The 57,237-nt window shown below is 61.6% G+C and carries 54 protein-coding genes and 1 tRNA gene (2 of these 55 running past the window's edge); 45 read left to right on the top strand and 10 right to left on the bottom strand.

What is annotated here, in order from left to right; translation table 11 throughout:
• The 3 genes from obgE to DDD64_RS00495 form a co-directional block, all read left to right on the top strand.
• On the top strand, window positions 1-678 hold the 3' end of the coding sequence (gene obgE / locus DDD64_RS00505; protein WP_126134540.1) for a GTPase ObgE. 858 nt of this gene lie to the left of the window's left edge; only the last 678 of its 1,536 coding nucleotides appear in the window; its start codon lies off the left edge, out of view; its stop codon occupies window positions 676-678.
• A gap of 45 nt (window positions 679-723) precedes the next feature.
• The gene (gene proB, locus DDD64_RS00500; RefSeq protein WP_126134539.1) at window positions 724-1,839 is read left to right on the top strand and encodes a glutamate 5-kinase; all 1,116 of its coding nucleotides are present in this window, start codon (window positions 724-726) and stop codon (window positions 1,837-1,839) included.
• A 575-nt stretch (window positions 1,840-2,414) separates the two neighbouring features.
• Window positions 2,415-3,308 carry a hypothetical protein gene (locus DDD64_RS00495; RefSeq protein WP_126134538.1) on the top strand — a complete coding sequence of 298 codons (894 nt, stop codon included), beginning with the start codon at window positions 2,415-2,417 and terminating at the stop codon, window positions 3,306-3,308.
• A 76-nt stretch (window positions 3,309-3,384) separates the two neighbouring features.
• On the opposite strand, the gene trxA is transcribed toward DDD64_RS00495, so the two are convergent.
• Window positions 3,385-3,768 carry a thioredoxin gene (trxA, locus tag DDD64_RS00490; protein WP_016442896.1) on the bottom strand — a complete coding sequence of 128 codons (384 nt, stop codon included), beginning with the start codon at window positions 3,766-3,768 and terminating at the stop codon, window positions 3,385-3,387.
• 168 nt (window positions 3,769-3,936) lie between these two features.
• Here trxA and DDD64_RS00485 point away from each other — a divergent pair, with 168 nt between their 5' ends.
• The 10 genes from DDD64_RS00485 (at window position 3,937) to DDD64_RS00440 (ending at window position 12,252) form a co-directional block, all read left to right on the top strand.
• Window positions 3,937-5,199, top strand: a complete 1,263-nt coding sequence (locus DDD64_RS00485) for a glutamate-5-semialdehyde dehydrogenase (RefSeq protein WP_126134537.1) — start codon at window positions 3,937-3,939, stop codon at window positions 5,197-5,199.
• Window positions 5,189-5,887, top strand: a complete 699-nt coding sequence (gene nadD / locus DDD64_RS00480; protein WP_016442894.1) for a nicotinate-nucleotide adenylyltransferase — start codon at window positions 5,189-5,191, stop codon at window positions 5,885-5,887. Before DDD64_RS00485 ends, nadD begins: the two co-directional genes overlap by 11 nt.
• Window positions 5,884-6,717 carry a hypothetical protein gene (locus DDD64_RS00475; protein WP_126134536.1) on the top strand — a complete coding sequence of 278 codons (834 nt, stop codon included), beginning with the start codon at window positions 5,884-5,886 and terminating at the stop codon, window positions 6,715-6,717. Before nadD ends, DDD64_RS00475 begins: the two co-directional genes overlap by 4 nt.
• On the top strand, window positions 6,714-7,175 hold the full coding sequence (gene rsfS / locus DDD64_RS00470) for a ribosome silencing factor (RefSeq protein WP_126134535.1): 462 nt from the start codon (window positions 6,714-6,716) through the stop codon (window positions 7,173-7,175). Before DDD64_RS00475 ends, rsfS begins: the two co-directional genes overlap by 4 nt.
• The gene (locus DDD64_RS00465) at window positions 7,172-7,831 is read left to right on the top strand and encodes a histidine phosphatase family protein (RefSeq protein WP_016442891.1); all 660 of its coding nucleotides are present in this window, start codon (window positions 7,172-7,174) and stop codon (window positions 7,829-7,831) included. The genes rsfS and DDD64_RS00465 overlap by 4 nt, the downstream gene beginning before the upstream one ends.
• Window positions 7,832-7,922: 91 nt before the next feature.
• Window positions 7,923-7,998 (top strand) — tRNA-Ala (locus tag DDD64_RS00460).
• A gap of 142 nt (window positions 7,999-8,140) precedes the next feature.
• Window positions 8,141-8,995, top strand: a complete 855-nt coding sequence (locus tag DDD64_RS00455; protein WP_126134534.1) for an HAD family hydrolase — start codon at window positions 8,141-8,143, stop codon at window positions 8,993-8,995.
• A 76-nt stretch (window positions 8,996-9,071) separates the two neighbouring features.
• Window positions 9,072-10,421, top strand: a complete 1,350-nt coding sequence (locus DDD64_RS00450; protein WP_241227314.1) for an NAD(P)/FAD-dependent oxidoreductase — start codon at window positions 9,072-9,074, stop codon at window positions 10,419-10,421.
• A 354-nt stretch (window positions 10,422-10,775) separates the two neighbouring features.
• Window positions 10,776-11,279, top strand: a complete 504-nt coding sequence (locus DDD64_RS00445) for a DUF4282 domain-containing protein (protein WP_126134532.1) — start codon at window positions 10,776-10,778, stop codon at window positions 11,277-11,279.
• A gap of 220 nt (window positions 11,280-11,499) precedes the next feature.
• Window positions 11,500-12,252 carry an HAD-IIB family hydrolase gene (locus DDD64_RS00440; protein WP_126134531.1) on the top strand — a complete coding sequence of 251 codons (753 nt, stop codon included), beginning with the start codon at window positions 11,500-11,502 and terminating at the stop codon, window positions 12,250-12,252.
• A gap of 59 nt (window positions 12,253-12,311) precedes the next feature.
• On the opposite strand, the gene DDD64_RS00435 is transcribed toward DDD64_RS00440, so the two are convergent.
• On the bottom strand, window positions 12,312-12,752 hold the full coding sequence (locus tag DDD64_RS00435; RefSeq protein ID WP_126134530.1) for an HIT family protein: 441 nt from the start codon (window positions 12,750-12,752) through the stop codon (window positions 12,312-12,314).
• Window positions 12,753-12,859: 107 nt separating this feature from the next.
• Between DDD64_RS00435 and DDD64_RS00430 the strand changes: the two genes are divergently transcribed.
• Complete coding sequence (locus DDD64_RS00430) at window positions 12,860-15,760, top strand: leucine--tRNA ligase (RefSeq protein WP_126134566.1); 2,901 nt, start codon at window positions 12,860-12,862, stop codon at window positions 15,758-15,760.
• A 126-nt stretch (window positions 15,761-15,886) separates the two neighbouring features.
• Window positions 15,887-16,858: an aldose 1-epimerase gene (locus DDD64_RS00425; protein ID WP_241227318.1), complete on the top strand. Its 972-nt coding sequence runs from the start codon at window positions 15,887-15,889 to the stop codon at window positions 16,856-16,858.
• A 12-nt stretch (window positions 16,859-16,870) separates the two neighbouring features.
• On the opposite strand, the gene DDD64_RS00420 is transcribed toward DDD64_RS00425, so the two are convergent.
• Window positions 16,871-18,730, bottom strand: coding sequence for a helicase HerA-like domain-containing protein (locus tag DDD64_RS00420; protein WP_126134528.1), 1,860 nt, complete (start codon window positions 18,728-18,730; stop codon window positions 16,871-16,873).
• Window positions 18,731-18,848: 118 nt separating this feature from the next.
• Between DDD64_RS00420 and DDD64_RS00415 the strand changes: the two genes are divergently transcribed.
• From DDD64_RS00415 to DDD64_RS00390, 6 genes are all read left to right on the top strand, one after another.
• Window positions 18,849-19,838, top strand: a complete 990-nt coding sequence (locus tag DDD64_RS00415) for a ComEA family DNA-binding protein (RefSeq protein ID WP_126134527.1) — start codon at window positions 18,849-18,851, stop codon at window positions 19,836-19,838.
• 140 nt (window positions 19,839-19,978) lie between these two features.
• The gene (locus DDD64_RS00410) at window positions 19,979-22,504 is read left to right on the top strand and encodes a ComEC/Rec2 family competence protein (RefSeq protein ID WP_164545851.1); all 2,526 of its coding nucleotides are present in this window, start codon (window positions 19,979-19,981) and stop codon (window positions 22,502-22,504) included.
• Window positions 22,386-23,309, top strand: a complete 924-nt coding sequence (gene holA, locus DDD64_RS00405; RefSeq protein ID WP_241227317.1) for a DNA polymerase III subunit delta — start codon at window positions 22,386-22,388, stop codon at window positions 23,307-23,309. The genes DDD64_RS00410 and holA overlap by 119 nt, the downstream gene beginning before the upstream one ends.
• 156 nt (window positions 23,310-23,465) lie before the next feature.
• Complete coding sequence (locus tag DDD64_RS00400; RefSeq protein ID WP_126134524.1) at window positions 23,466-24,992, top strand: Re/Si-specific NAD(P)(+) transhydrogenase subunit alpha; 1,527 nt, start codon at window positions 23,466-23,468, stop codon at window positions 24,990-24,992.
• A gap of 48 nt (window positions 24,993-25,040) precedes the next feature.
• Complete coding sequence (gene pntB / locus DDD64_RS00395; RefSeq protein ID WP_164545855.1) at window positions 25,041-26,474, top strand: Re/Si-specific NAD(P)(+) transhydrogenase subunit beta; 1,434 nt, start codon at window positions 25,041-25,043, stop codon at window positions 26,472-26,474.
• A 218-nt stretch (window positions 26,475-26,692) separates the two neighbouring features.
• Window positions 26,693-26,974 carry a hypothetical protein gene (locus DDD64_RS00390; protein ID WP_126134522.1) on the top strand — a complete coding sequence of 94 codons (282 nt, stop codon included), beginning with the start codon at window positions 26,693-26,695 and terminating at the stop codon, window positions 26,972-26,974.
• A 139-nt stretch (window positions 26,975-27,113) separates the two neighbouring features.
• Here the strand turns inward: DDD64_RS00390 and rpsT are convergent, their stop codons facing one another.
• The 3 genes from rpsT to DDD64_RS00375 form a co-directional block, all read right to left on the bottom strand.
• Window positions 27,114-27,380, bottom strand: coding sequence for a 30S ribosomal protein S20 (rpsT, locus tag DDD64_RS00385; protein WP_016442875.1), 267 nt, complete (start codon window positions 27,378-27,380; stop codon window positions 27,114-27,116).
• 160 nt (window positions 27,381-27,540) lie between these two features.
• Complete coding sequence (locus tag DDD64_RS00380; RefSeq protein WP_164545850.1) at window positions 27,541-28,053, bottom strand: PH domain-containing protein; 513 nt, start codon at window positions 28,051-28,053, stop codon at window positions 27,541-27,543.
• A 120-nt stretch (window positions 28,054-28,173) separates the two neighbouring features.
• Window positions 28,174-29,151, bottom strand: coding sequence for an LLM class flavin-dependent oxidoreductase (locus DDD64_RS00375; RefSeq protein WP_241227316.1), 978 nt, complete (start codon window positions 29,149-29,151; stop codon window positions 28,174-28,176).
• 99 nt (window positions 29,152-29,250) lie between these two features.
• Here DDD64_RS00375 and lepA point away from each other — a divergent pair, with 99 nt between their 5' ends.
• The 3 genes from lepA to hemW are packed head-to-tail and all read left to right on the top strand — an operon-like array spanning window position 29,251 to window position 33,224.
• Window positions 29,251-31,104, top strand: coding sequence for a translation elongation factor 4 (lepA, locus tag DDD64_RS00370; RefSeq protein ID WP_126134519.1), 1,854 nt, complete (start codon window positions 29,251-29,253; stop codon window positions 31,102-31,104).
• A gap of 2 nt (window positions 31,105-31,106) precedes the next feature.
• Window positions 31,107-31,949: a tRNA (guanine(46)-N(7))-methyltransferase TrmB gene (gene trmB, locus DDD64_RS00365; RefSeq protein WP_126134518.1), complete on the top strand. Its 843-nt coding sequence runs from the start codon at window positions 31,107-31,109 to the stop codon at window positions 31,947-31,949.
• 6 nt (window positions 31,950-31,955) lie between these two features.
• Window positions 31,956-33,224, top strand: a complete 1,269-nt coding sequence (gene hemW, locus DDD64_RS00360; RefSeq protein ID WP_126134517.1) for a radical SAM family heme chaperone HemW — start codon at window positions 31,956-31,958, stop codon at window positions 33,222-33,224.
• Between the two features lie 12 nt (window positions 33,225-33,236).
• On the opposite strand, the gene DDD64_RS00355 is transcribed toward hemW, so the two are convergent.
• Both DDD64_RS00355 and DDD64_RS00350 read right to left on the bottom strand, forming a co-directional pair.
• Window positions 33,237-34,196: a DMT family transporter gene (locus DDD64_RS00355; protein WP_126134516.1), complete on the bottom strand. Its 960-nt coding sequence runs from the start codon at window positions 34,194-34,196 to the stop codon at window positions 33,237-33,239.
• Window positions 34,197-34,354: 158 nt separating this feature from the next.
• Complete coding sequence (locus tag DDD64_RS00350; RefSeq protein ID WP_126134565.1) at window positions 34,355-35,212, bottom strand: DUF3097 family protein; 858 nt, start codon at window positions 35,210-35,212, stop codon at window positions 34,355-34,357.
• An 88-nt stretch (window positions 35,213-35,300) separates the two neighbouring features.
• Here DDD64_RS00350 and hrcA point away from each other — a divergent pair, with 88 nt between their 5' ends.
• From hrcA to DDD64_RS00255, 19 genes are all read left to right on the top strand, one after another.
• Window positions 35,301-36,320, top strand: coding sequence for a heat-inducible transcriptional repressor HrcA (hrcA, locus tag DDD64_RS00345; protein WP_126134515.1), 1,020 nt, complete (start codon window positions 35,301-35,303; stop codon window positions 36,318-36,320).
• A 105-nt stretch (window positions 36,321-36,425) separates the two neighbouring features.
• Window positions 36,426-37,538 carry a J domain-containing protein gene (locus DDD64_RS00340; RefSeq protein ID WP_126134514.1) on the top strand — a complete coding sequence of 371 codons (1,113 nt, stop codon included), beginning with the start codon at window positions 36,426-36,428 and terminating at the stop codon, window positions 37,536-37,538.
• Window positions 37,535-38,320, top strand: coding sequence for a 16S rRNA (uracil(1498)-N(3))-methyltransferase (locus DDD64_RS00335; RefSeq protein WP_126134513.1), 786 nt, complete (start codon window positions 37,535-37,537; stop codon window positions 38,318-38,320). The genes DDD64_RS00340 and DDD64_RS00335 overlap by 4 nt, the downstream gene beginning before the upstream one ends.
• A gap of 6 nt (window positions 38,321-38,326) precedes the next feature.
• Window positions 38,327-39,298 carry a PhoH family protein gene (locus DDD64_RS00330; protein WP_126134512.1) on the top strand — a complete coding sequence of 324 codons (972 nt, stop codon included), beginning with the start codon at window positions 38,327-38,329 and terminating at the stop codon, window positions 39,296-39,298.
• 87 nt (window positions 39,299-39,385) lie between these two features.
• Window positions 39,386-39,871 (top strand): rRNA maturation RNase YbeY, encoded by a 486-nt coding sequence (ybeY, locus tag DDD64_RS00325; protein WP_126134511.1) that lies wholly within the window; start codon window positions 39,386-39,388, stop codon window positions 39,869-39,871.
• A 6-nt stretch (window positions 39,872-39,877) separates the two neighbouring features.
• The gene (locus tag DDD64_RS00320) at window positions 39,878-41,158 is read left to right on the top strand and encodes a hemolysin family protein (protein WP_126134510.1); all 1,281 of its coding nucleotides are present in this window, start codon (window positions 39,878-39,880) and stop codon (window positions 41,156-41,158) included.
• 6 nt (window positions 41,159-41,164) lie between these two features.
• Window positions 41,165-42,073 (top strand): GTPase Era, encoded by a 909-nt coding sequence (gene era / locus DDD64_RS00315; protein WP_126134509.1) that lies wholly within the window; start codon window positions 41,165-41,167, stop codon window positions 42,071-42,073.
• 3 nt (window positions 42,074-42,076) lie between these two features.
• On the top strand, window positions 42,077-43,690 hold the full coding sequence (locus tag DDD64_RS00310) for an alpha/beta hydrolase family protein (protein WP_126134508.1): 1,614 nt from the start codon (window positions 42,077-42,079) through the stop codon (window positions 43,688-43,690).
• 271 nt (window positions 43,691-43,961) lie between these two features.
• The gene (gene leuA, locus DDD64_RS00305) at window positions 43,962-45,764 is read left to right on the top strand and encodes a 2-isopropylmalate synthase (protein WP_126134507.1); all 1,803 of its coding nucleotides are present in this window, start codon (window positions 43,962-43,964) and stop codon (window positions 45,762-45,764) included.
• 11 nt (window positions 45,765-45,775) lie between these two features.
• Window positions 45,776-46,507: a DNA repair protein RecO gene (gene recO, locus DDD64_RS00300; protein ID WP_126134506.1), complete on the top strand. Its 732-nt coding sequence runs from the start codon at window positions 45,776-45,778 to the stop codon at window positions 46,505-46,507.
• Complete coding sequence (gene uppS / locus DDD64_RS00295; protein ID WP_126134505.1) at window positions 46,504-47,403, top strand: polyprenyl diphosphate synthase; 900 nt, start codon at window positions 46,504-46,506, stop codon at window positions 47,401-47,403. Before recO ends, uppS begins: the two co-directional genes overlap by 4 nt.
• A gap of 62 nt (window positions 47,404-47,465) precedes the next feature.
• Window positions 47,466-47,987: a YbhB/YbcL family Raf kinase inhibitor-like protein gene (locus DDD64_RS00290; RefSeq protein WP_126134504.1), complete on the top strand. Its 522-nt coding sequence runs from the start codon at window positions 47,466-47,468 to the stop codon at window positions 47,985-47,987.
• Between the two features lie 32 nt (window positions 47,988-48,019).
• Window positions 48,020-48,610 carry a hypothetical protein gene (locus DDD64_RS00285; protein WP_126134503.1) on the top strand — a complete coding sequence of 197 codons (591 nt, stop codon included), beginning with the start codon at window positions 48,020-48,022 and terminating at the stop codon, window positions 48,608-48,610.
• Complete coding sequence (locus DDD64_RS00280) at window positions 48,600-49,337, top strand: HisA/HisF-related TIM barrel protein (RefSeq protein ID WP_126134502.1); 738 nt, start codon at window positions 48,600-48,602, stop codon at window positions 49,335-49,337. The genes DDD64_RS00285 and DDD64_RS00280 overlap by 11 nt, the downstream gene beginning before the upstream one ends.
• A 278-nt stretch (window positions 49,338-49,615) precedes the next feature.
• Window positions 49,616-50,293, top strand: a complete 678-nt coding sequence (gene infC / locus DDD64_RS00275; RefSeq protein WP_206435355.1) for a translation initiation factor IF-3 — start codon at window positions 49,616-49,618, stop codon at window positions 50,291-50,293.
• Between the two features lie 81 nt (window positions 50,294-50,374).
• Window positions 50,375-50,569 (top strand): 50S ribosomal protein L35, encoded by a 195-nt coding sequence (gene rpmI, locus DDD64_RS00270; protein WP_016442851.1) that lies wholly within the window; start codon window positions 50,375-50,377, stop codon window positions 50,567-50,569.
• Window positions 50,570-50,606: 37 nt separating this feature from the next.
• Window positions 50,607-50,990 carry a 50S ribosomal protein L20 gene (gene rplT / locus DDD64_RS00265; protein ID WP_026429412.1) on the top strand — a complete coding sequence of 128 codons (384 nt, stop codon included), beginning with the start codon at window positions 50,607-50,609 and terminating at the stop codon, window positions 50,988-50,990.
• 77 nt (window positions 50,991-51,067) lie between these two features.
• The gene (locus DDD64_RS00260; protein ID WP_126134500.1) at window positions 51,068-51,781 is read left to right on the top strand and encodes a glycerophosphodiester phosphodiesterase family protein; all 714 of its coding nucleotides are present in this window, start codon (window positions 51,068-51,070) and stop codon (window positions 51,779-51,781) included.
• A 42-nt stretch (window positions 51,782-51,823) separates the two neighbouring features.
• A complete protein-coding gene (locus tag DDD64_RS00255; RefSeq protein ID WP_126134499.1) occupies window positions 51,824-52,663 on the top strand; it encodes a TrmH family RNA methyltransferase in 840 nt (279 codons plus the stop codon).
• Window positions 52,664-52,805: 142 nt separating this feature from the next.
• On the opposite strand, the gene DDD64_RS00250 is transcribed toward DDD64_RS00255, so the two are convergent.
• The gene (locus DDD64_RS00250) at window positions 52,806-53,114 is read right to left on the bottom strand and encodes a hypothetical protein (RefSeq protein WP_126134498.1); all 309 of its coding nucleotides are present in this window, start codon (window positions 53,112-53,114) and stop codon (window positions 52,806-52,808) included.
• A 216-nt stretch (window positions 53,115-53,330) separates the two neighbouring features.
• Window positions 53,331-54,782, bottom strand: coding sequence for a glucuronate isomerase (gene uxaC / locus DDD64_RS00245; RefSeq protein ID WP_126134497.1), 1,452 nt, complete (start codon window positions 54,780-54,782; stop codon window positions 53,331-53,333).
• 520 nt (window positions 54,783-55,302) lie between these two features.
• On the opposite strand from uxaC, the gene DDD64_RS00240 reads away from it, so the two are divergent.
• Together DDD64_RS00240 and pheS are read left to right on the top strand one after the other, a co-directional pair.
• Window positions 55,303-56,970: an MFS transporter gene (locus DDD64_RS00240; protein WP_126134496.1), complete on the top strand. Its 1,668-nt coding sequence runs from the start codon at window positions 55,303-55,305 to the stop codon at window positions 56,968-56,970.
• Window positions 56,971-57,118: 148 nt separating this feature from the next.
• Window positions 57,119-57,237 carry the beginning of a phenylalanine--tRNA ligase subunit alpha gene (gene pheS / locus DDD64_RS00235; protein ID WP_126134495.1) on the top strand. The gene runs 961 nt beyond the window's last position, so the window shows 119 of its 1,080 coding nt (coding positions 1-119); the start codon lies at window positions 57,119-57,121; its stop codon lies off the right edge, out of view.

The following is a 57,237-nucleotide window of genomic DNA, read 5'->3' as shown; positions in this document are numbered from 1 at the left end:
CGCGTGGTGATTCTCAATAAAATTGATGTCCCGGATGCGCGGGAACTTGCCGAATTTGTGACCCCGGAGTTGCGCGACCGCGGCCTCGATGTTTTTTCTGTCTCCACCGCCAGCCACGAAGGGCTGCGTGAGCTCTCCTTCTACCTGGCCCGGGTGGTACGCGAAGAAAAGGCGAATCGCGAGGTTGCTGAACCGGTGCGCCCGGTGCTGCATCTGACGCGGGAACGCGATGATCGTTTCACTATCGTCAAGCGGCGCGACGGCATGCAGGAGTTCTGGAATGTGCGCGGGCGCCAGCCCGAACGCTGGGTGGGGCAAACGGACTTCGCCAATGATGAGGCGGTCGGGTACCTGGGGGAGCGGCTTCACCGGCTGGGCATCGAGGACGAGCTGGCTCGTTTGGGTGCGGTGCCGGGCGATATGGTGGTCATCGGCCCGCCGCAGACCGGTTTCGTTTTCGATTGGGAACCAACCGTTGCCGCCGTCGCTGAAATTTACGGGCCGCGCGGGCGCGATATCCGGGTGGAAGCCGAGCGCTCCCGCCCCACCCGCCGCGAAAAGCGCGCCGATTTTTACGAGCGCATGGATGCCAAAGAGAAAGCCCGGCAGGAATTGCGCTCCGAACGGGAGGCCGGCATATGGACGGATCCGCAGGCAGGGACCCCGGAAGGGGACTAAACTATCCTGCGGTGTCCCGAACCATCAGATAAGAAAGAGTGACTCGTGTCCGGTACCTCATCCACCTCGCTGACCCGGCGTGACTGCCTTGAGAACTCCCGTCGAATAGTCATTAAAGTGGGATCCTCCTCTTTGACGGGGCCGGACGGTGCCCTGCACCAGGAAACCCTCGATCTTCTTGTCAACACCATTGCGGACGTGCATGCCCGCGGGGTCGATGTGGTGCTGGTATCCTCCGGCGCGGTGGCGGCCGGTATCGGGCCGCTCAAGCTGGGCCGTCCGCGTTCCCTGCGGGAAAAGCAGGCCGCGGCTATGGTGGGTCAGTCCCGCCTCATGGCTGCGTACGAGGAACGCTTTGAAGCGCATGGCATTAGCGTGGGCCAGGTGCTCCTCACCGCTTCTGATGTCACGAACCGGCGCCACTACGCCAATGCGCTTACGGCGATGCGTACGCTCTTGCGTTTGCGGGTGGTTCCGATTGTGAATGAGAACGACGCCGTTGCCACTGACGAATTGCGCTTCGGTGATAATGACCGGCTGGCCGCGCTGACCGCCCACCTTGTGGGTGCCGGCACTCTTATTTTGCTCACGGATGTGGACGGCCTGTATACCAAGCCCCCCAGCGAGGCGGGCGCCACCCGCATTGCGGAGGTAACTAGCGAGGAAGACCTCGCCGGACTGCGGATTACCGGGCGGGGTTCGGTGGTCGGAACCGGGGGGATGCGCACCAAAGTGGCGGCGGCCGAATTGGCAACCTCGGGTGGCGTTGGCGTGATTCTCACCCACGTTGATAATGTGCAGCGGGCCGTGGCCGGGGAGAATGTGGGAACCTGGTTTGTGCCGAGCAAGCGTCATGTGTCCGCGCGGGGGCGCTGGATGGAATTCGCGGCGCGGGCCCGGGGGCGGGTTACATTGGACGACGGCGCCGTTGCGGCGGTCACCAGCAATCACGCATCTTTGCTCCCGGTGGGAGTCATCGGGGTCTCGGGCCGTTTTGCGGCCGGGGATATCGTGGAACTTTGTGATGGGCACGGAGAAGTTATTGCCCGGGGTCTGAGTGCCTATAGCGTGGAAGAACTGATCGAGCTGGTGGGAAGCACCGGGGCGCGCGGCAAGAAGCCGGTGGTGCACGCCAATGACATCGTGCTCTTGGGCTCCTAACTGGTCACGCCGTTGGCATCACCTGTCCCAGGTGCGGGTGCACCGCCTTTGGTGTGTGCCGGTCGAGCGTGCTTCAATGGCATCCGCACAGGAGCGCTGCGGTGTGCACAAATCTGTGTTACGTCTTACTTTACGGACCTGTAACTACGGGAAACGTGCATAATTTTGCACTAGCTGTGCAGGGTGGTATTTTTATTCGCCCAGGTTGTAGCGCTGCCACTCGAGAGTTTAGCGAAGCATTACACCACCTTGATCGAATAGTAATCACGATAAATGAATAGTGACATGCGCAAAAAACCCTCGTGTTTGTCTTGCCTATTGGACAATAAAGATCTAGCGTTATCGCAAGTGCTTATATAGCACGCTCGCAATCGCTCGGAATACCCGAGCCGACGAAGAACGGAGAATTCGATGTCGCAGTTTGTCACGCTCCAGGGCCTCACCTCCAGCATGTGCGCGGACTATCGAATTACCATGGCGCATTGGCGCCGCTGGCATCACCACTTTATGAGCGCGCGCCTCCTTGCGCCTGCCAGTGCCCCCTCTGCCCGTCTTCGTCCCGATAGTGAGTACTAATGACCATCCAATTGACCACCCTGTGCACCACCACGAATGAGGAAGTTTTAAGAGAAACATTTTTAGGAGTCGATCTCTCGGCGCTCGGCGGCGGGGAGAATCTTTGCGGCGACGGCGCAGCTGCGCGCCCAGCCCACGGGGCTTCCATTGCGCACCTGGCCTCCTGCGCGGATGCGGCCTGGAAAGGCGGACTTGATTTCGTCCAGTTTTCCGGGGAATTCGTACTTCCCGGTGCCCGCGTCGCCTCCGCGATGGAAACGGCAAGCCGCCTAGGTCCACGTGCCCGCGGTGATATCGCGGTAGAAGTACCCGCCACAGCCCAGGCTTTACGGGAAGCGGTGGCCAGAACCCAGCAGGACACCAGCGATACCCCGGCTCTGGTGAGTCTTCCGATCACCCCGGCTACCGACCTTGCGGCCCTGCGCGGCGACGTGGAAAATGCTATTGCGGCCGGGGTACGCCTCATGCCGCACGTGCGCGCTGAAGATGTCCCGAATCTGAATCTGCGGGCAATCTGCGGTATTTCCCCGATGATGCGCCTCTCCGCGCCCGATGCGCACCGCGCCCGCGAAGCCCGTTTCGCTTTGCGTACGGCGGCAGAAGAATACGATACCGACCTGCAGGTCCTCCTCGACATGACCGTCATTATTTCGGCTACCCGCACCGCTGCTCGCGAACGCCTCTTCCTGGTGCAGGCCCTGGGCGGTCCGGATTTCACCCGCAGCGCTCACGTGGTGGGAACGGTCTACGATGTTGCGGATACCACCGAGTCCTGGCTGGGGATGGGTGCGGCAGATGGCATCATCTACCGGCCTACCTCCATCCGCACCGATTTAGCTTCGCTGGTGCGCGGAGTACTTCCGGTGCTTTTCGGACGCGCTGAAATTTCCTAATTTTTCTTGGGAGTAATGAGGGGCGAACTGGTCGATTCCAGTTCGCCCCTCGGTGCTTGGCGGAAAAATCGGTAGCTTATTCAGCCTGTTGTGCGGATTCCTCAGCTTCGTGAGCGGCAAGACGGGCGCGAATCTCGTCCATATCCAGCTCCTTGACCTGGCCGATCAGATCCTCGAGCGGACCGGCCGGTAGCGCCCCGGCCTGCTCAAAGACGCGGATACCATCGCGGAAAGCCATAATGGTCGGAATCGCCTGAATCTGGAAATGCGCCGCGAGCTCCGGGCTATCCTCGGTGCTTACCTTCCCGAAGGTGATATCGGGGTGCTTTTCGGAAGCCTTTTCGTAAATCGGGCTGAATGCACGGCAGGGTCCGCACCAGCTCGCCCAGAAGTCCAGCAGCACGATGCCTTCGTGTACGGTCTCGTTGAAGTTCTCAGTGGTGACAGTAACGGTTGCCATGGTTCTCCTCAAATTTGTTGGAAATCTCGCTACCTGCAACGCGGGGGCGGGCGGCGCTATTCCCATGAGATTTCCCGAATATATATGAGTGCTCCTCATTCCCGCTCGCTGTTCCTCTTCGGTGTTCCTATTCGGTAACGGGGGCCTTTCTGGCCTAAAGTAGAGACTATGACCGCAACGTTAACCGAGGGCGTGGCCGAGGTAGCCCGCCGCGCGCGCCAGGCTGCGCGTTCTTTGCGCGGTGCGCAGACCACGTCGAAAAATGATGCTCTTTGCCGTATCGCCGCAATTTTGCGTAGGGAAACCGCTCGTATCGTGGCGGCAAATGCGCAGGATGTGGCCCGGGAACAGGGCAGGCTTTCCCCGGGAATGATTGATCGCCTCCTCCTTACCGAAGAACGCATCGAGGGCATTGCCCAGGCGGTAGAACACGTGGTGGGCTTGGCTGACCCGGTCGGTGAAGTGGTCCGCGGTTCGCGCTCGGCTCACGGCATGCGTTTGCGCCAGGTGCGGGTTCCCATGGGCGTGATTGGCATGATTTATGAGGCCCGCCCCAATGTAACGGTCGATGCGGCCACCCTGGCCCTCAAAGCGGGTTCCGCGGTGATACTGCGCGGGGGGAGCGCTGCTATACGCACCAACGAGGTGCTGGTCGAGCTCATGCGGCAAGCTGTAGCGGAGGCCGGTTTCCCGGCCGACTGCGTGCAGACCATCGATGCTTTCGGGCGCGAAGGCACCGTAGAACTCATGAAATTGCGCGGCCTGGTAGATCTTATTATTCCGCGCGGAGGCGCAGGTCTGATCCAGACGGTCGTGCGCGAATCCTTAGTTCCCGCCATCGAAACCGGGGTGGGCAATAATCACGTGTACGTGGATGCCAGCGCGGATATGGAGCGGGCTAGCGCCGTCGTCGTTAATTCCAAAACGCATCGGACAAGCGTGTGTAATGCGGCCGAAACGCTTCTTGTCCACGCGGATATCGCACTGGACTTCATGCCTCGGATTTTGCGTGAACTGCATGAGCGCGGTGTGATCTTGCATTGCGATGCCGCGGCCCAGCGTTTCGCCGGGGATGTTCCCACCCAGCTCGCGACGCAAGAAGATTGGGAAACTGAATATTTGGCCCCGGAGATGGCCGTGGCGGTTGTTCCCGATCTCGAGGCGGCGCTCGCTCATATTGCCCGCTATTCAAGCGGTCATACCGAAGCTATCGTGGCCGAAAATCAGCGTGCCATTAATCGTTTCATCGATGAGGTGGATTGCGCCGCCATTATGGTGAATGCTTCGACGCGTTTCACGGACGGCGGCGAATTTGGGCTCGGCGCGGAAATTGGTATCTCCACTCAAAAACTGCATGCGCGCGGACCTATGGGACTGGAAGAAATGACCACGACGACGTGGATTGCAGAGGGCGAGGGGCATGTCCGATAAATCCGATAAAGACGAACCGGTGCAAATTCCTTTCGACGAACGCAAGCACCGCCGTCGGCGGATCGGGGTGATGGGTGGAACTTTCGACCCGATTCACCACGGCCACCTGGTGGCCGCCTCGGAAGTACAGCATCGTTTCGGGCTGGACGAGGTGGTTTTCGTGCCCACCGGCCGCCCCGCTTTCAAACAGGGCCAGCACGTAAGCCCGGCCGAACACCGCTACCTCATGGCGGTTATTGCCACCGCGTCGAATACCCGCTTTACGGTATCGCGGGTGGATATCGAACGGCGCGGCCTGACGTACACCGTGGATACCCTGCGGGATTTGCGTGAGGTCTACCCGGATGCGGATCTGTACTTCATTACCGGAGCGGATGTTATTCCGGAGATTTTGCGCTGGAAGAACGCCGAGGAACTGTGGGGGATGGCGCGCTTTATCGGCGTCACGCGCCCCGGGCACACGATTGATGTTTCCGCGCTGCCCAAACACGCCGTGGAAATTGTGGAGGTTCCTGCCATGGCGATCTCCTCGACGGATGTGCGCGAACGGGTGCAAGCTCACGCACCCATTTGGTATTTGGTGCCCGAAGGCGTGGTGCAGCACATTAGAAAATACAAACTTTATGCCCAGCGCGAGGCACCGGGTAAGCTTGATCAAGGACGGTCGTACCGAGAGGAGAAGAAATGAGCGAGGGCGGGCGGCGCCTCACACGCAGCGAGATGCGCGAGCGCGGACTCTTGAAACCTCTCGAAGAAGGCGAGGCTTCGCCGGTGGAAGAATTGCGGCGCACCCGGGATATTCCGGTGGTGCGAGCAACGCGGCGGCGGGCTATTCTCGCCGAGCGTGCCGAAGCCGCTGAGGAGGTAGAAGCCACCGCGCAGCCTGAGGTAACGGCGCCCGATTCCGTAGCGGTGTCGGATGCCGGTGCGGTTTCTGGTCCCGATCCGGCGCCTTCCCCGGCACCGACGGGTGAGCGTATCTCCGTTTTCGACCGTTTCGAAGCCGATACTCAAGCACGTATCGGTGAAGATGACCACTCGCTCGTGCCTCCGCTTACGGCCTCCGCACCAGCTGCCGCGCCCGAACCTGCTCTGGAAGCCGAGGCCGCGCCCGAGTTTTCCGAAGGTGGTAGCTTGCGGGAGCGTTTGCTCGCCCGCACCCAAAACGATGCTTTGCGTGCCTCCGGTGCGCAGGGTGATGCAGCGCCGGAAGTAGAAGAGGCCGGGAACGACGCCGCAGCGGCGTTGTCGCCCGCTTCCGTTTCCGCGGCGCAGCCGGACCTGCATGCCTCGGACCCGCTTACCCCGGATCCGCTCGCGCACGAGTATGTGGACGAGGATGAACTCGAAGATGAGTCCTCGCCGCGCCGTTGGACGGTGACTATGCTTCTCCTCATTGCGGTGAGCGTCGTGCTCGGCCTGGTCATTGGCTTCTTCTTCTTGCAGCATGGCGCTCAGGCCGCGTCTTTTGAATATGTAACCCCCGGTATTACCCCCGACATCAAGGAGATCTTGTGACAGCTTCGGATCGCGCGATAGAGCTCGCCCGTATTGGAGCCGCGGCAGCGGCGGAGGTGAAAGCGACATCGATTGAAGCTCTCGATGTTGGTGAGCGTTTCGCCATTTCCGATGTTTTCCTTATCATTTCCGGTGATTCGGAACCGAAAGTGCGCGCTATCGTGGATCGCGTGGAGGAAAAACTCGATGAGGCCGGCGGGCAGCGTTTGCGCCGCGAGGGACTCACGTTCGACCCGCGGTGGGTGCTCCTCGATTACGGGGAACTCATTGTGCACATCCAACGCGATGAGGACCGCGCTGATTACGCCCTCGCGCGCTTGTGGGCTGATTGCCCGCATGTGGATCTTCAGCTCGATGATGAGGCGGTTATCGCCGGGGATCCGGCGCCTGTAACGCCGGAGGTTGCCTCGGAATCACGGGACCCCGAGGCGGCCGGTTCCGCTGAGGCGCATGCATGACGGCAGATCGCATCTTGCTCTGGCGCCACGGCCAAACTGATTACAACCTGGCTTGGCGCATCCAGGGTTCCACGGATATTCCCCTCAATGCGGTCGGGCTCGGTCAGGCTCGCTACGTGGCCCCCCACATCGCTGCTGCCGGACCGGCGCATTTTGTGGCATCCCCGCTGCAACGGGCCTATGCCACCGCACTCGAGGCTGCCCGTCTAGTTGACCGTGAAGTGGCAACTGATGCGCGCTTACAAGAACGCTGTTTCGGGCAGTTCGAAGGCTTGACCCGCACTGAGATCGCGGAGCGCTATCCGCGTGAATTTGCACAGTGGCGCGCGGGGGAGGAGCCCGTGGGCGTCGGGGTAGAAACGAAGGAACATGTTGGCGCGCGCGTGGCCGCGGCCATTACCGAGGCCAGCGAAGGTATGGACGGGGGCCTGCTGGTTGTGACCGCGCACGGCGCGGCGATTACCTGCGGGCTCGGGGTGCTTCTCGGCTGCGGGGCTGATTGGCAGGGCCTGGGCGGCCTGGATAACTGCCACTGGGCTATGTTGCAGCGGCGTAAGAACGGGAATGTGCAGTGGCGCCTTACCGGCTTCAATCGTTTCCTCGCGGACGAGCACGATCCGGTGAAGAACTTTGAGGTGGAAGGGCCGGAAGGCTAGGCTCCCACCAGGAAGAATGCGATGCTCGACACAAAGTCGAGTTCTGATTTGCCAAGCGTTTCTTCTCCGACTAAAGTTCTATAAGTCGCTTGGGGCTATGGCGCAGTTGGTAGCGCGCTTCCATGGCATGGAAGAGGTCAGGGGTTCGAATCCCCTTAGCTCCACCAAGTACACTGCTGGTGTTGATATATTTGGCAATCATGCAATAAAACCCCGGTCAATTCCTAAAGCTCAGATTCTAAGTTTAGGCGTATCGGCCATGTTTTATATCCATCTCGGGTTCCAGAGCGAGAGGAAAGCGACACCTAGATGCCACGAGTACGCCATCGGTTGGGAGTGCTGAGCTCCGGCGGGAACATCACCTTTGCGCAACGCGAATTCACTCGCCCCACGAACGTGCTATTCGACGTCGACGGCACTCTCACCGATGCCAGTTCGCGGGTGCTCCCGGAAAATATCCGGGCACTCCAGCAGCTTCACGCTGCCGGCATTCCCATTACCCTGGCCACCGGGCGAATCATTGCCGGGGCTGCCGATATCCTCGCGGAGGCGGGCGTTCCCGGATGGGTGGTGGCCGAAGGCGGTTCCATCGTCTGGGACGGGCACACGGTAGTGCGCCGTCATCCGCTCGGCGCTGCGGCCTATGCGCGTGCGGTCCGATTCGCGGAGGAACACCGGCTCGGGATGGTCGTTAATGGCGAAGAAGGCATCGTCGTGCAAAGCTTTGGGGCGCCCTTGTTTGAGGACGTTATTTGCAACGCTTCCGCGGGGCGGGAACCGCTCCGCGGCGACGTCGCCGCCCTTGCGGCTGATACCATCACGAAACTCTCATTCTCCGGAACTGAAACCCAGCTGGACCGGCTGCAAGAACTCTGGCAGGCAGCTTTCCCCGGGGCGGTGCGCGGGCATGCTCATTTTGTTGATGTGGTTGCTCCGGGCGTGACCAAGTGGGAAGGAATAGAGCTGGCGCTGCGGGCGCGCGGCCTCGAAGCGGAACATACGCTGGGGGTGGGAGATTCCGCCAATGATATTCCCTGGATGCGGGAGATCGCGCTGAGTTACGCAATGCCGCAGGCCAGTGCCGAGACCAAGGCTGCCGCCCGGTGGATCCTCCCGGCGGGTCTGGCTCCTGTTGCCGATCTGGTTGCTGCGGTGCTGCGGTGATATTTGCCGAGTGTCACTATTTTGCGCTCACGCGAAGTATTGGAAAGTAGCTCACATATCCACTATGTTATGGGGTATGAGTCACAATATTAAAGGAAGTGCGCTACCGCATGTGGTCATCGTCGGAGGTGGCTTTGCCGGTATCCAAGCGGCACGTGGCCTTCGCCAGGCACCCGTGCGGGTAACGCTCATTGATAAAAATCCGTACACCACGTTCAAGCCGCTGCTTTTCCAAGTGGCTGCGGGCGCGCTCAACGCGGGGGATATTACCTACAACCTGCGTGCACTACGGAGCAAGCAAAAGAATCTGCGTTTTGTGCTCGGGGAACTCCAGCACGTGGATACTGCCAATAAGATCATCGAGCTCGATGATGAGCGCACGATGTCTTATGACTATCTCGTCCTCGCCACCGGCGTGAGCGCAGCATACTTTGGTATTCAGGGAGCCGCGGAACACACCTTGCCGATGTACACGCGCGATGAAGCGCTTGCGGTCCGCGACCGGCTCTACGGGCTGCTGGACGGCATGGATGCGGTTGACAATCCCGGGCCTTTCCGGGTGGTTGTATGCGGTGCGGGCCCCACCGGAGTGGAAACCGCCGGCGCTATTGCCGAACTACGCAATTTTGATTTTGAAACGCTGTATCCCGGCATTGATACCGAGCAGTGCGAGATCATCCTCGTGGATATGGCCCCCACGGTTCTCGGGCCTTTCGATGAGAAGAGCCGCAACGCCGCCCACCGCGCTCTTGAAGATCGCGGCGTCAAGGTGCTTCTCAACCAGGCTGTTTCCGCGGTGGAAGAGAATCGCATCCTGGTGAAGAACACCAAGACGGAAGAGGAACAGTGGATTGATGCTTCGCTGATCGTCTGGTCTTCCGGTGTGGGTGTTCCGCCCGAAGTCAAGGAATGGAACGTGCCGCAAGGGGCGCGTGGGCGTATCCAGGTGAACGAACACTTCCAGGTGGAAGGGGTCGACGGCGTTTTCGCTGCCGGCGACGTAGCTGTGAGCGGCGAACGCGGCCTACCGCAGCTGGCCCAGCCGGCTATCCAGGGAGGGCGGCATATCGCCAAGGTTATCTCCAATAACCTGGCGGGCAAGGAGACTGAGCCGTTCAACTACTTCGACAAGGGCACCATGGCCACCGTGGGCGTTGGTTTCGCGGTTACCGAAATTCCGCATCTGCCGGCTATTACCGGAAAGTTCTCCTGGCTTATGTGGAATGCCGTGCATATCCAGCAGCTCCAATCCGGGCGGGAAATGTTCGCGACTTTCACGAACCTTGTCTCGAAGTACTTCCTCTTCCCCAAGCGGCACGATGTCATCGTGGGCGATTTCCACCGCTTCTCACGGCGGGCACGCCAGGGAATCGTGAGCGCCTCCCCGAAGCTGGATGCTCAAGAGCTCGAGAAAGCTGAAGCGTAGCGTGCCGGTGGCATCACCAATAATGGTGGTGCCACGCTGAACCGGAATGCGGCGGGCCCAGGGGTGGTTACCTCAAGATTTTTCTGTCGTAACCTCATGCCATCATTCAGGTATGAATGAGATACTGCCAGAAGATGTCCAGGTAGCCCTATCCCTCGGCCCGCCGCCAGGTTCCGTGCTGGATCTGGCCTATTCGCGGTGGCCGCTTCGGATAGCTACCCTTAGTTGGTACCTACCCGCCTCCGGCGGGTAGTGAAATGAGTACGCGCGCTTCCACTTTCTTGGTATTTTAAGTGTGAAGTGCTCCGGGTCATGATCCCGTCGTGGCCATCGCTCGTTACGGAAGGAATACTCATGAGCGAACAGAATAACCAGTTCCCTGATAATAACCCCGGTTATGGTCAGCAGAGCGCCCAGCCGGAACAGCAGTCCTACCAGCAGGGTTTTGATCAGCAGAATCAGCAAACCCAGCAGAATCAGGCGCAGGGCCAGGGCTATATTCCCGCCCCGCAGCAGGGCCAGTGGGCGCATTCGGCGTACTCGGCCCCGGGCTACGGCTACCCGCCCCAGCCCCAGCAGCCGCAGAATCCCTCCGGCTTCGCGGCTCTGTTCTCCACGAACTTCTCCACCCGGGTGGCGCGCTCCATCGCACCGATCATCATGATTCTCGCCTTCATTGTGGCCGGCTGCCACGTGCTCGTCTCGCTTTTCGCGATGATTAGCGTCTTTGGCGAATACACGCCTGCCATGGTTGCGCTTGCCGGAGTTCTCAGCTTCCTCCTCAGCCTCGTGGTTGCTGTCCTTATTATTGGCGGTGCCCGGTTGCTCTGCGAAGCAGCCATCAAAGACGAACAGTAGTCGGGGCGCAGCACACCACAGCCGGGCTCTCCGGAGCTAAAAATCCGGAAGCCCAAGCTGGCGAAACCCACCAGCGGGCTGATACATCGCGATGTATCAGCCCGCTGCGTCGTCGTAAGAATGTGTGGGTAGACCCGAAGGACGGGATCATCTGCTCTGCGGGTAGGTAGCGTTGCCCAGTTATTTCGCATTTGGGTGCTCGGTGCACCATACTGTGGCTATGACGTCTTACCGCCTTATTGCTTTTGACTTGGACGATACCCTGGCACCTTCCAAATCCGCGCTCCCGGAACGCATGGCGCGGGCCCTGCGGGCACTGCTCGATACGTACGAGGTGTGCGTGATTTCCGGCGGCCAATTCGGACAGTTCGAAAGCCAACTCCTGGAAGGACTAGACGGCACCCCCGCAGAACTTGCGCGTCTTCACCTCATGCCCACCTGTGGAACCCGCTACCTCGTTCACGAGGACGGAGCGTGGCGCGATGTGTACGTTCGTAACCTCACCGCGGAAGAACGCCGGGATGCCGCTCTGGCCCTGGAAGAAGAAGCACGGCGGCTCGGGCTGTGGGAAAGTAGCACCTGGGGCGAGATCCTGGAAGACCGCGGATCCCAGGTGACCTTCTCCGCGCTCGGGCAAAGCGCCCCGCTGGAAGCGAAACGCGCCTGGGATCCGAGCGGGGAAAAGAAAAACGCGCTGCGAGAAGCTGTCGCAGCGCGTCTGCCGCACCTGGAGGTGCGCTCGGGCGGTTCAACGTCCGTGGATATTACCCGCAAGGGCGTGGATAAAGCCTACGGAATTGCGGAATTATCCAAGCAAACCGGTATCCCCATCGCCCACATGCTCTTCGTGGGGGACCGCCTCGACCCCGCCGGAAACGACTACCCCGTTACCCGGCTTGGCATCGATACCCACGCGGTGCGGGACTGGACCGATACTGCCGACTTCATTGAGGAACTGGTGGGGCTGGCCTAGACCGTTGCGCGCGTGGCCTAGGAGAGCGGGCATAACGCAGTGGGCTTAGGTAACTTGGCTTAGGCGAGGGAACCGAGCTGGGCCGGAACGAAGGAACCCCAGCCCTGCTGCCGCAGGGCCGCGCGTAATTCCTCCATGGCCGCATCCAATTCGGCGCCGGGAACATCCTTGCGTGCCGATGCGAAACTGGTGACGTTTTCCGAATCAGCCGGAATAACATGCAGGTGTGTATGAGGTACCCCGAGTCCGGCGATGACGAGCATCGCCCGCTCCACGCCGAAAGCCGCGATCTGGGCCTTTCCAATGCGCTTAGCCACGATGAAGAGATGCGCGGCTGTATCGTCGTCAAGATCGGTGAAACGGTCAATTTCCGCGCGGGGAACAACTAGCACATGGCCGCGGGCGTGCGGCTCAAGAGTTGCGAAAGCAACGCAGACGTCGTCGGCCCAAACAAAACGGCCCGGAATCTCGCCGGCAATAATTTTTGAAAAGACACTCATGGTGCCAGTCTAGTCACCGCTGTGGACGACCTGAGATTTGTCGGAGGAGAGAGCTACAATTGACCGAAGTCGACCGTCGAAAAGGAGTACCCTTGAGCGCTGAGGATATGACCCAGTTCCGCTACACCGCAGAACTGGCTAATGAGATCGAAGCCCACTGGCAGGAACGCTGGGAAGAGGAAGGTGCCTTCTACGCCGCGAACCCGGTTGGGGATCTCGCGGGGGATACCTCGGCGCCGAAGTTTTTCATCCAGGACATGTTCCCCTATCCGTCCGGGCGTGGCCTGCACGTGGGCCATCCGCTCGGCTATATTGCCACGGATACCGTGGCCCGCTACCACCGCATGAAGGGTGAGAACGTCCTCTACACCATGGGCTATGACGCCTTCGGACTTCCCGCAGAACAGTTCGCGGTGCAAAATGGCAAGCACCCGGCTATCACCACCGCGGAAAATATTGCCAATATGGCAGCTCAGCTGCATCGCCTCGGGCTTTCCCACGATTCACGGCGGGTTTTCTCCACCACGGATATTGATTACGTGAAGTGGACCCAATGGATTTTCACCAAGGTGTTTAATTCCTGGTTTGACCCGGATTACCCGCGCCGGGACGGGCGTGGCAACGGAGCGGCCCGGCCCATTGCGGAACTGGAAGCGAAATTCGCCAGTGGGGAAAAGGCCACGCCGGATGGTCGGCCCTGGGAGGCGCTCTCCAGGAAAGAAAAAGCGGATGCGCTCAGCGAATACCGCCTGGTTTATATCAAGGAAGCCCCGGTTAATTGGTGTCCGGGGCTGGGAACGGTGCTTGCCAATGAGGAAGTCACCGCGGAAGGCCGGTCCGAACGCGGTAACTTCCCGGTGTTCCGGCGCAATCTCGCCCAGTGGATGATGCGGATTACCGCCTATGCGGACCGCCTGGTGAGTGACCTGGACACCATTGACTGGCCGGATAAAGTGCGGGCCATGCAGCAGAACTGGATCGGGCGCTCCCACGGCGCCACGGTTCGTTTTGAGCTTTCTGACGGCTCCGGGCGGGTCCTGGATGTTTATACCACCCGCCCCGATACTCTCTTCGGGGCCAGTTTCATGGCCGTTGCTCCCGAACATGAGGCCTTGGGTGGAAGTGAAGCGGGTACGGATACGGATGCGCAGGAGCTCCGGGTTCCCGATAGCTGGCCGGAAGGAACCCGCGCAGAATGGACTGGCGGATACGCCACCCCGCGTGAAGCTGTCGCGGCCTACCGGGCGCGCGCCGCCGCGAAATCGGATATGGAACGCACCTCGGATACTCATGAAAAGACCGGCGTTTTCTCCGGGCTCTTCGGGATTAATCCGGTCAACGGCGCCAAGGTTCCGGTTTTCGTGGCGGATTATGTGCTGGTCGGTTACGGAACCGGTGCGATTATGGCGGTTCCTGCCCATGATGATCGCGACTGGGCTTTCGCGCGCGAATACAATCTGGACGTTATCCGCACCATCGGCCCTGCGGAGGATCCGTACGGCCCGGACCTGGAAGAGGGTGCCTACACCGGGGATGGCATCCTCGTTGATTCCGCCAATGAGGAAATCTCCCTCAACGGCATGACGAAATCCGAATCCATGGCCGCTATTATCGCCTGGCTGGAAGAACGCGGTGCCGGAACCGCCACCGTCACCTACCGCCTGCACGATTGGCTTTTCTCCCGCCAGCGCTACTGGGGTGAGCCCTTCCCGATTGTTTGGGATGAGGAGGGTATTGCGCACGCGCTACCCGAATCGATGCTCCCCTTGGAGCTGCCCGAAATGGAAGACTTCTCGCCGGCGTCTTACGATGCCGACGACGCAAATTCACTGCCCCAACCTCCGCTGGAACGCAACCCGGAATGGGTGAATGTGGAGCTTGACCTGGGTGATGGTCTCAAGAAGTACCGCCGCGAAACCAATACCATGCCGCAGTGGGCAGGTTCGTGCTGGTACGAATTGCGCTATGTGGATCCCACCAATTCGGATAGCTTCTGCGCTCCGGAAAACGAAGCCTACTGGATGGGTCCGCGTCCCGAGGCCGGTAACACTTCCGGAGGGGTGGATTTGTACGTGGGCGGCGTCGAACACGCGGTGCTCCACCTGCTCTACGCGCGTTTCTGGCACAAGGTCCTCTTTGACCTGGGTTATGTCTCCTCTTCGGAGCCTTTCCACAAGCTCTTCAACCAGGGCTACGTACAGGCCTATGCCTATACCGATGCTCGCGGGGCCTACGTGCCGGCCGATGAGGTAGAAGAACGCGAAGAAAACGGCGAAACGGTCTTCTACTACCGGGGGGAGAAGGTCAACCGGGAATACGGGAAGATGGGCAAGTCCCTCAAGAACATCATTACACCTGATGATATGGCTGATCAGTACGGTGCGGATACGTTCCGCGTCTACGAAATGTCCATGGGGCCGCTTGATGTTTCCCGGCCCTGGGATACCCGCGCGGTGGTAGGTTCGCAGCGCTTCTTGCAGCGGCTGTGGCGCAATATCGTTGATGAGCGCACCGGTGAGGTGACGGTCAGTGACGCGACTCCGGATACCGAAACCGCTAAGCTCCTGGCCCGCACCATCGCGGGAGTGGCTGATGATTACGACCATATGCGTATCAACACCGCGATCTCGAAGCTCATTGTTCTCAATAACCATCTCACCGGGCTGACGGCGGTACCGCGTGAAGCTGCCTGCGCTATCGTGGCCATGGTGGCACCGGTGGCACCCCATATTGCCGAAGAACTCTGGGCACGTTTGGGTAATAGCGGCCTGGTCGCGCGCGCTGCGTTCCCGCAGGTTAGCGACGCAGCGCTGCTGGTGGATGACACCGTGACCTGCGTGGTGCAGGTGAAGGGTAAGGTCCGCGCCCGTCTGGAGGTACCCCAGGATATTTCCGATGCGGATCTGACCGCCCGGGCCCTGGCTGAAGAACGGGTGCAGGCCTTCCTGGAGGGCGAACCGCGCAAGATTATTGTGCGTGCTCCGGGACTCATCAATATCGTTCCCTAAAGCGGAATGCAGTAAAGTCTCGGGCCCTGAGGTGGTCCGGGTTTGAAATTCTCGTCCGAGCCCGTGACGCGGGCACCGATCCAAGGGAAGGAACCCGCGGGAGTAAGGAGGAATATCGTGGCACGTATGCGAATCACAGCGCAGGACTTTGACGGTAACCCGGCGTGGCTTCTTAGCGCACCGGGCGGAGCCAGCGCCCTCGTAGCTGCACGCGGGGCCACCCTCCTCTCCTGGAGTCCCGACGGGGAGGTGTTTTCCGGATACCGTAACGGTGCCGAACTGGAGGAGGCAGATGGGGGGCGTGGGCTTATCGAAGCCCCCTGGGTGGGGCCCCTCGCCGGCGGGTGCTACACCTGGGATGGGCAGAGCTACCGCCTTGAAGCCGATACCACCGGGCGGTGCTTGCGGGTCCACAGCTGCGAATTCCGGCGGGAACGCTCCGCAGATGCGCTTATTTTGCGCGCGGAGCTTCCCGCGGTAGCGGGCTACCCGTGGCCCGTGGGAATCCAAGTGGTCTATGCGCTGGGGGATTCCAGCGCGGGAACCCATCATCTTTCCGTCAGTCTGGAAGTGACGAACCTGGGTGAGAGCTGCGCCCCGGTGGCGGTCGCGTGGAACGGCTACTTGCGTTTCCCGCAGCTCGCTTCCATTTCAAAAATGTCGACGACGGTCAGTGCGCGCACCAAGATCGCAGCCGATGCGCACGGAATCCCGGCTCCCGGCGATGCCGCGCTCACCGGGGTAAGTACCCCCGTGGAGTGGCCGGTACTCGGAGCTAGCCGTATCGACTCCACCTTCACCTCGCTGGTGCCCACCAGTGACGGAGTCGTGGCAACCGTGCTGACCGATCCAGCTCGGGAACGCGATATTATCCTCGCCCAGGAACCGAGCGAAGCACCCTATGTGCGGCTATGGACCGGGGATACTCTGGAACGCGGGGCCCGGGAAGCTCTCCTGGTCGCCCCGGCTTCCGCGCTGCCCAATGCTTTTAATCGTTCGGATCAAGTGGGGCGCGTGGCGCTAGCCCCGGGCCGCTCCCGCAGCCTCACCGTCACCATGAGCTATCCGGCTACCTCTGCTCCGTATGCCCGAAAGTAAGCGGAACCCGCGCTAGCGCCGCCGCCCGAAAATCGAATTAATAATCGAACGGCCGAGTGACCTCCCGGCACTGCGCACCACCGAATCAATTGCGGCATCGCGGCGCCGGGCCTGCCGTTGCGCCTCCTTCTCGGCATTCCGTTGGGCCTGCCGAGCCTGACGCTCCGCTTCCCGCTCCGCGGCCGCCAGTTTTTTCTCCGCCTCGCGGGCAGCTTTCTTCGCCGCGGCTTCCGCGGCCCGCCGCTGCTCTTCAGCTTCTTTAGCAGCCACCGCGGCAGCTTCTCGTTGCGCGCGCCGCGCGGCAACAGCGCGGGCAGCACCTTCGCTTGCGGTATCCCCGGCTATAGGAGCAGGCCGAGGTGTGGTGCCAAGAGCGGTGCTCAACGCGGCCGGCCCGGCCGGGCCCATGATAGAGCGCGGCGCCCAGAGCCGGGTAGGGGCCACGGCCGTAGGGGCGCCGTCGTCGCCCAAACCTGTAACCACAGCCTCACCGGTGCCGAGCGCGGGTAGCACGGCCGCAATATCGAGGGGTGAGAAGGGGAAGGTTTTTGCTGTTTCCTTGAGAATCTTCACGTCCTTGGGCGTGTGGGCGCGCAACGCATGGTGAATGCGGGTGCCCAGCTGCGCGAGCACCGATTCGGGAATATCCTGCGGCGTTTGCGTCACGAAGAAAACGCCTACACCTTTCGAGCGGATGAGGCGCACCACGCGGGTAACCTCGTCCACGAAATTCCGGGAAGCACCCGAGAACAGCAGATGCGCTTCGTCGAAGAAGAACACCAGGCGGGGCAGGGGAGTATCGCCCACTTCGGGAAGATCGGAAAAAAGCCGACTGAGTATCCACATGGTGAACGTGGAGAAAAGTTCGGGCATATCGCGCACGTCGGGAAGTTCGAGGGCGGAGATAACACCGCGTTCGCCTTCGTGGGCGATGAGCTCGCTGGGGCTAAAGGACGGGCGCTGGAAGAACATGTCTCCGCCCTGCGCAGCCAGGGCTGATACCTCGCGCAGAATCACCCCGGCGGTGGCGGTCGATACCCCGCCAATACCGGATAGCTCCGCCTTCCCCGCCGTGGTCAAATAATGAAGTACCTCGCGCAGATCCTCCAGGGTGTACAGGTGCAGATTCTCTTTTTCCGCCCACGCGAAAACTAAGGCCAGCGCCGATTCCTGGGTGTCGTTTAATTTCAGGGCCCGGGCTAGGAGCAAAGCACCGAAATCTTCCACTGTGGAACGTAGCGGCACCCCGGTTGATTCGGTGAGGGAATACAGGTGGAGCGGGAACGAGGCACCGGACCAATCCTGCCCTAAAGCTCGGGTGCGGGCCGTGAGTTTATCGGAAGCGACGCCCGCTTCGCACAGGCCCGATAGATCCCCTTTAATATCGGTGAGGAAAACGGCCACTCCGGCCGCGCTCAGCTGTTCGGCCAGCAGCTGGAGGGTACGAGTTTTCCCGGTTCCGGTTGCTCCGCACACCAGGCCGTGCCGGTTGAAACTAGCGAAGGGCAGCCGCACCAGAACATCGGGGCGCGGATTCCCAGCCGGGTCCAGGTAGGCGCCCAGGGTGAGAGCCGGGCCTGATATCTGGTAGCTGCGGGCAACCTCGCTCGCGTAATCCTCACCGGTGCTTTCTGGCGATTGTTCCGGCGACGCCGCCGCCGGCTGCGCCGGTGAGCGCTTCTCTGCCGCGGTGGCGGTGGTTATGGCGTCCAGGCCTTCCGTGGCATTGGCGGCGGTGGCTGCTGCGGGGGAAGATGCGGCGGCAAGTGCGGCATCGAGGCGGGCCTGGGCGAGTTCGGCTTCGGCACGGGCAGCTTTGGCAGCGGCTTCGGCCGCTTCGGCACGCAGGCGAGCAATATCGGCGTCGTTCATACCAATATTGTAGAGCGGGCAATGGCCGTGGCTATCCACAGCTCGGCAAACGTTAGCGTTATCCCCAGCCCGGTGGGGCTGCCAACGCTGGGTGTGCCTCGGTGTGCATGATAGCCCCATGAATGCTTCTCTGCCTCGCCCTGCTCCGCGCCTGAGCCTGCCCTTTAACGATCCTCTCAACGAAACCCGCGGGGATCCGGGTGCGGGTGCGCCGCCCGGCCAAAGCCCGGTGCGGGATTTCGCCACGTTGGCCCTCGGTGCGGGCACCGGTGAGGACATCGCCGTGCTCACCACCCCTGCGCAATCATCGCGGTGGCGGTGGTCTCCCCGCGCGTTGGGCGCCTTTGCTATAGCTTTGCTGGGCGGGCTGCTCATTCTCGGGCTGCTGGCATGGTTCGGGCCCGGTGGTGGTCCCGTTTCCGCCAACCCCGCAGCGGTGCCACCGGGAAGCAGTGTGGCCAGTTCGGGTTCCAACACGGAAAATCCGGCTGTGGTATCTACCGATCCGCAGGCTTCGCCGGGCCCTTCGCACGGCGGGGTAATGGGTAGCACACCTGGGCCGGCTGGCCCTGCCGCGGGAGAATCCGCTCCCGCAACCATCGTTGCCTATATTTCTGGTGAAGTGGCCACTCCGGGAGTGTATAGCGCTCCCGGTGGGGCACGTGTCAATGACCTCGTGGAATTAGCCGGTGGGCTCACCCCGAATGCGGATGGCGCTGCGATCAATCTTGCCGAACCGGTAGCGGATGGCTCCCATATTCATATTCCCGCTCCCGGTGAAGCACCGCGAGCACGCATCGGCTCTGGAGGTAGCACAAGCTCGGGTGGGAGCGGTGGTAGCGCAGGTGGGAATAGCGGTGGGGCAGGCGGCGGCGCGGCCGGTGGGGATAAAGCATCTGGGAAAGCCGGCTCTGGTGCCCTAATCAACCTTAATACCGCCTCAGCCAGCGACTTGGAGAGCCTCCCCGGGGTTGGTCCGGCTACCGCTCGGGATATTCTCACCTGGAGGGAAAACAATGGCCCCTTTACCGCTCCGGAAGATCTTCTTGAGGTCCCCGGTATTGGACCAGCTAAATTTAATAAGCTGTCCGCGCTGGTGACAGTATGATCCGCAAGCTTGATGTCCCGCGCAGTCGCAGTGCCAGGGGCAAGCGCAGCGATCCGTGCAAGCCTAGGGTGTTCGGCGATCCCCGCATTCGCAGAAGCCAGCGAAGTTCGCATTGCGCGCATGCGGGCCACGGTCAGGATATGCGTCTCCTTCCGTCAGCGGCCGCGGCCCTGGGCGGTGCGTGGGCGGCGCTGAGCGGGTATGCGCACTGCGGATTCCTCGGTGCTGCCCTGTGCATCGTGGCAGCTTGGGCAGTAACCGGGTATGCCCGGGCGCATCCCGGCCAGCGCGGGAAAGCAAGCGGGGTGGTTTTGAGTATCCTCGCGGTGGCGTGCACGCTGGGTGCTACCAGTATCGCCGGGCTGCTCGCCCTCTCTGCCGCGCATATCCCGGTAGTCAGGGGAAGCGTGGAACTGGATGCCTATGTCATGACCCGCCCGGAACCCTCCACTATGCCGTGGGGAGAAGAAAAATGCACGGTGCTGCTGCGCCCCGCAAAGATCGCCACCGCTGGCCCGAACGGGGTGCAGCTTGCCAGCGGCCCCCGCGCGCGAATCCGAGCGGAAGTTCCCTGCACAGCCCTGGCGGGTCAGCGCGTGTTTGGGCAGGGTCGACTCACCCCCGCGCACGGGCGGCGGGAAAGTGCCCGCTGGTCCGGACCTGCCCTCCAAACCACCGGGAGTGGTGCGCTGAGCGCCGGCATTGTTCACCGCATCGATACCGCGCTTGCCACGCTGCTCTCCACCCGCCCTGAGCACGCCCGTGGCCTTATCCCCGGGGTTGCCCTTGGAGACGATAGCCGGGTATCCCCGGAGCTGGAAGAAGCCATGCGCACAACGGCCCTTACCCATCTCATTGCGGTCTCCGGGGCTCATGTATCCCTTGTTCTCGGCATCATTATTATGGCGGTGGGCCGGGCTCGGCCCCTGCGTACCGCGTTAGCGGGAGTGGTGGGTTTAGGTGGACTGGTTATTCTGGTGGGACCCGCGCCCTCGGTTATCCGGGCGGCACTCATGGGCCTGGTGGTTCTCGCAGCAGTGGGAATGAACCGTCGAAGCCAAGCGATCAACGCTCTGAGCTGCGCGAGCATCACCGCTGCCCTCATTGATCCCTGGCTCGCAACCGGCTACGGTTTCCTGCTCTCCGCCAGCGCCACCCTCGGAATTATCTGCGGAGGATACCCGCTTACGGAACACCTCAGCAGGTTCTTCCCGGCCGCCCTCGCCCGGGTTGTTGCCATTCCGCTGGTGGCCCAAATTTCCTGCCTACCCGTGCTGCTCCTCTTCACCGAAGCTGGGTCGCTGTGGGCGGTTCCGGCTAATGCGCTTGTGGCACCCGTCGTCGCACCCCTCACTATTTTCGGACTTGTCGGGGCACTCACCGCACCGCTGTTCCCGGTGCTCGCTGGCCTCGCTATCTCCTTTGCGCAACTGGCCACGTGGTGGATTGACCAGGTAGCTCGCGCCCTTGCCTCCCTACCGGGATCGGGAATTCCCCTTGTCCTTGCCGGAATCGGTCATATATGTGCGGTCTTGGTGCTCCTGGTGATACCCCGCTTGAGCGCAATCCTTATTCTGGTGGCCGCCCTCGTGGCCCTCGGGCTATCACGGGGGTCGGGCGCTACCGTGATTCCCTCCAACTGGACGGCGGTGCAATGCGATGTGGGCCAGGGATCAGCTTTCCTCTACCGGGTGCGCGGATACACGATAATGATTGATGTTGGACCTCGCACTCCCGCCGCTGCTCGCTGCCTAAGCGATGCTCAGGTGAGTCATCTTGATCTCCTCATCCTCTCCCATTTTCACTCCGATCACGTGGAAGGGTTACGCGACGTTCTCAGCACCGCAACAATCAGCGCGGTATGGATATCTCCAAATTCCGCACCGAAGCCCCAGTCCCGCACCGCACTCGACCTACTTGATTCCCATTCCATTCCGGTGAGCGTGGTAGCCGCAGGAACGACCCTGCGGGTAGATGATGTTCCCATCGCCCGGATTCTTAGCCCGTATCCGGGTGCGCGTAGTATTCCCGAGGAAGCCAATGCGGATTCCCTCGTGGTCCTCCTCGACGCTGATGGTGTGGACAGCCCGGGCCGGGCAGCTAACGCCGGCGCGAGCGGTGGCACTAGCCAGGCTGCTCAACGCATCGTGGTTCTCGGAGATGCGACTGCCCCGGCCCAAGAACGCCTCGTGGGGGCGGTCGGGCCGGTTGATATCGCCGTCGTCGCCCATCACGGAAGCGCGGACCAATCCGCGCGCCTCGCCCGTGAACTTGACCCCGCAATTGCCCTGATATCCGTGGGGGAGAATAGTTACGGGCATCCCTCCGCACGCGTCTATGAGCTTTATTCTGGCGCCCAGATTTATCCAACGCTCACGTGCGGGGCAATCGCATGGGCGGAAGGGGATCTAGTGTCCGAATGCGAGGAGCCACCTACGCCACCCAAGCCACCCGTCGTGCGGCAGGTTGGTTATGACATGAGAGAATGGAGCTATGGCAGCCAAAGAACGCGCGGTCGGGTACGACGCTCTCCGCTTAGAACCGGTGATCCTCATCGTTGGCGCGGAACCGGTCCTTGCCGAGCGCGCCTGGGCCCGCCTCATCAGCCTTGCCCGCCAGGCGCACCCCGAGGTACAGGTTGTGCGCGTGGAAGCGGCCACCTATGAACGCGGGGCCCTCGCCCTGCACACCTCACCTTCACTTTTTGGTGACCATCGCATCGTCATCGTCACCGGTGCCGAACATATGAATGACGCGTTCCTCACGGAAATGCTCGCCTACCTACCGCAGCCCAATGCTGATATCCCGGTGATCATCCAGCACGGGGGAGGCACTCGCGGCAAAAAACTCCTTGACGCTATCGCGGCGGGTGGCTGGCAAGTAGCCCGGATCGAAAAAATCAAACGCGATGACGATAAGGCACGCTTGGTGACAGCGGATGTGCGGGCCGCCGGGCGCAAAATCACGGACGGGGCGGTACGGGCGCTCGTTGATGCACTCGGCCAGGACCTGCGCGAATTACTCAGCGCCACCTCCCAACTCCTCGCGGATGTGGAGGGGATGATCACCGAGGACCATATTCGGGATTTCTATGCCGGGCGCAATGAAGCAACACCCTTTGAGATCGCGGATGCGGCCCTGGCCGGGCGTACCGGCCAAGCTTTGGCACTGGCCCGCCACGCTTTCGCCACCCGGGTCAACCCGGTTCCCATCGTGGCGGCGCTCGCGGCGAAACTGCGCCAGCTCGCTATTGTCCAGGCACCTGGCATCACCCAGCGGGAATTGAAAATGGCGCCCTGGCAGGCCCAGCGGGCCCGCCGGGAAGCACGCGGGTGGAGCGATGCCGGACTCGGGCAAGCCATTCGAGCGGTGGCGCTCGCCGATGAACAGGTCAAGGGTGCCTCCCGCGACCCGCAGTACGCTGTTGAACACGCGATTATCACCATCGGGCGTGCCCGGCGTACGCGGTAGCGACTAACCCGCACAGTCTCACGCTTGCCGGGGTGCTCAGGCCCCTTCGGGAAACGTGGAATAATAAGGGATGTCCCGCGGCGGCGCGACAATGGCGTATCTGGAGCGCCGCCCACGCAGACCGCAGCACGGTAGTGCTGTACTGAGGAGCACTTTATGCTTGTTGGAATACCACAAAGTACCCGCCCGGGTGACCCCCTGGTGGCGGGCACCCCCGATACCGTGGCCAAGCTCATCGCTTTGGGCTACGAGGTCGTGGTGGAAACGGGGGCGGGGGAGGCCTCGTCCTACCCCGATAGCCAATACGAAAGCGCGGGCGCACGCCTCGTTTCCGCGCAAGAAGCCTGGGCTGCGGATATTGTTTTAGCCACCGACGCCCCGGATGTGAGCTACCTTGACCGCATGAGCCGCGGCGCCACCCTCATTGCGCGTATGAACCCGGCCGGCTCGCCCGACCTTATCGAGGAACTTTCGCGCCGTGAACTCACGGCCCTGGCGCTTGACGCAATTCCGCGTATTTCGCGCGCTCAGTCCATGGATGTACGTTCCTCGATGGCCAATATTTCCGGCTACCGTGCCGTTATCGAAGCAGCCTCCCACTTCGGGCGGCTTTTCACCGGGCAGGTTACCGCCGCCGGTAAGGTTCCCCCGGCCACTGTCTACGTTATTGGAGCGGGAGTTGCTGGGCTTGCCGCGGTCGGTACCGCCAATTCCATGGGCGCGATCGTCAAGGCAACGGACGTGCGTGCCGATGTTGCCGAACAGGTCCAGTCCATGGGCGCCGAATTCGTGGAGATCCCGGTGCGCCAGGAATCCGCGGACGGTTACGCCCGTGAAATGACCGCGGATCAGGCTAATGCCGCCGGGGTGGTCTACGCCCGGGAAGCCGCCGCGGCGGATATTGTTATTACGACGGCGCTCATCCCCGGTAAGCCGGCCCCGCTACTCTTGGACTCTGCGGCGGTAGCCGCCATGAAACCCGGCAGCGTCATCGTGGATTTGGCGGCGGCTAACGGCGGAAACGTGGCCGGCACCCGCCCGGGAGAAGTCGTCCACACTGAGAACGGCGTCACGATTATCGGCTACGAAGATCTCGCCTTGCGCCTGCCCGGCCAAGCCTCCCAGCTTTTCGGGCAGAATCTCGTCAATTTCCTCAAACTCACCACCCCGCAGAAGGATGGCCAGCTGGTGCTGGATACCGAGGATGATATTGTGCGCGGCATTCTGGTCACCCTCGGGGGAGCGGTGGCCTGGCCGCCCCCGCCCATCAAGGTCTCGGCCGCTCCGGCCGCGCCTCCAGCACCTCCCGCACCTCCGGCTGCGCCTGAAGCGGCCCGCCCCAGCGCCTTGCGCTACCTGTGGGCCGGGCTGGCAGCGGCGGTAGCACTGTGGATTCTCTTCACGGCACCACCGGGCATGACCTCGCATTTCATCGTCTTCATGCTGGCCTGTGTGGTGGGCTTCTACGTCATCACCTCGGTGACGCACGCGCTGCACACCCCGCTCATGTCCGTGACGAACGCGATTTCCGGAATCATCGTGGTGGGGGCAATCCTCCAGCTCAGTTCGGGACATCTAGCCGTGACCATCCTTGCCGCTATTGCACTCACCCTCGCTTCCATCAATATTTTCGGTGGATTCTTGGTGACTGCGCGCATGCTGTCTATGTTCAAGAGGAGCTAAGCCGTGCTCACTACTATTACCGACGTCGTTACCCTCGCCGCCCCGAGCTTGGGCGGTCTTAAGGTTGCTTTCAGCGTGCAAACCGTTGCCTACCTCGTGGCGGCCCTGCTCTTCATTCTCGCTCTGGCCGGGCTTTCCAAACAGGAAACCGCCGCGAAAGGCAATATTCTGGGCGCCATCGGAATGGTGTTGGCCTTGGTCGCCACCATTATCGTGGTTCTCGCTTTCCCCACGGAGGCTTCTTCCACTGTTGTTGTGCTGGTGCTCGTGCTCGCCCTCGTGGTGGGCGGCGGCATCGGGATTTGGAGGGCCCGCACCGTGGAAATGACGGGCATGCCCGAACTCATCGCCCTGCTCCATTCTTTCGTGGGCGCGGCAGCGGTGCTGGTGGGCTACAACTCTTTCCTCCAGCAACCCGGGGAAGATTTCTCCCCCACAAATGCCTTCCATATGGGCGAAGTGGGCTTGGCTGTGTTCATCGGCGCGATTACCTTCACCGGATCGGTATGCGCCTACCTGAAACTCGCGGGGAAGATTCCCGGCAAGCCGCTGGTGCTCCCGGCCCGTAATCTTCTCAATCTGTTGGCGATCCTGGCGTGCCTGGGGCTTATTATCTGGTTCGCCTGGACCCGCGGGGTAGGGGCCGGTCTTATTCCCCTTATCCTCATCACGATTATTGCGCTGCTGCTCGGGGCACATATGGTGCTCGCGATCGGCGGTGGTGATATGCCCGTCGTCGTATCAATGCTCAATTCTTACTCGGGTTGGGCGGCAGCGATGGCCGGCTTCACCCTCGGCAATGACCTCCTTATCATTACCGGTGCACTGGTGGGGTCCTCGGGCGCGTACCTCTCCTACATCATGTGCAAGGCCATGAACCGTTCTTTCATTTCCGTGATCCTGGGCGGTTTTGGGTCCGACGGCGCAGTTACCGGAGAAGCGCGTGACTATGGCAGCCACACGGAAACCACCGCGGTGGACGTGGCCCAAGAACTCGCGGACGCTAGCTCGGTGATTATTGCCCCCGGTTACGGTATGGCCGTGGCCCAAGCCCAATATCCGGTGGCGGAGCTGACGAAGAAGCTGCGCGAGAACGGAACCGAGGTACGTTTCGCTATCCATCCGGTAGCAGGGCGCCTGCCCGGGCATATGAACGTGCTGCTGGCCGAAGCGAAAGTCCCCTATGACATCGTGGAGGAAATGGACGATATCAACGATTCCTTCACGGATACCGATGTTGTGCTGGTTATCGGGGCGAATGACACGGTCAATCCTTCGGCTTCCGAGCCCGGTTCGCCTATCGCGGGTATGCCGGTGCTGCATGTCTGGGATGCCAAGAAGGTCATTGTTTTCAAGCGGTCCATGGGCAATGCCGGCTATGCCGGGGTGCAAAACCCGCTGTTCTTTAATGAGAATACCGATATGCTGCTCGGCGATGCCAAGGCATCCGTGGATGCTATCAATGCGGCTTTCCCCGGTTAAGGTAGCCTCGCTCCCGCGCCCTAGTCCGGGCGTGGCCGGGGCAAGCTGAGCAACTATAGCCACTCGAGGATCTCTCAGTTAGCGCAGGTGGCCGGAACACCTTTCAGGTTCCGGCCACCTGCGCTACGTGTATATCGCGGAAATACCGAAATACATAAGCCAAAGTTCCACATATGAGACGGGGATCACGTTATAATGAAGGTGTCAATTACCGTGGAATGAAGAAGAAAGGAGGAGGAAATATGCGCTCAAAAAGGTATTTCTATTTCTCGCAACTTGCACTCGGAGCTACTCTGGGAGGCTGCATTGGGAGCGCATTAGCAGGTGGTCGTTGGTACGACTACGCTCTTATCCCCGGCCTTGTCACTCTTGCGTTATTCGGCCTTGCTCTGTGGCACCGGCATCGTGAAAACGAAGTACGCGCTACACTGCGCCGTTTGGAAGCGGAACGCCGCGGTTTGGAAGCGGACCGCGAGGGCGAGCACGAAGGAGAAGAATGAGAAAATTCGTGAGCGATATGAAAAGCGGCTGGAACGCCTAGGTTCCAGCCGCTTTTTCTAATTTCCTCTAAGTATCAGCGCGGTAGATATAAGAGATACAACCGCGCCGGAGGTCCGGCCTGCATGGCCGGGGCACAGCCTACTTGGCCAGTGCGTTCACGCGCTTAGCGAGCTTCGACTTGCGGTTCGCCGCCTGGTTGCGGTGAATAACACCCTTGGACACAGCCTTGTCCAGCTTGCGGGAGGCCGCGGCCAGGAGGGTTTCCGCTTCTTCGGCATTGCCGGCTTCCACGGCAAGGCGAGTCTTACGGATGTAGGTCTTTAGTTCCGACTTAACGGCCTGGTTGCGAAGGCGACGCTTCTCGTTCGTCAGAACGCGCTTCTTCTGCTGCTTGATATTAGCCAATGAAATATCTCTTTCGGTCAATCGCTAGGCGATAGATGAATATGGTCGGAGAGGGAAGCGTTCCTCGTAGGACTGCGGGCGTGGGGCACCCGTGGTTGTTACGAAAGAACAAGGACTTGCCACCCGACCGGTGAAAGTCCATCTCCAAACACTACCAGAATCAGGCGGTTTCGCGCGAGGTCCCAGTGTGAATCCCCTCTCCCGCGCGCTTGTCCAGTAGCGTGTTCAGGAACGTGGTGACAGCGGGAAGATTCGCGATGCGGCGCAGGGTGACCGTGGCACCTGACGTCGTCGTCACAAGAAGAGAACCGGAGGTGCCGGTACCCGTAGGTTGCGCCTCCACCTGTGCCACCGCGGCGAGCGGAAGATCGTGCCCGAGCTTCGTGAATACCCCGCGCCGAGTGATAATCCGGCGGTTAGTAATACTCACGGTGCTCATATACCACTGCAGCCACGGCCACCCGGCTATCGCAATAAGCGCGAGAACCCCGGCCGCCACCACCAGCCACCCGGCCAGCGGCTGCCACCTACCTGGCAGCGCGACCACCCCGAGCACCGCGAGGAACACCACCGCCGCGGCACCGAGCGCCCGCGGCAACAAATGCCGGGCATCGGGGTGCATATGGACAAGGAGTTCTTCGCCGGTTCCGAGTAATTTTTGCGACAGAGGCATACTGACCATCGTGCCACAAAGAAAACGCGGGTGTGCGAGGCGGCCGATAGCGTGGGGCAGAAAAAACGAAGCGCGCGATACGGTACGACGCCGCGCCTAGCTGCCAGCTCCGTGCCTTCCTCAGCTATCCAAGCCGTAGCCGCGGGCGGTGAGCTCCAAGCACGCCAGTGATTCTTCATGCGAGGTGGCCTGCACCGAGATCATGAGCTCATCGGCCTGCGCATCCCGGGCGAACGTGCGCAGATACTCGCCCACCTCGGCCGCGTCCCCAACCGCGGTGTAGCGGAGCATATCGAGGATCTGGCGGCCCTGCGCACTGTCCAGCACTGCATCAAGATCCGCATCGGAGATATCGCGGCCGGGTACCCCGCGCAGCAGCATATTGCGAACCCGAGCCCGCTTGACCCGCTCAAATTCGCGGGCGGCAGCCTCCGACGTTTCCGCCGCGGTCACATTTACCGCCGCAATAACATAGGGCTCGGCCAGCTCCTCCGAGGGCTGGAAATTCTCCCGGTAGTGGGCGATAGCCTCTTGGAGCAGGCGCGGAGCGAAATGAGAAGCGAAAGAATAGGGCAGGCCCAGCTGCGCGGCCAGATCCGCTCCGAAAAGCGAAGAACCCAGAATAATGAGGGGCACGTGGGTGCCCTGGCCCGGATAAGCCGCCACGCCCGGCACCCGGGAAGTATCCCCGAGGAACCCCTGGAGTTCCACCACATCGCGCGGGAAATTCTCATAGGCGCTAGCATCGCGGCGCAGCGCGTGGAGGGTGCGGCTATCGGTGCCCGGTGCCCGCCCGAGCCCTAGATCGATACGGTTCGGGTACATCTCCGCAAGGGCCCCGAATTGTTCAGCTATGACGAGCGGAGAATGATTGGGGAGCATGACACCGCCCGCACCCAGCCGAATCCGTGCGGTGTGGGAGGCAACGTAGCCGATGATAATCGCGGGGGAGGAGGAGATCACCGTGGGCATATTGTGATGCTCGGTGTACCACACCCGGGTGTATCCCAAAGCCTCGGCGCGCTGGGCGAGGTCCACACAGCGGTGCAGGGCGGCGGCGGGGGCTTCGCCGTCGTACCGCGTAGCGAAATCTAACACTGACAAAGGAACATTCATGGCAACTCCCGTGACCGATATATCCATATCCATTATGGTCCAAGGACTATACTTGAGCAGAGTTTATTGTGAAGGAGAGACGTGCCTATTTCTTCCGCTGAGGAATCGCGCGCCATTATTCCGGGCGCCACACCGCCCGAGCGTATCCGCAACTTTTGTATCATCGCGCATATTGACCACGGAAAATCCACGCTAGCTGACCGGATGCTCCAGCTCACCGGCATCGTGGAACAGCGCGAGATGCGCGATCAGTACCTGGACCGGATGGATATTGAGCGCGAACGCGGCATCACCATCAAATCGCAGGCCGTGCGGTTGCCGTGGTCGGTGGAGGGGAAAGCCTACGCCCTCAATATGATCGATACCCCCGGCCACGTGGACTTCTCCTACGAAGTGAACCGCTCGCTGGCGGCCTGCGAAGGTGCGGTGCTGCTCGTGGATGCCACCCAGGGGATCGAGGCGCAAACTTTGGCCAATCTCTATATGGCCATGGAAAACGACCTCACGATTATTCCCGTCCTCAATAAAATTGATTTGCCTTCCGCGCAGCCGGAAAAAATTGCGGAAGAAGTGGCGTCCCTGCTCGGTGTGGAACCGGAGGAATGCCTAGCCGTTTCCGGGAAAACGGGGGCGGGCGTGCCGGAACTGCTGGACCGGATCGTCGCGGAGATTCCCGCGCCTTCCGGGCGCCCGGAGGGGCCGGCTCGCGCTATGATTTTCGATTCCGTTTACGATATTTATCGCGGGGTCGTCACCTATGTGCGTGTGGTTGATGGTGAGCTAACTACCCGCTCGAAGGTGCGGACCATGGCTACCCGCACCGAACATGAACTCCTGGAACTGGGCGTGATCTCCCCGGAACCCACCCCCACCACTGCGCTGGGTGCCGGGGAGGTGGGGTACCTCATCACCGGGGTGAAGGATGTGCGCCAAACCCGCGTGGGAGATACCGTGACCGGCGCGCGGGAGAGTGCCACCGAAGCCCTGCCCGGCTATCTCGATCCGAAACCGATGGTGTATTCCGGGATCTATCCTATGGACGGCTCTGATTTCCCGAATCTGCGCGAAGCCCTGGAAAAGCTCAAGCTCAATGATGCCTCGTTGGTGTATGAACCGGAAAGCTCAGTGGCCCTCGGTTTCGGTTTCCGCTGCGGCTTCCTCGGCCTGCTCCACCTGGAGATTATCCGCGAACGCCTCGAGCGGGAATTCGACCTGGATATTATTGCCACCGCGCCCTCGGTGATCTACCGGGTCATCACAGACGCCGGTGAAGAACTCACCGTCACCAACCCCTCGGAATTCCCGGAAGGGAAAATTCGGGAGATTTACGAGCCGACCGTGCGCGCCACGATCCTGGCTCCTTCGGATTACGTAGGCTCCATTATGGAGCTGTGCCAGGAACGGCGCGGGGCGCTGCAGGGCATGGATTATCTTACGGCCGAACGGGTGGAGATCCACTACGTGCTGCCGCTAGCGGAGATCGTCACCGATTTCTTTGATCAGCTCAAGTCACGCACGAAGGGCTACGCCTCCCTCGATTACGATATTGCCGGCGAACAGCCCTCTGATCTAGTCAAGGTCGATGTGCTCCTCAATCACGAACAGGTGGATGCTTTCTCCGCTATCGTCCACAAGGACAAGGCATATTCCTACGGCAATGAGATGACGAAGAAACTCAAAACCCTCATTCCGCGCCAGCAATTCGAAATCCCGGTGCAGGCCGCGGTGGGTTCGCGTATTATCGCCCGCGAAACTATTAAGGCCCTGCGTAAGGACGTGCTGTCCAAGTGCTACGGCGGCGACGTCTCCCGTAAACGCAAGCTGCTAGAAAAGCAGAAGGAAGGCAAGAAGCGCATGAAGTCCATCGGGCGCGTGGACGTGCCCCAAGAAGCTTTCGTGGCAGCTCTCACCTCCGAAGCACCCACGGGGAAGTAAGCATGGCCGAGTCTCCCGCACCAAATCGCTCCCAATGGCGCATCCGCTCCTTCTCCCTGCGCGGTTCCCGCCTGGGTGCGCGCCACGAAGAAACGGTGGCCCGCCACCCCGAGCTTTTCGTGCCGCTGGCACCCGGCCCCCAGGCCACCACGGTTGCCCTCGATGCGCGCTGCAACCTCGGGCAAGTTTTTGGCCGCGCGGCCCCGCTCGCCGTGAAAATCGGTCCGGGTTCAGGCGAACACGGGGTCTCCTTCGCGCAGCGCCACCCCGAATATAATGTGCTGCTCGTCGAAGCGTGGGCTCCCGGCGCGGCGCGCTGCGTGGCCAGTATTCTGCGCGCGGGCGTAACGAACGTGCGGGTGCTGGAGGCCGACGCCGCCCAGGCGCTCCCCGTCCTCTTTGGCCTGGAATGTGCGGGCCTGGTGCGCGGGGAGGATGTGACCACGTGCGGGCCGGCGCGCAGCGCCACCCATCCGAATGCTGCCAATCCGCGCGTCGAGCAGGTGTGGACATTCTTCCCCGATCCCTGGCGCAAAGCCCGCCACCACAAGCGCCGCCTGGTGGCCGCGCCTTTTGCCACGGTGGTGGCCGGGATGCTCCGGGAAGGAGGCGCGTGGCGGCTGGCCACGGATTGGGATAATTACGCCTGGCAGATGCGCGACGTCGTCGAAGCATCCCCGTACTTCACGAATCCGCACGCCGGTGAACGCCCGGACCCCGCGGATCCCACCCCGGAGCGCGGCGGTTTCGCACCGCGGTGGGAAGAACGGGTTTTGACTCGTTTTGAGGAACGCGGCATTGCGGCCGGGCGAACCATCCACGATATTCTCGCGGTGCGAGCCTAGTCTCCGATGGCTTCCCTTCCGCACGGTGAGCCGGCTCCGGCTTCCGGCATCCTCCCGAACCCGGATGTGAGCGCCGGTTTCTCCGCTTACGTCCACATTCCTTTCTGCACGGTGCGCTGCGGGTACTGCGATTTCAATACCTACACCAAGCCGAGCTTCGGGCCGGGGGCGGGCCGCGATGATTTCCCGGCGTCCCTCGCCCGTGAAATAGCACTCTCGCGCGAGGTCCTCGACACCGGCACCAATCGCGTCGCGCTGCGCACCGTATTTTTCGGGGGCGGCACGCCCACCCTGTTGGACGCCCGGCAGCTCGTCTCGGTGCTCGCGGATCTCGCAAGCGCTTTCGGCCTGGCTGAGGGTGCCGAAATCACCACGGAATGCAATCCGGAATCCGTGGACCGCGCGGCCCTCGCGACTCTGCGCGCCGGCGGTTTCACCCGTATCTCTTTCGGGATGCAATCAGCCGTACCCGAGGTGCTGCGCACCCTCGACCGCCAGCACAGCCCCGGGCAGGTAGAACGCGTATGCGCTTGGGCGCGCGAGTTGGGTCTGGAGTATTCCCTCGACCTCATTTACGGTGCGCCCGGGGAAACAATGGGGCAGTGGCGCACCTCCCTGGCCGCGGCTCTTGCCCTCGAACCGGCGCATATCAGTGCCTACGGACTCATGGTGGAACCGGGAACCAAAATGGGCATGCAGGCCCGCCGCGGCCTCATTAGCCTCCCCGATCCGGATGAGCTCGCCGATAAATACGAGGTCGCGGACGATATTCTCAGCGCGGCCGGCTACCGCTGGTACGAAATTTCCAATTGGGCCCGCCCCGGTCACGAATGCCGCCACAATTGCTATTACTGGGAGAACGCGAATTGGTGGGGCTACGGCCCCGGCGCACACTCGCATATTAACGGGGTGCGGTTTTGGAACGTCAAACACCCGCGCGCGTACGCGGATCGCGTCTGGGCTCGCGGGATTGGAAACGACGACGGCGCCGCCGCGCCACGCGCGGCGGGCGAGGCAGCCACGAGCCATTCGGCGATTAGCTCGCCGGCCTTGGAGCGGGAAATTCTCAGCCCGGCTGAACAGCGCGAAGAAAAAATCATGCTCGGTATTCGGATGAGCCGGGGAATTGATATTCCGCGGGGCGTGGATGCCGCGGTGGTGGCGGGTCTGGTTCGCGATGGTTTAGTAGAGGCAGAAATAGCGCGCTCCGGGCGCCTTGTTTTGACCCGGCGCGGGCGGCTCCTGGCTGATACCGTAACCCGGGCGCTCTGGTAGCGCAGTGGGTAGTTATGCGTGGCGGCGGCGAATCCGCAGCGAAGGCCGCTTGATCCCGAGCCGGTAGCGGCGCTTGGGCGCACGCCCGATGAGGAAGATCCCGAGCAGCATAATAATGGCGCCCAACCATTGCAGGGCGGAGAGCCGTTCGCCAACCAGTAGCGCGGAAAAAATAATGGCACTCAGGGGCTGAATCAAAATAAGGGTAGCGGCCACCGAGGGATTAACGAGGGGCATACTTGCCTGGCAGAACAACCATCCCAGTACCTGGCTGGAAAGCGCGATAAGAATCATCCATCCCCAGGAACTCGCTGAGAGTGCGAGGGTGAGAGGCCCGTGGGTGGCAATGAGCAGCGGGGTGGACACCACCGTGGTGACCAGGCAGACGATCGCCATGGCGGTGCCCTGATGGTGCGGAGAATTTGTGCGCCCGGTGAGGACCACGTAGACGGTATAGGTCAGGCCCGCGAGCGCGGAGAGGATAATGCCGCGTACCAGATCGGATCCGCCGGCGCCGTCGAGAATACCGGAAAGCAAGAAAATCCCGCCGAGAGAAAAAGGCGCAGCCACGAAAAACATCCACGGGACCCGGTTCCGGAAGAAAATCCAGGCGACCAACGGTACCGCAAGGGCCTGCACGTAATTGACCACCACAGCGGAAACCGAGGGGCCGGCTAGTAGTACCGACGGCGTCCACAAGGCCATATCCACCCCGAAGCACACCCCGCATACCGCGTAGAGCAGCAGGTCAGCGCGACGCATCGGCCCGTACTGGCGCCATTCATGGACCACCATGGGCAGTAGGGCAAGGAAAGCGAGACCGAAGCGGAAGAACACAATCGTGGTGGCGTTTTCTCCCGATAGCGTGATGAAGGGAGAGACAAGTCCCACGAGAACCGAAGCGACGGCGAGGGTGCCGCGCGGGGACGCAACAGCGATTTTGTCCACGACGGAGCGGCGCTGGGAGGCCACGTGATCACAACTCCTGATAGGGGTGAAGAAGAACCGAAACAACGAGGGCAGCGGCTCCGGCCGGGACCGGATAGGCGCACGCAGCAAGGATATACCCTGAGGGCCTAGGAATCGTAGCGCTACCGGGTGCGTCCTCGCGCTACCGGGTACGCCTTCCCCTACCGGGTGCCGGCAGCGGTCACGAAATCAATGAGTTCTTCCATGCGGCCCAGTAGCGCGGGCTCAATATCTTTATACGAATGCACGCAGCTAAGAATCCGGGCCCAGGCCCGGCCAATATCTTCCGCGGTTTCGTGCGGCCAGCCGAGCCGGCGCAGGGTACCCACTTTAATATCTTCCCCGCGCGGTACCTCCGGCCAGGCGCGCAAGCCCACGGCGGCAGGTTTAATCGCTTGCCACACGTCGATATAGGGATGGCCGAGCACGAGCACGCCCGGGCCGGCCACTCGCGCCGCAATCCGAGATTCTTTGGAACCGGGCACCAGATGATCTACCAGTGCACCCAGGCGATGCTCATTATCGGGAGCAGTTTCCCGCACCACGGACTCCAGATTATCCACCCCGAGTAATTCTTCGACCACCACCCCTTCGAGAGCCAGATCTTCACCCCAGATCTTGGCCACCAGTTCGGCGTCGTGCTTGCCTTCTACCCAGATACGCGAGGCGCGTGCTACGCGCGCCCGCGCTGTGACGTGAAAAGATCCGGACGCGGTCAGGAGCCGGCCGCGCGGGGCCTCCACTTTCGGGGTGGTGATTTCTACCGGCTCACCCTCGATCCAATAACCTTTGCCCAGCGGGAAGGAACGGCGCACCCCGCCGCGGCCCTCCACTTCCATCTGCCAGCGGCCGGCTACTTTCCCTACCGAAAGCACCTCGCCCACGAAGCCGGAAGCCACATCCTCAATGAGGAGGCCGGGGGCGGCCGGAACGGGGCGGGAGGGACGGCGGTGGTCGTGCGGGTCATGGGCGAGGACGTCGTCGCCGTAGCGATCAGGCATTCCGGTAGCAGAGAACATCACGCTCTAAGGGTATGCGCTCCCGGGCGTCCCCGCGTAGAATTAGCACTCGAAGGTATAGAGTGCTGAGCGGGGAGGAAGAACACAGGTGGCGGCAGAAGATCGGCGCGGGCGCGTTCTTGAGGCGATTGTGCGCGATTACGTCACCACCCGCGAACCGGTGGGATCCAAAGCTCTGGTAGAACGCTACGCGCTGGGAGTGTCCCCGGCTACCGTGCGTAATGATATGGCGGTCTTGGAAGAAGCCGGGCTGCTCACCCATCCGCATACCTCGGCCGGGCGCATCCCCACCGATGCCGGCTACCGCGCGTTCGTAGATTCCCTTACTACCGTCAAGCCGCTTTCGCGAGCGGAACGGCGCGCTATCAGTCAAATCCTTGATGCCGCGGTGGATCTTGATGATGTGCTGGATCGCGCCGCGCGATTGCTTTCCCACCTCACCCAGCAAGTCGCGGTCATCCAATACCCGGCGCTGGATAAAGCAGTGTTGCGCCACCTGGAACTCATCTGGCTCGGCGCTACCCGCATTCTCCTCGTGGTCATTACCAGCGCGGGGCGGGTAGAACAGCGCGTTATCGCGGTGCCTGCGCACCTGGAAGGTCTCGATGTGGACGCGGTGAGCCGGGAGGTAACTACCCGCTGTAACGGCCAGCCGTTGACCACCGCGGTTGCGGTACTCGCGGAGATCGCTGAACGCAGCGAACCGGAGGCTGCCGCAGCTCTGCGCGATATCGCGGCGGCGCTCACCACCGCGGTGCATACCGGTGCGGAGGATCGCCTCACCATGGCCGGCACCGCCAATCTTTCGCGCCATTCGGTGGATTTCCTGCACTCGATTTCTCCGGTGCTGGATGCCTTGGAAGAACAGGTGGTGCTCTTGCGGCTCCTCGCCGCAATGGAAACTGATGTGGCGGTGTCCATCGGGGCGGAAAACGATCATGAGAATCTGAGTGAAACCTCCGTGGTGTCCTCCAGTTACGAAGTCGCCGGGCATGAAGTTGCCCGAGTGGGCGTCGTCGGCCCTACTCGAATGGACTATCCCGGGAATATCGCGGCGGTACGTGCCGTTGCCCATTACCTATCCGGTATTCTGTCCGGGCAGTCCTAAGTACGGTGATACACGGTAGGGAGCACGGCGTTTGAACGGGCACTCCTCAGCTAGATAGCGCGCCGGCGCGGGCAGGGCGCAGAAAAGAACAAAGACGGGAGAAATGTGGCTGATTTTTACGAAACCCTCGGGGTGGAACGCGATGCGAGCCAGGAGCAAATCCGCAAAGCGTACCTGCGCCTCTCGCGCAAATTACACCCGGATCACGCCGGTCCGGAAGCCGCCGAACGCTATAAAGAAGTCAACGAAGCGTATACGGTGCTCTCCAACCCGGACTCGCGCCGGCAATACGACCTCGGCGGACTCGGCGGGGGAGCCGGGGCTGGCGGTTTTGGTTTCGATATGAACGATATCTTCTCCACCTTCTTCGGGGGAGCGGGTATGCGCGCGGGCGGTCCGGCCCCGCGCGGGGAACGCGGGCGTGATGCGCTGCTCGGTTTGAGCATCGAGCTCTCCGACGTGGTCTTCGGAGCCCAGCGCCAGGTCAGTGACTCCTTCTTCAGCGTGTGCCCCACATGTGCGGGTAGCGGCTGCGCGGCCGGCTCCCAACCGGTCACGTGCGGGGCCTGCCAAGGCCAGGGCATGGTTCAGCAAGTCACAAATTCCCTCTTCGGGCAAATGGTTACCCAGGTGCCCTGCCACACCTGCGAGGGCCACGGTACCGTCATCGCGGACCCTTGCCGGCCCTGCCACGGCACCGGGCGCATCCGCCAAGAAAAAACCCTCACCGTGGACATCCCGGCCGGAATCGAGAACGGAATGCGTATCCGCCTGCGCGGCCAGGGTGATGCCGGAACCTTCGGTGCCCCGGCCGGCGATATTTTTGTGGAAATCCGGGTAGCGGAACACCCTATTTTCCAGCGGGTGGGCGAAGAGCTCCTCGGTGAAGTTCAGGTGCCCATGACCTTCGCGGCCCTGGGCGGAACCGTCACCATTCCGACCCTGGACGGGGACCGCGAGCTGGAGATTCCCGCCGGGACCTCGTCCGGCGTGGTCCTCACCCTCAAAGGCTTGGGGGTTGCCCGTTTGCGCGGCAAGGGCCGCGGGGATATGCGTATCACCGTCGCGGTGACAACCCCAACAGACCTCGATGAACGCCAGCGCGAGCTCCTGCGCGAACTGGCTGAGCTGCGCGGGGAAAGCGTGCAGGATGCGCAGCTATCCGAGCAGGGCAAATCCTTCTTCGATAAATTGCGCGAAAGGTTGAGTTCGCTGTGACGCTCCCGCTTTTCTTCGCTGACTTCCCCGCCACCCGGCCCGGGGGCGGAGCCGGAGCATCCCTCCGGGTAGGTCAGGAGCTCAGTCTCACTGGTGAGGAAGCTCGCCACGCCAACGTCATGCGGATCCGGGTAGGGGAGGAGGTTCTGCTTTCCGATGGGGAAGGCCGCCGTGCCCGGTGCGCGGTGAGCGTCGTCGCCAAAAATGAGGTGCGCGCCCGTATCGAGGAGGTGACCGCGGAGCCGAAACCGGCCGGGCCCATCACCCTGGTGCAGGCCCTCGCCAAGGGTGGCCGCGATGAACAGGCGGTGGAAACCTGCACCGAATACGGGGTGTGGGATATCGTCCCGTGGGAAGCGGCCCGTTGCGTTGCGTCGTGGAAAAACAAGGAAGAAAAAGGCCGGGCTCGCTGGCAGGCCACCGCACGCGCCGCGGCGAAACAATCGCGGCGCAGCTATATTCCGCGTATTCGTTCGTTAAGTACGACGGCGCAGCTGCCCCGGGCCCTCGCCGGGAGCACAGTGTTCATCTGCCATGAGGAAGCCGAGGTGACCCTGGCGGAGGCGGTGAGCCGCGGAACGGTGAGCCTCGCGCACGTGGCCGGGCCCGTGGCCGTGATTATCGGCCCGGAAGGCGGGATTGCGCCGGAGGAGATGGAGGCATTGCGGGCGGCGGGCGCTATCCCGGTGCTCCTGGGGGCGCATGTGCTGCGCAGCGCCTCCGCCGGGGCCTACGCACTGGCAAGTATCGCCACCGTGCGGGCGCTGGGCGCGCTACTATAGGACGTAATGACGCATACAGAACACAGCCAGCGCACCATTGTTGTGCCGGACCGAGTTTCCATGATTCAGCTGCTCGGGCATCGTGATGACGTCCTGCGGACCTTGGAAGAACGGCTCGCCCCCACCACTATTCACGTGCTTGGCCACCGGATCACCCTGACCGGCGCGGCGGCCGAGCTTGATTTTGCCGAATCGCTTCTCGGGGAATTAATTGACGTCGTTGCCGAAGGTGAAATCCTCACCCGTGACGCAGTGGCCCGCGCCGTTGATATTGCGCGCGCTGGCGTGGCGCATCCCACCACGCTGCTGCACACCGATATTTTATCCAAGCGCGGTAAAACTATCCGCCCGAAAAGCCTGGGCCAGAAGGCGTACGTGGACGCAATCGACACCCACGATATTACTTTCGGGATCGGTCCGGCCGGCACCGGGAAAACCTATCTCGCCATGGCCAAAGCGGTGGTGGCACTCAATGATGGGCAGGTCAAACGTATTATTCTGACGCGCCCGGCGGTGGAGGCCGGGGAATCCCTGGGATTTTTGCCCGGTTCCCTCACCGATAAAATCGATCCGTATCTGCGCCCGCTATACGATGCCATGTATGACATGCTCGATGCCGATTCCATTCCGAAACTCATGGCCGCCGGCACCATTGAGGTCGCGCCGCTGGCCTATATGCGCGGACGCACCCTCAATGATGCTTTCGTGATTTTGGACGAGGCGCAGAACACCACACCCGAACAAATGAAGATGTTTCTCACCCGGCTCGGCTTCAACTCTAAAATGGTGGTGACAGGCGATATCACCCAGGTTGATCTCGGTGCGAATAAAGTTTCCGGATTGCAGGTGGTGCGTCGGATTCTGCGTGATGTTCCGGGGATTCATTTCTCGGAGCTGAGTTCGGCGGACGTGGTGCGCCACCGCTTGGTTGCCGAAATCATCGACGCCTATGCCCGCTGGGATTCCCGGCAGCGTTAGCGCGGGGCGGTAGCGGTAGTGTCACGGCGTGAATAGCGGTAGAGCTGTTTCGGGGAAAGCTAGGGAACAGTTGTCAGGAAAGACCACATGATTGAAGTAAATGACGAATCGAGTTTTAGTCCGGCTGCGGATCTGGAAGAGATCTCGGAGCTGGCCACGTATGTTCTCGATAAGATGCGGGTGCATCCCATGGCGGAGCTATCTATCGTGCTCCTCGACGAGGATGCCATGGCGGATCTCCACGTGACGTGGATGGATCTGGAAGGCCCCACGGATGTCATGTCCTTCCCCATGGATGAGGTGCGCCCGGCACCACCGGGTGAAGAACCGCGCCCGGGAATGCTCGGTGATATCGCTGTATGCCCGCAGGTCGCCAGCCGCCAGGCCCACGCCATGGGGCACTCCACCGCGGAGGAGATTCTCCTCCTCGTCACCCACGGGATTCTGCATCTGCTCGGCTACGATCACGCAACCCCGGAAGAAAAAGACACCATGTTTGCTTTGCAACGCCAACTCCTCCTCGTGTTCCTCTCCGAACGCGGGGGAGGCGATCCGCGCCCCACGGAGGTGTAAGAAAGGATGGATCACTTACCTGTGGCAGCGGGAACGCTGCCCTCCGCTCCGTTTTATATTGCGGCTGGTCTGTGCCTGCTGCTCTCCCTGTGGTGCACCGTGGTGGGTGCCGCCCTCGGGCGGATGACCCGCACCGAAGCCGCGGAAATGTACGCGCATAAGGAACGCGGTTCGGCACGCGTGGTGGCCATTATGGCTCGCCGCCCGGCCGCCTCCATGGGCATCGCGGTGGTGCGGGCCCTCCTCATGGCCAGCTACGGAATCTGCTTCACTTTCGCCCTGGGAACGGATGTAGCTGCCTGGTGGCAGATCTTCCCCATTTTCTTCGGCGTGACGGTGCTGGTTCTCCTCGCGTTCGCCTTCTTCAACCCCCTGAGTTTTGGGGTGGAACGCCACCAGCGAGTGCTGCGCAAAGCCACCTGGTGGCTTTCCCCGCTCACCTGGTTGCTTTCGCTACTCATCCGGGAACGCGAATTCTCACCCGAAGAAGCCGAACAACGCCAAGAAGACCAGCTCGCGGTTATGGTGGAACGGGTGGCCGAATCCGAGGCCTTGGATGATGCCGAACGCGATATCCTGCAATCACTTTTCGATATGGGGAACACCCTGGTGCGCGAAGTCATGGTCCCGCGTACCGATATGATCGCGGTGGAGGCGGATGAAACCCTTGACCGTGCCATCTCCTTGTTCACCCGCTCCGGATTCTCGCGGGTGCCCGTGTACCGCGAATCCATTGATGATGTTATCGGGGTGCTCTACCTCAAGGACGTGATCCGGCGGGTGCACCGGCGCCACCAGCACGATGAGCTACGGGTGGCCGATCTGGTGCGCGAACCGGTGTTCGTTCCGGAAACTAAAATCATCGATACGCTCATGCGAGAAATGCAGGCCGACCAGGTTCATATTGCCCTCGTCGTGGATGAATACGGCGGTATCGCCGGACTGGTCACCATCGAGGATCTTGTGGAAGAACTCGTGGGAGAAATCTCCGATGAACACGACCGGGCCCTCCCGGCCGTGGAAGAACTCGAGGCGGGCAGTTTCCGTATCCCGGCGCGTATGCCCATTGATGATCTAGGTGACCTCTTCGGAATCGAATTGGAGGACGACGACGTTGATACCGCCGGTGGGCTTTTCGCCAAGAGCATCGGGCGGGTTCCCATTCGCGGAGCCGAAACCACCGTGGCCGGAATTCATATGGTGGCCGACCGCTTCGAAGGGCGCCGGCGCCGGTTATCGACTATTATCGTTGCGCGCGAAGAAACCGACGATGAGGGTGAGGACTAGAAGACGATGACGGTGGAAAACACGGAATTTCGGGCCGGGTTCGCCTCGGTGGTGGGCCGCCCGAACGCCGGGAAATCAACCCTCACCAATGCGATGGTGGGCAAGAAGGTCGCGATTACCAGCGCCCGCCCGGAAACCACCCGGCGTATTATTCGCGCCATTGTGACTCGGGATGCCGGTCAGGTGATCCTGGTCGATACCCCCGGGATGCACCGCCCCCGCACCCTGCTGGGCGAACGCCTGGGTGATATGGTGCGCGATTCCATCGCTGATGTGGACACCATCGTGATGTGCCTACCCGCTAATGAAAAACTCGGGCCGGGCGATAAGTACCTCCTCGATTTGGCGGTGCGCGCGAAAGTACCCATGATCGCCGCGATTACTAAAACCGATCTGGTGAGCCGCGAAGCCCTTGCGGAGAAGATCGCGGCCGTGGCAGCTTTCCATGATTTTGTGGAGATCGTCCCGGTGAGTGCCGCCACGCTGGATCAGGTGGAGGTACTCACCGAGCAGATTATTAAACAGCTCCCCGTTTCCCCGCCGCTCTATCCGCTGGATGCGATTACCGATGAAACGGAAGAAACCCTCATCGCGGAGCTTATCCGCGAAGCGGGCCTGGAGAAAATGCGCGAGGAACTTCCGCATTCTCTCGCCGTCACCATCGATGAAATTATTGAGGATACCGCACCGAACGGTGGCCCGCTGGTGCGGGTGCATGCCTCTTTGCACGTGGAGCGCGATTCCCAAAAGGGGATTGTTATCGGGCGCGGGGGTGCGCGCCTGCGCCAGATTGGGCGCGATGCCCGCAAAGCCATTAAGGCGCTGCTCGGTACGCCGGTCTATCTTGATTTGCACGTGAAAGTTTCCAAAGACTGGCAACGTGACCCGAAAATGCTGGATCGACTCGGGTTCTGATACGTGCGTCTCACCGATCATCCCGATACCCCGCCCACCGAGAATCCGCCGGCGGGGCGCACCCTGGTGCCAGCCAGCGGAATGGAAAGCGCCGCAGGCCCGGAACACAGCGCGCTCCGGGGCTGGCGGCGCTGGCTTCCCACCCATAAACGTTTCGTTACCTGGCTGATAGTGGTGCTCGCCGCCGGGCTGATCGGGAGCGCTTTCGGCCCGGGCTGGAATCCGCAACCCATGACCGCGGCGATCGCCCCGCAAACCGCGGATACCACAATTTCCACCGGGGTTCCCACCGCGCGGCTGGGAACGTACGAGGTGGCGAGTAGCACGGTCACCATCACCTTGCGGGATGGCACCCTCATTCCTGCTGTTGTTAAACGCCCGGTAGGCGCGGGCCCGGTGGTGCCAGGCATGCTTTTTATTCACGGTACCGGCACTTCTTCCGCGCGTGATTTCGGGCGGGAAACCGAAGCTATTGCTTCTACCGGGATTATTACGGTGGTTCCGGAAAAACGGGTAGCGAACTATACGACGACGCATCGTGACTATCTCCAGCTCGCCGCGGATTTCGAGGACGTCTACCGCGAGATGCTCTCCTGGGAGGACGTTGATGCGCGCCACTCGGGCCTGTACGCGGTATCCGAAGGCTGCTTCGTTGCGCCCATTGTGGCCACCAGCGCGCGGGCGGTGAATTACGTGGCTCTTATCAGCGCCCCGGTGCTCCCGATCCGCCAGCAGGGGGCCTACGCGGCCGACGCCTACCTGCGGGAGATTCACGCACCGGAACGCCTGCGCGCCGCCATTCCAAAACTTATCGGCCAGGATTTCGGCCCCGACACCTTCCGCTATATTGATTTTGATGCGGCGCCGTATGAGAAGCAGATGACCATGCCGGTTCTTATGCTCTACGGCACGGCAGATAATTCCATGCCGACGATCCAGGGCCCGCAGATGATGAGCAACTACCTGGAAGAGGCCGGAAACAGCGCGCTCACGGTGCGCTACTACAAAGACGCGGACCACGGCCTCCAGATCAACCGCCGGCAGCTGTCCCGGGCGGCCATGCAAGATACCGCGGATTGGGTTAACGGTTTACCCTTTACGGCGACGGCGCAGCCGCGGGTGGCTGGTGACCAACCCCGGCAGGCATTCGTAGCCCCCACTCTGACGGCCGGCGGGTGGTTCACCGCCCAAACAGCGCTCTATATCGCGCTGGGCGGCGTGGCCCTCCTCGGGCTCAGTATCGTGCTGGTGGCGGTGTGCTGGATTCCGGTGCGCGGGCATCGACTCTCGAATTTTTCCAGATCGGGCGCAGCCCTCAATCTCGCTTCGCTTTCCGTGGTGGGCGCCTGGGCGGTATTCCTCGTCTACCTGGTGGCCGTTGCCCATATCGCGCTCACCTACTCACATAATCTTCTCATCGTTCAGGGCGGGTTTGCCCTTGTGCACCTAGCGGCTCTGGGCGCGGCGTGGATGCACGTGCGGGCCGTTTTCCGCAGCTGGAGTGCGCGGCCGAGCATGGGGCGCATCGCGCGAGTGACGACCCTCCTCACCCTCTGTGCCCAGGCGGTCCTGCTCATGAGCCTGGGATACTGGAACGCCTTTCCGGCAGTGCTCTAACCGCCGCCCCGAACTAACGCGGCCCGGCCGGGTACCACCAGCCCACCGTGCCGTCGCCCTTCGTAATCGTCCATATCCCGGGCGTTATGTCTCACATCTCGGACAAGTCTGTGCATATTCAGCTAGCTGAGGGGCTAGAGTTATCCGTATGGGTTCCTCTCGCCTTCTCCTTATGAGCCGCCGCGAGCTTATTCGGCTTCTCGCGGCGGGTTAAGCTGCGCCGTCGTTCTTAAATTTGACCGCCACACAGAGAATATAAGGTGACCACCCCATGAAAACTTCCGGATACACGCACCGTCAGCGCCCCTCGGGAATGCCGTTCTACAAGTACCGGCCCTTCCTCGACACCAATCCGATTGCGCTGCCGGATCGCACCTGGCCCAATAACCGCATCACCAAGGCGCCGCGCTGGCTCTCCACCGATCTACGGGACGGCAACCAGGCCCTTATCGAACCGATGGATATGATCCGCAAGCGGCGGATTTTTGATCTGCTCGTCAAGATCGGTGTGAAGGAAATCGAGATTGGTTTCCCGGCTGCCTCCCAAACCGATTGGGATTTCGTGCGCTCCCTGGCGGAAGACGGCGCGGTACCCGAAGATGTGACCGTCTCGGTCCTCACCCAGTCGCGCCCCGAACTCATCCACCGCACTATCGATGCGCTGGCTGGATTCCCGCGCGCCACCGTGCATCTGTATAACGCGACCTCGCCGGTGTTCCGCGATGTGGTTTTTGGTTCCTCGAAGGAGGCTATCCGCGAACTAGCCATGGCCGGAACTCGGGAAATCGTGGCCTACGCCGAGAAAGTCTTGCCGGATGATCTCATTTTCGGTTTCGAGTACTCCCCGGAAATCTTCGTGGATACCGAAATTGATTATGCCCTCGAGGTCTGTTCCTCCGTCATGGAGGTGTGGCAACCGGATGCCGAACGCGAAATTATTATTAACCTGCCCACCACGGTAGAACGCGCCACCCCAAACGTATACGCGGATCAAATCGAGTACTTCTCCCGCCATATCCCCAAACGTGAATACGTGGCGCTTTCCGCGCATAACCACAATGACCGTGGTACCGGGGTCGCCACCACTGAGTTGGCCATGCTCGCCGGGATCGACCGGGTAGAAGGCTGCCTTTTCGGGCAGGGGGAGCGCACCGGAAATGTTGATCTCATTACGGTTGCTATGAATCTCTATTCGCAGGGAATTGACCCGGAACTGGACCTTTCCGATATTGATGCCATCGTGGATGTGTGCGAAGAATGCACCGGGATTGAGGTGGGGCCGCGGGTGCCCTACGCTGGCTCGCTCGTCTACACGTCCTTCTCCGGCTCCCACCAGGATGCCATCAAGAAAGGCATGCAGCGCCGGGCGGCCGATCTGGCCGCGGCCGGGGGAGATGAGCGGCAAGTTCCCTGGGCGCTGCCCTATCTACCCATTGACCCGAAAGATGTGGGGCGCACCTACGATGCCATCGTGCGGGTCAACTCCCAATCCGGCAAGGGCGGGGTGGCCTATCTTATGCAAACCACCCGAAACCTGGATCTGCCGCGGCGTATGCAAATCGAGCTGTCCCGCATCGTGCAGACCTGGACAGAACGCACCGGAGAAGAAGTCAGTGCGGATACCCTCTGGGATATTTTCGTAGACGAATACCTCCCGCTCTCCCAGGGCTACGGAGAGCAGGGGCCGGCGGGCGCGCACGGGGCACCGGGGAAGGCCAGCACTCCGTGGGGGCGTTACCGCTTGCGCGCGCTGGAATTCACGAACCATAGCGGCGGGGTAACCGATATTAGCGCCGTCGTTGAAACTCAGGCGGACGGTGTGCAACATAGCCTGCACGGCAGCGGCAACGGGCCCATCCACGCTTTCGTGACAGCGATGGAACAGCTGGGCGAATATATCCGGGTGCTCGACTACGCCGAACACACCCTGAGCGAAGGTACGGATGCTTCGGCTGCCGCGTATGTGGAATGCGAGATCGATGATCAGGTGCTGTGGGGCTGCGGCATTCACACCTCCACGACACGCGCCGGCCTCAAGGCGATTATCTCGGCTGTCAATCGCGCGCACCGCTAAACTGGGAGCCAGTGAAACTCTATCGGGATGAAGGAATCGTCCTGCGCACGCAGGACTTGGGGGAAGCGGATCGTATCGTCACCCTGCTGGCACGCGCGCACGGCCTGGTGCGATGCGTGGCCAAAGGGGTGCGCCGCACCCGCTCCCGATTCGGGGCGCGCCTGGAACCCTTCACCTACGTGGATGTGCAGCTCTACCGGGGGCGCAGCCTTGATGTCGTCACGGAAGTGGCAACCCTCAATCCTTTCGGGCGGGCCATCGCGCCTGATTTTGAAGCCTACGCGGCCGCGAGCACCATGGTGGAAGTAGCCGAAAAGCTCGGGGCGGAAGGGGAGCCGGACCGAGCTCACTACCGCCTCCTCCTCGGGGCACTCAATTCCCTGGCCTCCCGCCAGCACGCCCCCTACCCAATTATGGATTCTTACCTGCTGCGTGCCATGGCGGTATCCGGGTGGGGCCTGGCGGTCACTTCCTGCGCGCTCTGCGGTAGCGGGGAGGACCTCACCGCCTTCCACGTGCAAGCCGGTGGGCTGGTGTGCCGGCGGTGCGCCCCGCGCGGGGCAGCCTATCCGGGGGAAGACGCGCGGCGGCTCCTCGCCGCGCTAGCCCGCGGGGATTGGGAAATTATCGACGCGCTTGCCGGTAGCGCGGGGGAAACCGCGCACGGCTATATTTCCGCGTACGTGCAATGGTATCTGGAACGCAAGGTACGTTCCTTGCAGATCGTGAGGTCGGCATCATGACAGAAGCACATCCGAAGCTGGAGCATCCACATCTGGCCCACTTGGAGCGGCCCACCCCGGCCCATCGGCCCGGCCTCACGCCCCCGCGGTTGGGGCGGGTGCCCGAGCACGTGGCCATCGTGATGGACGGCAACGGGCGCTGGGCGAATGCCCGCGGATTGGCGCGTACCGAAGGCCATAAAGCCGGTGAGCGTTCCCTCATGGACGTGGTGGCCGGGGCCTTGGAACTCGGAATCGCGGAGCTATCCGTCTACGCTTTTTCTACCGAAAATTGGCGGCGTTCGCCGGCCGAAGTTCGTTTCCTTATGGGGTTTTCCCGCGATATTATCCGCGCCAACCGCGATCAACTCCACGACTGGGGCGTGCGGGTGCAGTGGGTGGGGCGCGAGGGCCGGCTGTGGCGCTCGGTGCTGCGTGAGATTCACGCCGCGGAAGAACTGACCGCGGGGAATACCCGCATGGTGCTCAATCTGTGCATTAACTACGGCGGGCGCGCGGAAATCGTCGATGCGGTGCGCGCGGTGGCCGAACGGGTAGCCCGCGGGGAGCTCACGGCGGAGCGCATTAGCGAAGCCACCCTAACCGCCCAGCTCTACGCCCCGCGGATGCGCGACGTCGATCTCCTCATCCGCACCGGCGGGGAATACCGCACCTCCAATTTCCTCATGTGGGAAAGTGCCTACGCGGAACTGTATTTTTCTCCGCTGCCCTGGCCCGAATTCGAGCGGCGCGCCCTATGGGATGCCTGCGCCGCCTACGGGCAGCGTGAACGGCGGTTCGGCGGCGCCGTCGATAAGATTGCGCCTCAGGATACCGGCACCGGTGCTGCGAGCGCGCCGCGGGGCGCGGGCGCCGTCGCCAAAAATAGGCCCGAGGCCGCGGGCACGGACCGCTAGACTGGAACTCAAGCACGCCCGCCGCGCGGACGCGGCGCCCCAAGCACGCATAAGGAGCGGATATGACCACCCACGATCCCTACGCCGGAGTGCCGGCCGGAAGCGTTGATCTTCACCTCACCTCCGATGATTTCGCGGAAGGCGAGGCACTGCCCGAAAGCGCCACCGGGGCGGGCAGCACCCCGGGCGGTGCGGACCGCAATCCGCAACTGGGGTGGGATGCCCCGCCGGAGGGTACGGTCAGCCTGCTCGTCTCCTGCTATGACCCGGATGCTCCCACGCCGTCCGGCTACTGGCACTGGACGGTGGCGAATCTGCCCGCTGATACCAGCGAGATTGTGGCCGGTGGCTCCGGTGCGCTTGCGGCACCGGCCCTCACCTTGAAGAACGACGGCGGAACCCCGACTTTCCAGGGTGCCGCACCGCCGGCCGGCCACGGCCCGCACCGCTATATTTTCGCGGTGCTCGCCCTCGACACCGTTTTGGATATCGATGCGGAAACCCGGCCCGCGGTGGCGTATTTCCTAGCCCGTGAACACGTGCTCGGCCGCGGCCTACTCACCGGCACCTGGGAAAACAACTAAAGCAAAACGAAGCGCAAGGGGAGGATAACTCAATGACTGACGTGCGCACATACGCGGTACTCACGCCTTTTGATAGCGTGGATACCCTCGCGGCGCTCTGCGCGCTGCACGGCCTGGACGTGCAGGTGGTCGCCACGGATTCCGGAGCGCTGGTGTACCGCCAGCTGGCAACGCCCGTGTATGACGAATGGGATATCCGCAATATCACCGGCCCGGATCCTGATGAGGAACCCGCCTCCCTTTCCGATGACGCCCCGGCGGTTGCCGGCATGCTCTCCCGCCTCAGCCCCTACGGTTCCATCCTCATTGATGTGAATCTGGATAAGGAATCCACAGGTTTTGAGCCGGGCGTATCCGGGATGGTGCGCGCGCGGCGTTTCTTCGCGGGCAAAGCCGATGAGGAAATTGCTTCCGGTCTGCTGCTCAATTCTTTAGATCCCATCGTTGAGGAGCTCATGCTGGGGGAACGCTCCATTGCCGACTGTGAGCCGTGGGATTCCGCGAAGCTCACCCAAGAGGATATTGAGAAAATCCTGCGTAAGGTGACCCGCGGGGAAAGCGCGGAAGGTATGAGTGGCGAGGCTGGCAAGGAAACCGCTGCGGGGGATAACGATGAGCTGTGAGCTGCTCGTTGCCGTCGATATCCGGGCGGGGCGTTCGGCGCGGCTCGGTAGCGGGCCGGAGGCGTGGAGCGACCCGGCGGTGGCTATCGCAGATTTCCGGGCGGCCGGGGCACGGTGGATTCACCTGGTGGATCTGGATCTTGTGTACGGCACCGGGGATAATTTCGCGTTGTTAGAGCGCCTCATGGAGAGTAGCCCGATGCGCTGGGAACTCTCCGGGGGAATCGACAGCCCGGAGGTACTCGAGCGCGCCCTCGCCACCCGCGCGGAACGCATTAATCTTGCGACTACCGCGCTGCGGGATCGCGCGTGGGTAGCGCGGGTGCTGGCGCAGCACGCGGATCGGGTGGCCGTATGTCTTGATGTCGACGGCGCCCGGGTGGTTGCGCGCGGTGCCGGTACCGATGTCGGGGAGTTACGCGAAGTTATTGATTTTCTCGACGACGCCGGTGCCCGCCGCTACGTTGTTACAGATCGAACCCGAGATGGCGCCCTCGCCGGGGCAAACCTCGAGTTGCTTAGTCGGGTGGCGGCGCTGAGCCCGGCGCATTTCACCGCCTCGGGCGGCATGGCGACGCTCGCTGATCTGCGCGCGGTTCGGGAACTGAGCGAGAGCGGCGCGAGCGGCGAAGCTGGTTGCCCCGGTCGCGTGGACTCGGTCATTATTGGCAAAGCTTTCTACGAAGGAAACTTCACCGTTGCCCAGGCCCTCGCGGAGCTTTCTTAACCGTTGAACTTGTTACGGCCGTGAGTTGCATATACGCCGTTGTATGTGGGGAGAATAACCCGCGGTGTTATCCATAACTTATGGTGCTGTGCTACACTAATACGGTCAATCCGGCATTCTGCCGGAACGCAAGTGGAGAAATCCCACCTAGCCGCCCGCCCGGGTTGCTGTTTCGAAAAGAAATTTTCGAAAACGGAAATATCGGGTTATATCAAAGGGTAGCGGGTTCGTAACATGGCCATCTGGCGTGCCGTGTCACCTCGGGAGTACTCCGTGCGTTGTCCACGTTGAGGAACAGAGGAACTGCAATTAACAACGAACCGCGTGTAAATGATCGCATCCACGTCCCTAAGGTGCGCCTTGTTGGCCCCAGCGGTGAACAGGTCGGTGTGGTGCGCACGGAAGATGCGCTCCGCCTAGCCGTTGAGGCGAACCTTGACCTGGTGGAAGTTGCTCCGAATTCCAACCCGCCGGTCGCGCGCCTCATGGACTACGGGAAATATAAGTACGAATCCGCCCAGAAAGCTCGGGAAGCACGTCGTAACCAAGCCAATACTCAGATCAAATCCATCCGGATTGGGCTGAAGATTGACGGTAATGACTACAACACCAAGAAGTCGCAGGCGGAACGTTTCCTGAACGCCGGGGATAAGGTCAAGTTTGATCTTCGTTTCCGGGGCCGTGAACAATCCCGTCCGGAAATGGGTGTGCGTCTGCTTTCGGGCCTGGCTGAAGAGCTCGCGGAAATTTCCACTGTGGAAGCAGCACCTCGCGCTGACGGGCGCAATATGTCCATGGTTCTTGCGCCCACGCGGCGCAAGTCCGAAGCGAAGTCCGATCAGCGGCGTCGTCGTGAAGCGGAACGTGAAAACCGGCGCGCGAAAGCAGCCAAGCGCGCGGCGGAACGCAACGGACAATCGTCCGAAACGGACAGCAACGCAGCAGCAACCGAATAAGTTGACTTGTGAAAAGCGCGCCCGCGGGCGCGGAGATCTGGTAGATCAAATGTGCCCCCGGGGCACGAGTGAGGATGAATAATGCCCAAGATGAAGACGCACTCCGGTGCGAAGAAGCGTTTCCGCGTGACGGGAAGCGGCAAGCTCATGCGCGAACAGCGCAATAAGCGCCACCTGCTGGAGCACAAGAGCTCCACCCGGAAGCGTCGGCTCTCGCGCGACCAGGTTGTGGACAAGTCCAACCTTCGCGAAGTTAACCGTCTGCTCGGCCGCTAGATTCGTCCGACGAAAAGTTTTGTAAAAGGAGAAAAACATGGCACGCGTCAAGCGCTCCGTTAACGCCAAGAAGAAGCGTCGCACTACCCTCGATCGGGCGTCCGGCTACCGCGGGCAGCGGTCCCGCCTCTACCGCAAGGCCAAGGAACAGGTCACCCATTCCTTCGTCTACAACTACCGCGACCGCAAGAAGCGGAAGAACGATTTCCGCAAGCTGTGGATCACCCGCATCAACGCGGCCGTGCGCGCCGAGGGCATGACCTACAACCGCTTCATCCAGGGCCTGGGCCTGGCCGGAATTGAAGTTGATCGCCGTCAGCTCGCTGAAATGGCCGTCAATGATCCCACCGGTTTCACCGCGGTGGTCAATGCCGCCAAGGCTGCGCTTCCGGAAGACGTGAACGCACCCAAGGTTGCCTAAGCTTTTTCAAGCGTGACATAGCAGCGGCCCGAGTGACGAAACCTCGTTACTCGGGCCGCTGCGTTTAGACTACAATCATGAAACTTTTCGCCCACCGCGGCCTGTGCGCCGACGCCCCCGAAAACACCATGGCCGCATTCCGGGCTGCCTACCAGGCCGGATTCACATGGATCGAAACGGATGTGGATATCACGGCAGATGGCTCGCTCCCGCTCTGCCACGATGCCACCCTCGAGCGCACCACCACGGGCCACGGGCGGGTCGATGCGCTGCGTGCCGCCGATCTGGAGAACTTGGACGCCGGATCCTGGTTCAGCCCGGGCTTCGCGGGGGAGAAGATTCCCACCCTCGCCCAACTCGTTGATTTTGCACTCGAGACGGGCATGGGTATTAATATCGAAATGAAACCATGCGCGCAGGGTGGCCAGCAGGCCCGTGCCCTCGTGCGCGCGGTGGCGGAACAAGTCCGCAGGCTCGGTCCCGAGCGAGCCCTGGTCTCCTCCTTCTCGCACCTGCAACTGGCCGAATTCGCGCGCCACGCCCCCGAGATCCCGCGCGGCGCACTCGTTGATCGCACGAGTTTCGGGCCGAATTGGCGTACCGTTCTTGACCTCACCGATTCCCGCTATCTGCATATGAGCGACGACGCCGTGACCGCGGCCGTGGTGGCTGAGGTCCGGGCGGCGGGCGGAGACGTGCACGTCTACACAATCAACAACCCCGAACGCGCCCGGCAATTGGAACGCTGGGGCGTGGCCGGTATTTTCACCGACGGATTCGTGCGGCCCTAGCGCTACCGAAAAACTGCAAGCTATAGAAAAAGAAAAAGACCCGTGAAAAGCACACCCGCATCGCATACCCAACTCACCCGCGCAGCCCGCCTACACCGGCCCCAGCAGCGCGAACGCTTCCGGCAAACCCTGGTGGAAGGTCCCGGGGCTGTTCAGGAGCTCCTCGCGCACCGCGCGAATCTTGTTCGCGACGTCTACTATACGAAAGCCAGCCTGATCTCCAACCCGGACTTGGGCGGGCTTATTAAAGAAGCCAACGTGTACCATCACCCGCTTAATGCCGATGAGATGCAGGCGCTCTCCGAAGATGCGCGCGGTGTTGTGGCCGTTATCGACATTCCGGAAACTCCCGCGCTCACCCCGACGGTCAAGGACGCGAAGCTGGTGCTCGCCACCGCTAATATCCAGGACCCCGGGAACGTTGGTGCCATTATTCGAGCTGCTGACGTGGCCGGATGCGATGCGGTGCTCCTTGGCCGGGGTAGCGTGGAGCTGTGGTCCCCGAAGGTTATTCGATCCTCAGCCGGCTCTATTTTCCATCTCCCGGTTCTCGATTCCATTAATATCAGCAAGCTTGACGGCGTCCTGGAGCGCGCGGGCATCAGTTTCTTGGCAGCCACCGGGGAAGGGGAGTGGGATCTTGCCACCCTGGTGACGTCTGCAAATGACACCGCTTACCTTGGGCAGCCGCCCCTCGGGCCGGATCTCACCCGGCCGGTATGCTGGCTGCTGGGAAACGAAGCGCACGGCTTCGCAGATGTGGACGCCAATGTGGATGCAACGGTCGCCATTCCGATCTACGGGAAAGCCGAATCCTGCAATGTTGCTATGGCCGCCGCGATTCTTGCTAGTACGACGGCGATGATCCAGCACCGCCCCTAAAGAAACGCATACCGCACCTCAAGAAAGCCCTGCGGACATAAGTAAGCGGGCGGTGAAGAGTCTTCTTCGCCGCCCGCCGTGGGCTACCCTGTGGCGGGTGCACCCAGCACTACTTTGGTGGATTTACTGCTGAATGGTGGATTTACTTGTTATCGGAGAGGTTCTCTTTGACGTCCTCGAACTTTTCCTTCGCGGCATCACCGGCATCGGAGGCAGCGTCCTTCACCTTCTCGCTAGCATCCTTCGCCTTGTCACCGGCATCGGAAGCCTTCTCCGCGGCCTTATCGCCGTGGTCCTTGTCCGTTAGTTCGTCCTTGATGTCCTCGAACTTTTCCTTGGCGGCATCGCCCAGCTGACCTGCCTTATCAGCGGCTTTCTGACCGAATTCCTTAGCCCGATCAAAAGCTTCGGTTGCGCCTTCCTTAATCTTGTCCACAAATTCGTTCGCCATAGCGACTCCTTTCCGTTGATTAATGGAACAAATCGATCATAGCAAAGTGGTGGCCGTCACTTCATGTTAAGGTGGTTAATGAGCTCGGCCGTGCGCGAACGTATCGCGCACGGCCGAATCTGCAAGGCCGGGCAGCTCGTTGCGGCACTGGAGGCTTGGTGTGGAGCTACGCTCCACTTACCGAGCCGTAAGTGCCGCGGCTGAGCGGTGGCTGCCTTACTTAGCGGTGGTTCCGCTCAGCTTGGAGGTGTCTACCCGGAAAGCCCGAGCCGGAATCGTGGTGACGAGTGCTTCGGATACCTCGAGAGCCTCATCAAGCTCTAGGCGATGTTCGGCAACCATACGGGCCAGGTACACGGCGTCCATCCGGCGTGCGACGTCGTGCCGCGCGGGAATGGAAGCGAAGGCGCGGGTATCGTCAATCATCCCGGAGGTCTTGTAGAAAGTACCGTAGGGGGTGACCTGCTCGCGGTAGCGCAAAATCGCATCCGGCTCATCGATGAACCACCACGGTGCGCCCACGTAGACGCTCGGGTAGTAGCCGGCCAGCGGAGCCAGTTCGCGCTGGTAGACATCTTGATCGATGGTGAAGAAAACAACCTGGAAGTTCGGATTGTCCCCGTACTCGGAAAGCATGGGACGCACGTTATTCGTGAACTCCACAGCCATGGGCACATCGCCCCCGACATCCGCGCCCAGGCGCTCAAAGGCCGCCTGGTGGTGGTTGCGGTACACGGCCGGGTGGAAGGTCATCACCAGGCCATCCTCGCAGGCCAGGCGAGCCTGGTCGTTGAGCATATGCCGGCGCAGCGCAGCGCCGTCTTCCGGCGAAATCTTGCCGTCCAGGGCGAGCTTGTAAAGTTCGGCCGCCCGCGCCTCGGGTAGGCGTGCCGTGCCCGGATCGCGATGCGAATGATCGGAGGAGACCGCGCCCATTTCCTTGAAGAAGAGGCGGCGCTTGCGCATGGCCTCCACGTAGCCCGCATAGGTGGACACATCCTGATCGGCCGCCTGGCCGAGCGCCTCCACATTTGCCTTGAAGTCCGGGGTGGCCGGCTCGAGGTACTTATCGGGGCGGAAGGTGGGCGGAATATAGCCTTCCCAGGTGGGATCCTCGAGGAGCTGCTTGTGGTAGCGCAGATCGGAAACCGGATCATCGGTGGTGGCCATCATCGCCAGGTTGAAACGCTTGTACAGCGAGCGGGGGAGGAACTCCTCCGTCTTGAGCAGTGCGTTGATGTGATCGTAGATCTGATCGGCAGTTTCTTCGGAGGGGCGAACATGCACATCGAAGACATCCACAAATTCGGATTCAAACCAGCCCTGCACCGCGGTACCGCGCAAGGTCCACCAGTTCTTGCAGAACAGGCGCCAGGCCGCGCGGGACTTTTCAGGGGAAAGCGGGCTTCCTACCGGTACGCCCAGATCGGCCAGATCCACCCGGCCCACCGCGTGCAGGAGGCGGTTGGTGTAGTGATCCGGGGTCAGGAGCATGCTCGTGGGATCGGTGAAGGGGGTATTGAGGGCGAGCCATTCGGGGGGAACATGGCCGTGCGGGGAAATGATGGGATGCTTCTTGGTGACCTCGAAAATTTCGCGCGCCAGTTTCCGCTGCGTCGGATCCGCCGGGAAAAGCCGATCCGGATTGAGAGTGAGGGGCGTCGACATTGAATCCTCCTATTTTTGAGCCGGGCGCGGGGCTTTCCCTCGCCTCGGCTTTCTTCTTTTAAGGTACTCCACCGCGCCAGGTGGCACGCGGGCACAGAGACCGGGGGCGTGACCATCGGCGACGACGCCGCGGCCCGTACCCTTACTTTACGCGAAAACATGCGGTTTTCGGGAGAGTATTTGAAAGCACGAAACGGGAATTTCTAAATGTGAAAAATATCATGGTGGGGGTGGAGGGGCGCGCGCAAGCGCCATCGTCGTGCAAAAAACCGCGATAATCCGCGGTTTTCAGAGAATCTCCCCGGTGGCACGTCACTCGTCCACGATATGAACCGGGAGCTAGATAACTGCTGGAAAGCCTTGGAAACTTATAAGCTTTTGATGCGAAAGAGCGGTAGTGATAGCTTCGCGGCAGTGTAGCGCGGTAACAGCTCGCGCGGGCACAGAAGCCGAGCGTGAGCGCGGTAAGAGTCGATGGCGAACCACAACCGTTCCTCCTTTCACAGAAAGACAAAAGAAAATGGGAACACACAATAGCGGCGCATTAGACGCCGATAAGCGTGGTGAGCTGGAGAAACTCTCCAAGCTGCGCGTGTACACCGCCAAGCCGATCACCATTGGTCGCGGTATTTGTTTCGGGCTGGTAGACCTCATGGGTGGTGGGTGGAATACCATCATCTCCGGTCTGCTGCTCTACTTCTTCACGAACTACGGCGGGGTAACGGCTACTCAGGGTGGTCTTATCCTCGGCGTAGCTCGTATCGTTGATGCTCTTATTTCGGTATTCATCGGCCCGCTCACGGACGGTTTCTACCGCACGAAGCTGGGGCGGCGTTTCGGGCGGCGCCACTTCTTCCTCATGATCGGCGGCCCACTGCTGCTTCTCATCTTCCCGCTGCTGTGGATCCCCTTCGGCGGGTTCTGGTACTACCTCGTTATCTACCTGCTGATCGAAGTTATTATCGCGATCATCCTCATTCCGTGGGAGACGCTGCCCACCGAAATGACGCGCAAGTACGAAGAACGCACCACGCTTTCGTCCATGCGTATGTTCTGCTCGGCTACCGGTACTTTCGTGGTGTTCTTCATCCCGGCGCTGGTGCGCGGTAACGTCTCCAACCCCTGGGCCTACCTCGGAATCGGTGGCGCCTTCGCGGTGCTCTTCGCTATCGGTGTGTTCACCACCTACGCCACCACGTGGGAACGCCCGCTCACTCCGGAATTCGTGGCCGAACTCGACGCCATGCCGAAGATGAACGGTTTCCAGATGCTCAAGCACACCGCGGTGGAATTCACCTCGGTGTTCCGCAACTCTTCCTACAACAAGCACCTGACGGTGTACCTCTTCTCCTTCACCGGCAAGGATGTGTACGCTTCGGCGCTCACCTTCTTCGCCGTCTACGCGGTGGGAATGAGCGAATCCCAGGGCTTCTGGCTGCAGGCCGTGTCCATCGTGGGTATCCCCATGACGATTTGGGCGATGTTCCTCATGCTCTCGCACGGGCCGCGTTTCCTGTGGGCCTTCTCCTTCACGCTGATCCTCGCCTCGCTGGCGGGTGTGGGTGCGATCTACCTCATCGGGCCGGAAAGCAATGCCTTCATCTACCTGCTGGCCACCGCGGTCATCTACCAGTGCGGGCGCGCGCTGCTCGAATACACCCCGTGGAATGTGTACCCCTTCATTCCGGACGTTGACTACATCATGACCCGCGAAGATCGCGCCGGTATCTACGCGGCCGTTATGACCTTCGGGCGTAAGTCCACCGGTGCGCTGGGAACCTTCCTCGTTGGCTGGTTCATGGATCTGGGCGGTTTCGTCAATCCGCTGGAAAAGGGTACGAACCTGGCGGCCTCCGGCTACACCCCACTGCACGAAGGTGCCTGCAAGGTGGATGCCTCCGGCGTGCTGGAAAGCTCCTGCCAGGTGGCTCAGTCCACCGGCGCTTCCCATATGATCGCCTTCGTGACGGTCATTCTTCCCGCGATCCTCATCGGGGTGGCCTTGCTTGTTTCCCGCTTCGTCAAGCTGGATAAGCACACCCACGCCATCCTCATGGATGAGATCCATCGTTTGGAAGCGGGCGGGGCGAAGGAAGACGCCACTCCCGAAGCCCGCAAGGTTGCTGAAGACCTCACCGGGCATTCGTGGGACAAGCTCTGGCCTGAGGTTCCCCTGAGCCAGCGCTAAATTTAGGAACGACGCCGGCGCCGCGTACCGCGGCGCGAGCGCCCTTCCAGTTACTTCACAGCGGGGCCGAGTCCATCTCGGCCCCGCTGTTACGCACTTTCGGCGAGTTTGACTAGAATTGACATGGTTAACAACAAGAAAGGCAGCTATGTCCTCACAGCTCAGTCCCCTGGACGAAGCGGGAGTACAGGCAGCCGTAGCACAGGCCCTCAGTGCTTTTGCCGCGGCTACCACTCTCGAGGAGTTGAAAGCCGCGCGGCTGGCGCA

The organism is Actinotignum sanguinis (assembly GCF_003957255.1).
Lineage (GTDB): Bacteria > Actinomycetota > Actinomycetes > Actinomycetales > Actinomycetaceae > Actinotignum > Actinotignum sanguinis.
This window is presented reverse-complemented; position numbering and strand designations above follow the sequence as displayed.

Bases quoted from the DNA above. Each gene is read 5' to 3' on its own strand.
- uppS (WP_126134505.1), top strand. From the start codon at position 46,504: ATGACAGAAGCACATCCGAAGCTGGAGCATCCACATCTGGCCCACTTG.
- trxA (WP_016442896.1), bottom strand. From the start codon at position 3,768: ATGGCAACCGTTACTGTCACCACTGAGAACTTCAACGAGACCGTACAC.
- DDD64_RS00430 (WP_126134566.1), top strand. From the start codon at position 12,860: ATGACCCAGTTCCGCTACACCGCAGAACTGGCTAATGAGATCGAAGCC.
- DDD64_RS00320 (WP_126134510.1), top strand. From the start codon at position 39,878: ATGGATCACTTACCTGTGGCAGCGGGAACGCTGCCCTCCGCTCCGTTT.
- DDD64_RS00285 (WP_126134503.1), top strand. From the start codon at position 48,020: ATGACTGACGTGCGCACATACGCGGTACTCACGCCTTTTGATAGCGTG.
- DDD64_RS00495 (WP_126134538.1), top strand. From the start codon at position 2,415: ATGACCATCCAATTGACCACCCTGTGCACCACCACGAATGAGGAAGTT.
- trmB (WP_126134518.1), top strand. From the start codon at position 31,107: ATGGCCGAGTCTCCCGCACCAAATCGCTCCCAATGGCGCATCCGCTCC.
- DDD64_RS00290 (WP_126134504.1), top strand. From the start codon at position 47,466: ATGACCACCCACGATCCCTACGCCGGAGTGCCGGCCGGAAGCGTTGAT.
- rplT (WP_026429412.1), top strand. From the start codon at position 50,607: ATGGCACGCGTCAAGCGCTCCGTTAACGCCAAGAAGAAGCGTCGCACT.
- DDD64_RS00435 (WP_126134530.1), bottom strand. From the start codon at position 12,752: ATGAGTGTCTTTTCAAAAATTATTGCCGGCGAGATTCCGGGCCGTTTT.
- leuA (WP_126134507.1), top strand. From the start codon at position 43,962: ATGAAAACTTCCGGATACACGCACCGTCAGCGCCCCTCGGGAATGCCG.
- DDD64_RS00250 (WP_126134498.1), bottom strand. From the start codon at position 53,114: ATGGCGAACGAATTTGTGGACAAGATTAAGGAAGGCGCAACCGAAGCT.
- DDD64_RS00425 (WP_241227318.1), top strand. From the start codon at position 15,887: ATGCGAATCACAGCGCAGGACTTTGACGGTAACCCGGCGTGGCTTCTT.
- DDD64_RS00415 (WP_126134527.1), top strand. From the start codon at position 18,849: ATGAATGCTTCTCTGCCTCGCCCTGCTCCGCGCCTGAGCCTGCCCTTT.
- DDD64_RS00485 (WP_126134537.1), top strand. From the start codon at position 3,937: ATGACCGCAACGTTAACCGAGGGCGTGGCCGAGGTAGCCCGCCGCGCG.
- DDD64_RS00260 (WP_126134500.1), top strand. From the start codon at position 51,068: ATGAAACTTTTCGCCCACCGCGGCCTGTGCGCCGACGCCCCCGAAAAC.
- nadD (WP_016442894.1), top strand. From the start codon at position 5,189: ATGTCCGATAAATCCGATAAAGACGAACCGGTGCAAATTCCTTTCGAC.
- ybeY (WP_126134511.1), top strand. From the start codon at position 39,386: ATGATTGAAGTAAATGACGAATCGAGTTTTAGTCCGGCTGCGGATCTG.
- DDD64_RS00330 (WP_126134512.1), top strand. From the start codon at position 38,327: ATGACGCATACAGAACACAGCCAGCGCACCATTGTTGTGCCGGACCGA.
- DDD64_RS00350 (WP_126134565.1), bottom strand. From the start codon at position 35,212: ATGTTCTCTGCTACCGGAATGCCTGATCGCTACGGCGACGACGTCCTC.
- DDD64_RS00390 (WP_126134522.1), top strand. From the start codon at position 26,693: ATGAAGAAGAAAGGAGGAGGAAATATGCGCTCAAAAAGGTATTTCTAT.
- DDD64_RS00465 (WP_016442891.1), top strand. From the start codon at position 7,172: ATGACGGCAGATCGCATCTTGCTCTGGCGCCACGGCCAAACTGATTAC.
- uxaC (WP_126134497.1), bottom strand. From the start codon at position 54,782: ATGTCGACGCCCCTCACTCTCAATCCGGATCGGCTTTTCCCGGCGGAT.
- DDD64_RS00400 (WP_126134524.1), top strand. From the start codon at position 23,466: ATGCTTGTTGGAATACCACAAAGTACCCGCCCGGGTGACCCCCTGGTG.
- DDD64_RS00450 (WP_241227314.1), top strand. From the start codon at position 9,072: ATGAGTCACAATATTAAAGGAAGTGCGCTACCGCATGTGGTCATCGTC.
- hemW (WP_126134517.1), top strand. From the start codon at position 31,956: ATGGCTTCCCTTCCGCACGGTGAGCCGGCTCCGGCTTCCGGCATCCTC.
- DDD64_RS00410 (WP_164545851.1), top strand. From the start codon at position 19,979: ATGCGTCTCCTTCCGTCAGCGGCCGCGGCCCTGGGCGGTGCGTGGGCG.
- DDD64_RS00455 (WP_126134534.1), top strand. From the start codon at position 8,141: ATGCCACGAGTACGCCATCGGTTGGGAGTGCTGAGCTCCGGCGGGAAC.
- DDD64_RS00380 (WP_164545850.1), bottom strand. From the start codon at position 28,053: ATGCCTCTGTCGCAAAAATTACTCGGAACCGGCGAAGAACTCCTTGTC.
- DDD64_RS00280 (WP_126134502.1), top strand. From the start codon at position 48,600: ATGAGCTGTGAGCTGCTCGTTGCCGTCGATATCCGGGCGGGGCGTTCG.
- DDD64_RS00445 (WP_126134532.1), top strand. From the start codon at position 10,776: ATGAGCGAACAGAATAACCAGTTCCCTGATAATAACCCCGGTTATGGT.
- DDD64_RS00240 (WP_126134496.1), top strand. From the start codon at position 55,303: ATGGGAACACACAATAGCGGCGCATTAGACGCCGATAAGCGTGGTGAG.
- DDD64_RS00440 (WP_126134531.1), top strand. From the start codon at position 11,500: ATGACGTCTTACCGCCTTATTGCTTTTGACTTGGACGATACCCTGGCA.
- DDD64_RS00475 (WP_126134536.1), top strand. From the start codon at position 5,884: ATGAGCGAGGGCGGGCGGCGCCTCACACGCAGCGAGATGCGCGAGCGC.
- era (WP_126134509.1), top strand. From the start codon at position 41,165: ATGACGGTGGAAAACACGGAATTTCGGGCCGGGTTCGCCTCGGTGGTG.
- DDD64_RS00420 (WP_126134528.1), bottom strand. From the start codon at position 18,730: ATGAACGACGCCGATATTGCTCGCCTGCGTGCCGAAGCGGCCGAAGCC.
- rpmI (WP_016442851.1), top strand. From the start codon at position 50,375: ATGCCCAAGATGAAGACGCACTCCGGTGCGAAGAAGCGTTTCCGCGTG.